Genomic DNA, 57,410 nt, shown 5'->3' with positions numbered 1-57,410 from the left:
AAGAGTAATCCGCCCTTTGCTGGCTGGGATTCTGATTGACCCCGAGCCAGACTCCTCCGGTATGGGTCAGAGTATTGCCGTCTACAATGTTGTCGTAATCCTTGGTATAGAACATAATGCCGCCTTTGTTGGTCTGTCCGTCCAGCTGGTTGCCCGTCACGATGTTATGCCTGGCCGGCCTTTCGTCCACGGTGTAAGGGCTGCCTGCGGAAGGCGCGATATCCCACGGCCGGTCCAAAAGCAGCGTATTGCCGCTGAAGCCCGTAATCGTGCGGATCTGCCCCATTCCGTTGCCGCCCAATATGGTTACCGTCTTGCCGATATAGGAATTGCTGTAGGCTGCAGCCGTATCGCTGAGGGACTGGCTTTGGGCCGAGGTGACCGCGCTGTATAAGAGGCGGTTTGTGCTTTGCCAGAGGAAGCCCTCCCCTTCATTGCCCGCCGCTGATCCGAATACCCCCAGCGTATGGTTGGCGGCAACATAATTCTCCATTGTGCCGAAGTCCGCATACCGGTGCTCGATAGCCCCTCCCGACTCATTAAAACGGAAGCCTATCCGGGGCCAATAGGTTTCATAATCGACGCCGGTCAAGGTATTGCCCTCAAACCAGGCCCGCGCCGACGGGATATAGGCGGCCGGACGCATGGTGTTCTGCACTGTGTTGCCCCGGAAGCGGAACAGCTTAGAGCCGCCGGCCTCCAGCCCCCCATGGGTGACGTCCAGCTCGGAATTCTCCACAATGCTGATGCCGGTGCTGTATACGGCTGCGCCCGAGCCGTCCGCCACCCGCAAGGCTACATCTTTGACGAAGTAGCCGGGAGAGCTGTCCGGCACCGGCAGGCTGCCGTATTGCTGGTCGGCCTTGGCTACTCCCATGAACGCGATAGGCACCACATACCCGTGAATGCGGCGCTTGGTGTCCGTTTGGGGCCGGACCACGGCGCTTTCGATGGACAGGCCGGCAATTCCGCTGTAGACGCCGTCACTGTACAGGAGCTTGTTGGCCTCCCCGTAGTTGCCGGAAGTATAAGCCGAGCGCGGCAGGATGGAGCGGGGATAATCCGGCGCCGGAATTCCGTTATAGACAAGCGTGGTCTTGTCCTGGCCCTCGCCCAGCAGGATGGTCCGGTCATGAATCCACACTGAGGAGAAGGAATACGCGCCCTCCGGCAAATATACGATGCCGCCGCCGGCCGCATCCGCCGCATCGAGGGCCGCCTGAATACCGTAGGTATCGTCCGTTACGCCATCGCCTGTGGCTCCGAAGGAACGGACGTTAAAACGCCGGTCATGGGGGATTTCCGTCAGCCAGTACACGGACAGCCCCAGCTCCCCCTCCAAAGCGGCGGAGTGCTCATTTCCGGCAATGACGCTAAGGGTCTGATCATTGTCCAAAACAACCGCTCCGGCCTCGCCCCCCGCGCCGTTGGCAACTCCCATCCGGTAGATTCCCCCTACCGCCGCCGCCGGTATGACCACATCCATCGTGTAGGCATCCGCCGCTGTCACCTGCAGGTTAATCCGGCTTCCGCTTGCGGTGTCAACCAAAAAAGCCTGTTGGCTGTATACGCTTTCAGAAACCGGGTTCAAGAAATTGCGTCCAAACACTCGGACTGTCTGTCCGGGATAGGCAACCGTATCCGAGAGCCAAAAAGGCTCCGCCCGATTCAGCCAGAAGGGCGCACTGGCGTCTGCCTCCGTCTCCACCCAAACGGCATATGCATCGGCCGGGCTGGTCTCCGGCAGCACGGCCTGGACCAGGTTGTCCTGAACGTTGAGAACGGTCAGTCTTACAGTGGCATTGGAGACGTCTACCGGCCCGCCTGCGCTTAAGGGCTGGGCCTTCACTGACAGACTGCCGCCGCCGGCTGCAAAACCTCCCCCGTAAATTCCCACCACCTGCCCCGGCTCCGCCTGCCATGTGGCATGCAGCACAACCGGCGGCTCAGTCTGCGGAGCCTCCGCCTTTGCCGTACCGGCAGCGGTCCACGGCCCAAACGAACCCAACGCCAGCGCAGCCACAAGCGGCAGCAGGAGGAGCGTTCTTATGGTTCCCCTTCGTTTCAAAACCATTTTCATTGTTTCATCTCTCCTTTTTTAGGATATTGCACTGTATACGTCTCCGGCATCTGCGCCCGCATCACCTCCTTAAAATCCGCCCGCAATCGCTTATTAGGGCGCCGCAGAAAAAAACAGGCGGAACCGAAGCCCTTAAGACTTCATACCTTCCGCCTGCCCATCCTGCTTTACTCAACCGCGCGATGATATTAACTTGGTTTATTTCTTCTGCATGGCCTGGTACATCTCATTGGCTTCCTTCTCCAGCTCCGCGCCGCCCATGCTGTTCCATTGCTTGACGAAGTCGTCGAAGGCGGAAACCGGCTTGTTCCCGAATACGATAGCAGCATAGGTGTCCACCTTAAGCTTGGTCAGATCGCCCCAATATTTGCCCGAGGACGGCAGCACATCCGGCTTGCCGAAGAGATCGCTGACGGCGCCGTCGTACAGCGTCCGCAATGCCGCCGCTTCCTTGTCGGCGAACTTCTCGAACAGCTTCGGATTCCCCTGGTCGGCGAATACGGTAGTCAGACCGGTGGTATCGAAGAGGCCCTCCGTCTGCAGCTTGGCTCCATCATCAAAGGGAGGAATGCGCTTGAAGCCGCTGTTGGGCCCCTTGGAGGGATCGGCCAGCTCGTAATGCTTGCCCTCCACCCCCCAGGTCATGGCCAGGTAGGTTTCCTCATCATTTTGGATCGTATTGATGATTTCCAGAATCTTGGCCGTCTTTTCCGGCTGGTCCTTCAGCTGCTTGCCGAAGGCCCAGATGTGGCCGGCCGTGCCCCAGGCCCAGCCGTGCTGGCCGCCGGGCCCCTTTGGAAGAGGGCCGAAGACCACACTGGCGTTGGGATCGATTTTGCGGGCTTTATTGATGTTGCTGTTGGGATTGGTCAGTGATATGTGGGCTGTGGAGTTGCTGTCCAGAAATGCCACCTTGCCATTGACGAATTTCACATCCAGATCCTTGCCGGTTACGAACTCCGGATCGATGTACCCTTTCTTGAACCAGTCCGCCAGGAGAGTCAACGCCTCCTTCGCTTCGGGCTGGATAGCGGCGTTCACCACCTTGCCGTCCTTCACCATCCATTGGGGCGGCATAACGCCGAAGGCCCCGAAGATGGTATGAAACTGGGCGTAGTAGCTGTTGCCGATAGTGCTCATGCCGTACACGCCAATCTCCTTCAGCTTGGCGAAGGCCGCCTCGAACTCCTCCAGCGTTTCCGGAATTTTATCCACCCCCGCTTTCTTCAGAAGATCCTCCCGCCACGCTTGCTTGGCATTGTACTTGCCCAAGTAATAGACAGTGGGCACGCCGTAATTTTTGCCGTTGTAGTTGGAGTAGTACCAGCTCTGGGGAGCAACCTCGTTCAGCATGGCATACGTATCGGGAGCATGCTGCTTGATCGCATCCACCGGCAGCTCGGCCAGGAGCCCCTGGGAGGCGTACTTGAACAGGTCCTGGGATTCGCCCACGTAGAACACATCCGGGATTTCATGGGACGACAGCAAAATTCGCTGCTTATCCACATATCCCGTGTTCGGACTTAGGACCGTCTTCAGCTTGACGTTGAATTTCTTCTCGATATATTGCTGGGCGTAGGAATTTTCCTGGGTGTTGCTGGGAAGCGGCATCCAGGTAATCTCCATGGGAGCCCCATTCTCCGCCCCAGCCGTGGCTGCGGACGCGCTTGCGCTTGCCTCCGGAGCCCCGCTGTTCTCTTCCTTGGAGCAGGCGCCAAGCGCGATGGACATCAGCAGCATAGCGGCTGCGCCAAGCGCCCCCCATTTCCGTTTGACCGATTGCGGTTGTTTCATTGGTGTAATCCTCCCTTTTTAAAGTTTCATGGCTCTATTATGAAGTCATCTGACTGCATAATCACGGTGGCTGACTCATCTGTCCGGCGAACATCCCCTAACCCTTCACCGAGCCCAGATTGATCCCTTTGACAAAATAGCGCTGCACAAACGGATACACGAACAGAATGGGCAAGCAAACAACCATGGTCGTCGCCGCCTTCAGCGTCTCCGGGGTATAGACTGTCAGATCGGTCATGGTTTCATTGGGCATCAGGCTTGCGCCCTCCAGCACCGTCCGCCGCAGGAACAGCTGCAGCACCTGCTTCGCCGGATCGTTGATGTAGATAAGCGCATCGAACCAGGCGTTCCAATGTCCCACAGCCGACCACAGCGCGATGACCACAACTACCGGGAGGGACAGGGGAAGCATGATCCGCAGGAAAACGGTTCTCTCTCCGGCCCCGTCCATTTTGGCCGATTCGATTACCTCCGAGGGTACTCCTTCGAAGAAATTCCGCATGATGATGATGCGAAAGGCGCTTACCGAGCCGGGAAGCACCAGGGCCCAGATCGTATCCACCAGATGAAGCTGCTGAATCAGCAGATAAGTCGGAATCAAGCCGCCGCTGAACAGCATGCTGAATATGAATAGAAATGTAACGATTTTGCGATGGGGAAACGTCCTTCTCGACAGCGGATAGGCCACCGTGGAGGTTAAGAGCAGCACGATGCCCACCCCCAGCACAGTTCGCAAAATCGTATTAAGATAGGCCGTTCCAAGCTCGGGATGCTGAAGCACCTTCCTGTAGGCGTCAAAGGTGGGGTGCAGAGGCAGCAGATGGAGACCCTGCTTTGCCGCGTCCGCAGGAGTGCTTAAGGAAATGGTCAGCTCATACAAGAACGGATACAGCGTCATGAACCCAAGGGCGCACAGCAGCAGCGTATTGACAATATCGAAGGCTATTTCGCTTTTGGCCTGTTTCATCGACGGTCTCCTCCTACCATAGCCCCTGATCCCGGTCGTACCACTTCACAAGCCGGTTGGCGGTGAGCACCAGTGTCAGTCCCACCAAGGACTTGAAGATACCTGCCGCTGTACCCAAGGAATAATCCATCGTCAACAGCCGGCGAAGCACGTACGTATCCAGAATCTCCGCCACGCTGGAGGTGGTGGGGGTCATCAAATTGTAAATCTGGTCAAAGCCCACAGACAGAAATCCGCTGATGTTCAGGAGGAACATAATGATAACTGTCGGCATGATGGAGGGCAGCGTAATCTTCCAAATTTGCTGCCACCTGCTGGCTCCGTCTACCGTAGCCGCATCGTACAGAGTCGGATCAATGGAGGTCAGCGCCGCAAAATAAACGATGGACCCCCAGCCCACTCCCTGCCATATATCGGATGCTACAACAATCCCGTAGAAGTAGCGGGGGAACAGCAGCCAGCTTACAGGCTCCAGGCCGAACCAGCCGGTCAGCTGATTGAAGCCTCCGTCCTGGCCAAGGAAGCTGAACAGAATGCCGCTTAGGATAACCCAGGAGAAAAAGTGGGGCAGATAGGACAAGGTCTGAATCACCTTGCGCAGCAAAACGAGGCGAACCTCATTAAGCATCAGCGCCAGAATAACGGGGGCGGGAAACACAATAACCAGCTTCAGAAGGGAGATGACCACCGTATTTTGCAGCGCCTCCATAAATCCCGCTCCCGTAAAGAGCCGCTCAAAGTGCTCGAAGCCCACCCAGGCGCTTCCCCAAATCCCCTCCAGCATCTGATAGTCCTTAAAAGCGATCAGCAGGCCGTAAATGGGAACATATTCAAACAGCAAAAAGACCAAGAAACCCGGCAAAAACATCAGGATCAGTCCGCCGTGCAGCCTGTAGCTGCGCAGGAGCCGTTTCCAGCCGGGAACGCGGCGGCGGCTTGCCTGTTCAGCCGTCGTCCATGCAATGGATTCCATATGTCATAACCTCCGTAAGCGATAGTGCCAATTGGTGACTTCAGCATACGAAGGAGCCGGTTCCACATCAATAATCATCTTTCGAAAGGGCGGCCGAGCGATATTCGCCGGGGGTCTGCCCCTCCTGCTTCTTGAACACGCGGATCAGATGCTGGGCGTTGCCGTAGCCTACCTCCCGGGCAATCTGCTGCACCGTCAGGTCCGTATCCCGCAGCAGCTCCTTGGCCTTGGTTATGCGAATCGCTGTTACATAATGGATGAAGGTATCCCCCGTCTCCTCCTTAAAAATCAGGCTGACGTAAGAAGGATTCATCCGCAGCTCATCCGCCAATGCCTGAAGGGACAGATCCTGGGCATAACGCTCCTCCACCATGCGGAAGGTCATCTGCACCACTTCATTCCGCCGCTTGCTCTTGCTGCCCATGATCCGGTCCAGCACCGGGGGAAATACCGCCTGGAGGAACCAGACATTCATCGCCTCTTGATCCTCCAGCTGGAAGAAACGATCATAGGGATTCCAGCCCTCAAACAAAGCCCCGGGGTCCTCCACATATTCCTGGGCAAGGCGAATAATCGAAACAAGCAGCTGCAGATAATAGGTCTTGAGCATATGGGAAGGCGGAGAGCATCCGGCAATTTCCTGCGCAAATCTCCCCAGAGCCTTTTCCGACCTGGCATTGTCGCCGTCATGCAGGCCGTTCAGCACTTCCTCCTCCGCTTCGGACGGATAGCGGACCAGCCGGGTGATCCCGGTCTCCGCCATGAAACCCGGCAGAAGCGCGTCTCCGGGCTTCATCCAATTAAGCCGGAGAGCCCGCAAAGCCTCTGCATAGGACAGGGACAGCTCATGAAAATCGTTCACTACCGAACCGATCCCCAAGGTAACGGTATGCCGCAAATATGTTTTTACATTGACCCGGATCATCTCTGCCATCTCCAGAAGCTCCGGGTTGCCATAATGCTCCGGCAGGTTGAAGATGACAACGGTGTGGTCGTGGGTAATCAGGGTCTCCACATGGCATTGCTCCTCAAACAGCTCGTTGACGATATTCGCGGCGGCAAATAGAAACAACGGTTTATCCTGCTCGGCAAACCGTCCCTTGTCATCAAGGACGTCCATCTCCAGGGAAATAACTGCAAACTTCGACAGCCCGAACAGATGAAACTCACTGCTGTACAGCTCGGCCAAACGGCTGACGGAATTCCTGTTGCCGACAAGAGAGGATAAGAGATAATGGGCGCGCAGCAGGGGAAGCTGCTCTTTCCACGCCGCCTTCACCTGGAGCACCTCCCGCTTCAAATGGGAAATGTTATGCTCGATATAGGCGATTTGACCGGAGTATCCGCTTTCATTCGCTTGCGCAACGGTGCTCTCGTGAGACGGATCGAACAGGCGCAGCAGCCGGCGTATGCCGTTTTGAAAACGGGCGAAGCTGAAATACGCCGTGATCAGGGCAAGGGCCGACAACAGCACCGTGCTGACAATGGTGATCCGCTTCAGCAGCAGGACGCTGGCGCTGACCGTCTTGACCGGAACCAGCATGGCGTAGGTCCAGCCGTTGCGGTCCGATTGCCGGAAGGTCACGAACATATCCGAACGCTCCGTGCGGTAGGTGCCGCTTTTGCCTTGTCCCGGCTCAAGAGCCGACAGCAGCTTGCCCACATCCTCCCGGGCCGTCTCTGGAGCGCTTCCCCCGCGGATCATCAGCTCCCGGTTTTCATTAAACAGCATCATGGCGCCGTCGGATTCCAGCGGAAATTGCCCGAACATATCCCCAATGTACCCGGCGGATAGATTGACCAGGAGCACCGCCTTGGCCTCGGAGTATAGAAACGGCAGTACCCTCACATAAGTCAGCATGGATTCCTCCTGCCCCAGCCGGTTGACGCCGATTCTCGGAGCAATCCAGAAGCTCTGCTTCTTGGCGGCAAGGGCTTCCTCCAGATAAGGCATCCAGGAGGTATCCTTGTATTGCCCCGAATCCAGGCTGGTGAACTGCTGGGAGGAGATGATAACCTGCTGCCGCAGATGCAAAAAGGCCACAGACTCGATGCCCTCTACAGAGCTGGCGATGGAAGTCAAATCCCGCCTGACCTCTTCGCTTAAGCTCAGACTGCCGAGAATGGGCTCCGCTCCCGTATTCATCAGCGCGATCAGATTGGATTGCATGGCCAGCTGGGTGGAAAAGCTTTCGATCTGGCTGACGGCCGCCTCCACCTGCCTGCTGATCTGGCTCATGGCCGAAAAGGAGGAACGGTTCACCTCCGATTCGATCAGCCGGCTTCCCATGACATACATAAGCGTGCCGAAGCCGACAACCGGCAGCAGCGATAATGCAAGTACAACGGATATGACCCGCAGACTGATGATTGTTGCACCCCAACGCTTGATTCGGTTCAAGGCTGTGCGCACCTCCGATTATGCTTTTGTTGAATCATACCCCATTATCATATAAGTAAGGGATGCGGCATTCCAATGCAATGACGACTTTTTTAAAAAGTCCTTGCAGGCTGCCAAATCTCCTTGTCACAAGCAGCTTCATATCCAAAAAAAAGGACGCACCGCCATATCCGGCGGCCGCCCTTCCATTTCCACGAGAATTTCACAATCTATGAAGATGCTGCTCCGCAAACTCATTTCGTTCAAGGAACGATTCGGATGATTACTTTATTCTAATGATTACCTTTCCTTTGGCACCTCCGCCCTCTAGGTACTGGAATGCTTGCCCGGAATCCTTCAACGGATACACCTTATCAATAATGGGCTTAATGTGCCCTGCCTCAATAAATTCCTTTAAAATCTTCAATTGCGCTCCACTCGGTTTCATAAAAAGAAAATGATATCCCGTTTGGCTCTTCTTCTCAAGAGCGGTGATCTTACGGCTCACCATGGACAAAATCGCCGTTTTCATCCACCCCAACTTTGCTTCCTTTCCAAACCTTGCGTTTGGCAGACCAGAGATGGATACGATTTGTCCGCTTGGCTTCAGTATACGGAATGATTTTTCCAAGGCTGCTCCTCCCAAAGTATCATAAACCGCGTCATATCCGGTAAGCATCTCTTCAAAATTCTCTTTTTTATAATTAATAATCAGATCGGCTCCCAAGGATTTGACCAAATCATAGCCTTTATCGCTTGCTGTTGTGGCAACAAAAGCTCCCATTAATTTAGCCAATTGAATGGCAAACGTCCCCACGCCTCCTGAACCTGCGTGAATCAGAATTTTTTGACCCCTTTGAAGATGCAAAATATCGGTAAAGGCTTGGTAAGTCGTAAGTCCGACCAATGGTATAGAGGCAGCTTCCTCAAAGGTTAGATTCCGCGGCTTTAACGAAATATCTTCCTCATGTACAGCAATATATTCCGCCAATGTGCCGATACGGCTCTTGCGTGGTCTTCCATACACCTCATCGCCTGGTTTAAATGCACTTACTCGGTCGCCTACCTTAACTACAATCCCAGAGAAATCATTTCCCAAAATTAAAGGAAACTTGTACTTTAAAAGGAATTTCATTTTCCCTTCCTTTATTTTGAAATCGATTGGATTTAGACTGGCGGCATGAACTTCTACCAGCACATCGTGTTCTCCGATATCAGGGGTGGGCAGCTCCGACATCATTATCGGGGTATTCTTCCCGTACTTCTCAATGATCATAGCCTTCATTTTGCTTCACTCTCCATATGGTTATTGGTTTAAACAAATGAACTAATAGTACAAAAAATTGGTTTGTAACTCCTCCCCAATGTCTATTGTTAGTCATCAAACCCTGCTGCACTCCGCTTCCACCGCGGCAATTAATGATTTGAGCTGCTCAAGAGGCTGATGGAGAGTCAGCACATAGTAATTTTCCACGCTCTTCTTTTCAAAATTAACGAAGCCATTCTGCTTCAACACCTTCAAATGATGGGAAATGGCCGGCCTGGACAATTTGATATGCTCTGCTATCGTATTGACATTCAGTCCCGATTTGTGTTGTCCCAGCAGCATAATAATGGCTTGACGGTTTTCATCTGTCAGCACTTCCAATAGAGGGATGCACTCCTTAAATTGCTTCTGAATATGTTCGACCTGACTCATACACTTCCCCCATTCCGTTCATTGGTTTAATCAATTAAACTAAATATAAACCATCTGATAACATCAATTGTTAACAAATTGTTGAAGCAAGAAGTAATATGTACCTATGGACAATTTTGGAATGTGGATGGCATGATAGAACTAGTACAACGTCTCGTAAATTCGTTCCCCATTAAACCACTCTATTGCGTTATGGTCTTTTTCGGGTAAAAACCCAGAAAAGGAACAGGGCGGTGAATCCCGATGGAAACGATTCGACTGACGACCAAAGAACACAAACGCATCAAAAAGATGAAAAATGGCCGTAAAACCGAGTACCGCATGAAGGAGCGGGCCTCCATCATTTGGGGACTCGCGGTACAACGCAAGCATCAGGCTCAGGTAGCCCGAGAGCAACAGGTGAGCACCAAAACCGTTCGGAAATGGCATCGCCGTTTCCTTGAAGATCGTGTAGAGGGTTTGGAGGATGCACCGCGACCGGGTGCCCCGTTGACCTATGACGAAGCCTTACGTTGCGAGGTCATTGCCGTGGCGTGTGATCAGCCCGCTCACTATGATCGGCCAGAGCAAACGTTTTGGACCTATGACACCTTGATTCAGGTTCTCCCGGAGGCGGTTGAAGGGGCGACCATGAGCCGCTCCACGGTCTGGCGCATCTTGAACGATCACGCCCTCAAGCCCCATCAGCATACCCTGTGGTTGCATAGCAAAGACCCTCACTTCCGGGAAAAGGTGAACGACATTGTTGGGCTGTATCACGCCGATCTTCCCGACGACGTGGCGCTCGTGGGAATCGATGAAAAGACCGGCATGCAAGCGTACAGAGAAGACCAACTTTACATTGATGGTGAAGAATGTAGTGAGAATTTTTTAAGTACAGGAACGAATGATTTTGGTCTGGAGGAAGTGACATTTCAAAAGAGAGTACCGGATAATTCATATTTTGTGCTTGGAGATAATCGCTCTCACAGTATGTATAGTCGTATTTTGGGATTTATTAAAAAAGATCAAATCAAGGGGAAGTTACTGCCAATGTTAAGGGTCACTTTTTAACTGGTTATTGATTGCCACGCCAGTTTTGGCTGGTCCGTGAAATAATGTATAATGGCCTGATCTCAAGGATATGACGGATGTAGTCCCATTTTCCGGAGGATTTATGGGGGAACATGGACTATCCGGCCTAAGCGCCCCTTGTTCAAAAATTGGAAATTACCTCGGAATGAGGTATAATTCAGCCAAGGAGTGATGCTTTTGAAAAAGACAATAATGACGTTAATGATTTTCCAGTTGTTATTTTTAACTGCTTGTACACAACTGGAACCTGATGTTACGACACCACACCAACAAGCCATTACAAGCGTTGATGAACACATTGTAATAACAGAAAGTAAAGATAAATCCATTGCAATTCTAGGCAAACCAGACAATTCTTCGGGAGTATTTCACGATATCCAAGTGAGAATAAACGGGAGTACAAAGTCATTCCAATGGGAAAACGTAACAAGCCCCTCATTTTATCCCGAATTATGGGTAGCCAACGTAGATGACGATTCAGAAGATGAGATCGTTATTTCGCTGACTAAGGGCCATGGAACTGGAATAAGAGCCTCAGAACTTCATGTCTTAAACATGGATTTTTCTGAAATACCAGTTGATAACCCAAAGAATTCAATTAAGAAATATGTTCAGACCTCACTATTGATTAATGGCGAAAAGAGAACTTACAGTATTACCGTAAAAAATAAGAACTATAGTTACGAGTATAATAATTCTGACGCCGGTTCATGGCTCGATGATGTTGCATTTGGGAATATTGTTCGATACCGAATGCAAGGTGGAGCTATCTATGTCGAGGTTTCTGCACAAGTGTCTCCAGGACATTTTATCGGAGCAGTTGACGCGGTGTATGGTTACAAAGATGGTCAGCTTCAAATCGAAGGGTTGCAGTTTATTGAAAACAGATGAATCAACGCAGTATCCTAAAATCGGATACTGCGTTGATTCATTTCATAATGAGTTTAATAGCCTTCTACACGGAAAAAGGTTTGATTGTCTACGATCACTTTTTCAACAATTTTTTTGTTGCCTGCTCCGAAATTCCAGTATTCCTCGCCGCCAGATTGAATCACGTTGTTGTTAAAATAAGAGTTTGTCACGAACCAAAGGCAATTTCCAATCGGGTTGGGAACAGACAAAGTTCCTAATGTCACACTAACGCAATCATCCCATGCTGTGGAATTTGTATCCGGTTCCCTGGCACTGATTGTAGTTAAACCTTCAAAGGCATATGGCTTAAGCATAATTTCCTTATAAGTGTCTCCACCAAACTCGGAATCACGTGCTGGATGATCATACCGATTGTCGAGAACCTTTCTTACTCCTACCTTGCCTTCCGTCGATTCCCCGCGGGCTTCAGAATAGATCAATCGCGCCATAATGTCTACTACATCCAGCGGATCAAACTCACTTAGACCAGATAAATTTTGAATAGGGTCTCCCCATGCCATTTTCCATACCTCCTGTTGGATGCAGCGTGGCCACACTCACATCCTATCAAAATAGTAAATAACCTCCAGAGATATCTCATAGTATGCTTAGCTGGATTGCCTGTTTGGACTCTTTGTCCACGAAATCGAAATCCGCTGTCGCCGATCGAGTAGGAGGCTACCCATTAGTTGAGTAGCCGACCTCTCACACTACCGTACGTACCGTTCGGTATACGGCGGTTCAATCGTTTGAGTGCACGTTACGAAGATGCTCGTACCGGGCGGGGAAGTCATAATACCCTGCCTGTGCGAGCTTCTCGTTTGTTACAGAGCGATTTAGCACTGCGCTTCCGGCAATGCGCCAGTAGCCCAACCTTGTATTTCCCCATTGGTACGCCTGCCACTCCGGTATCCCTAATTTTCGTAGGTTTTGCACCTTTGTAGTCTTAGCTTGTTCTCTAGGTATTTTCGGCTGGATTCTAGAAGTCGCGTTGCTGCCCGTTTGCTTTTCGCCAGCACGACGATGTCGTCTGCATAGCGGATGACGATGACGCCTCGCCTTTCCATCTCCTGATCGAATTCGTTCAGATAGATGTTCGCCAACAGGGGCGATAAGGGGCCTCCTTGAGGCGCACCTTCCTCGGTTTCCCGGCGAACTCCGTTTTCCATGGCCCCGCTTTTCAGATATTTCTTTATCAACTCGGTCACGCGCTTGTCTTGGATTTGTTTACGGAGAAGGTTCATCAGCAATTCGTGGTTCAGCGTGTCAAAGTACTTCGAGAGGTCGATTTCCACCGCATGGCTGTACCCCCGCTCCGCATAGACTTTCACTTTCCGGATCGCCTGTTGCGCGCTCCGCTTCGGACGGTAGCCATAGCTGCCCTCTGAGAAGAGCGGCTCGAACAACGGTTGCAGTTGTTGGGCAATCGCTTGTTGGATGACGCGGTCTACGACTGTCGGGATGCCGAGTTTTCTCACTCCGCTTCCATCTGGTTTGGAAATCTCTTTGCGCCGCACCGGGCTTGGCTTGTATCTGTCCTCCCGGATACCTTGCAAAAGTTCGTCTCTGTTCTTTCGCAGCCACGGTAGTGCTGCCTCGACAGTCATTCCATCGATGCCTGGTGCTCCATGGTTGCTTTTGACCTGCTTGTAAGCTCTATTCAGGTTGTCTCTGCTTAGTATCTTTTCAAGCAGGTCGTCTGCACCGTCTCTTTCTCTACTTTCCCGAGCTCCGGCACTCCGCGCTCCCGCATTCTCAACGCGATCCACACTATCCCTTTGAGGGCAGCCCTTTCGGTATTCTGCTTTCAACACGCCGGTTCTCCTTCCTGTACCTACTCAAGACTTACGATTGTTCGGCCCTTCCCGAAAAAAAAAATTCGGTAGTATGGCCTCTGCTGACTTCTCACAGCAAGCTTTACTCCATGTTTCGGATTTTTTTCCCTACTCCACGTCTGTGAGATCTCCCCGGGTAAGAGCGATAACTTTCCCCTCATCTATCTGCCACATCTACATGGTGGAGATTCGGGCAGTATTGGACTTTGCTTTGTATAGCAAGCTCGTCCGTCTCCCCATGCCTTGTATGTGATTTCTGTTCGTCAGACCGAGGGTTTGCCTCCGGCTTCCTTCAGATTCCGCCTCGCGACGGACACCCTTGCCTTCAGCTAACAGTTCCTACTGCCAAGCCTGTAGCGGACTTGCACCGCCTAGTTATCGCCCATGCCGGGCGCACTATAAAAATAAACGACCGGAACCGTCAATAGACGGATTCCGGTCGTTTATTTTATACAGCCGAAGTTATCACACTAGTTGCAATCAGTTCCCGCACTGCCCTGGCTCTAATTGTATTTGTTGTTGACAGAGCCTTCGCCCTGATCTTCGCACCCGCTACTCCCCTATTTTTCCAAAATCATTGATGATATACACTCCACATGTGTCGAGTGCTTCAACAATTTAAGCTCCAACCTGCAAACTTAGCATTGCCGCTTCAACATTTAGCTCGATTCTCTGCTTTACCACTACCGATGATACGGTTCTCCGCGCTGTCGGTAACGGCAGGTTTGATATTTATGGAACTTTTTCCAAACCATAATCGTCTAATGGAGAAACAAAATGCGAAATGGGGAGGCTATCTTGCGAGTTGAATTTCATATCCGGTTTTGGTCATCGTTCATTTTAGCAAGTTCGATTTTGACTGCTTGTTCAAGCCAACAGGTCCATCCCTCTTCTACGCCTGTTCCCACCCAGGAGATGATTGCGCCTTCCCCCGAATCCTCATCCGATCCGTCTGCCGCGCCTACTAACAATTCTGGTTCAAGTAAGGAACTGATAGCTTCCATTCCAAAACATAAAATATTCCTTTACGGTGAAGAAAATGGTGTTACCCTGCGCATTGGAGACGAAGCCCATGAATTGGATTGGATGTATATGACACCCACTGGCGTTCTACCCCGTTTGCAAGTGGAGGATTATGATGGTGACGGTAGACAGGAGCTTTCAGTCATACTATATATCGGTTCAGGAACCGGCATTTCCGTCGAGGAACTACATATGATCAATATTGATCCTGCCGATCCGGAATACTTTCAAGATCATGTGTTCAAAAACTACAATGCCCAACTCGACGAAGCTGTCCAATTCAAGACGATCCAGCAGAATGATGTTCTGTTTGGCCAAATTTCCATCGACTCTACATCCGCTTCGGTCAGCTTAAAAGACTATCAATCTCCGGAGTTTGGGAAAGTTGGCGACCATTTGGTCTTCGGTAACATCGTCCGTTTTGAACACGAAAACAAACAATTGAAGGCCCAGTTTGGCGCTGAAATCATATTAGAAAAATCTGCTATCCCCCAATCCATCGGCCACATCGACGCCCATGCGAGCTACAAGGATGGGAAGTTTGCTTTGTCACATTTTGCTTTCCAGAAGAATCCTGAAGCGCCTTGACAAATCACATCGTTTCCCGCGCTGTCTGTAATGGCAAGTTTTTAGGCCATCCCGCAAAGGATGGCCCTTTCTTTGATCTCGATAAGTTAAGCTATCGGCTCCCGTTGAACGATAAGTAGACGCTACTTGTGCAGCACAGCTTAATCCGTTTCAAGTAACTGCTTATTTCATATTCGTAACTTAGAGCCAAAATCATTTTTCTGGTGGTCAATTGTCCGGCTGACCTTCCCGCATTTGATCACCGTCTGCGGTGGCCGCCTGCTTTGCCGTTATGTCCGCGAGCACCGCCCTTGGATGGTGCTGGGTTGGCTTTGGCCGTTCCGACCGCCGCCGGTGTTGGCTGCGTAATCGTCATTGGGTAAGGATGATCGGCAATCACCGGGATTCTCTGCTTCGTCAGCTTCTCGATATCCTTCAGATAAGGAATCTCCTCGTCCTCGCAAAACGAAATCGCAATCCCACTTAAGCCCGCACGTCCGGTACGGCCGATCCGATGGACATACGTCTCCGGTATATTCGGCAAGTTATAGTTAATAACGTGCGATAGTTCCTCAATGTCGATACCCCGTGCCGCAATATCAGTCGCCACCAGCAGGCGGGTCGCGCCGACCTTGAAGTTATTCAACGCCGCTTGGCGGGCATTCTGCGATTTGTCGCCATGAATGGCCTGCGCAGTAATTTTCGCCTTCGTTAAGCCGCGCACCAACCGGTCAGCGCCGTGCTTCGTGCGGGTGAACACGAGAGCGTTCGCGATGGACTTGTCCTGCAGCAGATCAATCAGCAGCAGCAGTTTATTCGGCTTGTCCACATAGTAGAGCATCTGCTTAATCCTCTCAACCGTTGTGGAAGCAGGGGTAACCTCAATCTTCACCGGATTCTTCAGCAACGAGTTTACCAAGGACATGATCTCGGGGGGCATAGTCGCAGAGAAGAATAACGTCTGCCGCTTGACCGGCAGCTTGGCTATGATCCGCTTCATATCATGAATGAATCCCATGTCGAGCATCCGATCGGCTTCGTCCAGCACCAGAATCTGTACGTGACGCAGGTCGACGAACCCTTGGTTCATCAGGTCGATCAGGCGGCCCGGTGTCGCAATCAGAATGTCCGTGCCTTGCTCCAGCAACTGCTCCTGAGCCCTCTGCGAGACGCCGCCCACGATCACGCCACAGCGCAGATTCGTGAAGCAACCGTAAGCTTTAGCGTTGTCGGCAATCTGGATTGCCAACTCACGGGTAGGTGTCAAAATCAGTGAACGGATGACGCGCTTGCCGTTCGGGCGACCCTGCTGTGTGCTCAGCAACTGAATGATCGGCAGCAAAAAAGCCGCTGTCTTACCGGTCCCCGTCTGGGCGCAGCCGAACAAGTCACGACCTGCCAGCACCGGCGGGATTGCTTGCTCCTGTATAGGCGTAGGCTGTGTATAATTTTCCTTGGCTATCGCTTTAATAATGGGGGGAATCAACTGCAATTGTTCAAATGTCATAAGCTCTCCTTCTTCAAGTCGCCATCAATGCCCAAGCGTCTATACTAGCATTATACCCTATAAGAGGAATAGAGCTACACCCCTGACCAACATCCTGATTATATAAAAGTCCAATTGAGATATTAATGTTCATACTTGGTTCCTCTGGAACAATGCGCCGCGGCGTGGACGGTTCAATCATTCGTTACAAAAGAAAAGGCTTGGTTTGACCTTCCACAAATTGGGCACAGCCGTTCATCATCAAGAGGCTTCCTTGAAAGAAGGAATCATCGTACCCTAAAGTGGCTTTTTTTTCAGCATATCATCTCTTGGGCGAAATTTTTGCGCTGCGGCTCACAAGTATAAGCGCTTAGCCTTCGCAGGCATGAAAAAGCCCCTCGGATTCACAGTGAATAATTGATTTTCCACTGTCTATCGTGAGGGGACCATTCGGATCATTTTTATGTCATTAGTCCTCTTCGTTGTCCCATTCATCCTCATCCTCTTCAGGATAGGATATGATTGCCATTACGCGATCAATAATCAATAATACCTACCGAAAAATGGCTAGAAGCGGTCCGGGATAAAACGGATCGCTTCTAACCATTTTCAATTCGCAAACATATCTTATTCACTGATTTAATAGAAACTTCCCTTCTTCTGCAGCCTTCAGAAATTCGCCGATGGGTAAGAGTTCATCTTCATGCATTGGTTTAGGTCGGATGCTTACATATCCATCCTCTGATTCCAGGGTCTCCGTACCAATGAGAGACTTTACAACTGAAAGGCCCCATAAGAGGGAGGGATCCTGAATCTCGTGTGTTTTTACTTTCTGTTTGACGTTGTAAACATCCTCATATCCCATGAAAGATAATACAATCACATGCTGTACCTGATGACTATTGGATAGGATAAAAACCCTACGATATCCATGAGGGACATGACAAACAGGCAGCCAGCTTACGACAAGCGTTTTTTTACACACGTCCAATTTTTACACGGAAGGTGACCGGTCCTTGTTCAATATATTCCCATGTAAATTGATTAGGCCGTTCAATTCCAAATTGGAAAAATAACGGTTTGGGATCATGATCATTGATTAACAACATCGCTTCTCCTGATTGCAACGCATCAAAGGTTTCAAAAATAACCTTATGTTTAATTTGTGGCGGATATTCTGTTGCATTTACTGTAGATTTATAGTTTTCCATTTTCATTCCTCCTAAACATACTTATTTGGCACAATGTTCATGATGCAGTGTGGAGATGACACCAAAGAATGCATAATAAAATTCTTCTGGAGCAATTAATCGGAAATGACCCACCTCATCGCAAGAAAAGTTAAGGGCCTTTTCCAATAAGCGATACGTGGAGTAGGCATAGAAACAAAAGTGCTTATACTCGAATTTTGGCATTTTATCATAGATGACGGAAATTTCCTCTTTGTATTGATCGATGTTTTTTACTGCCTCTTTAACGATCGTTTCAATATCCTCCAGGCTTGCTTCAAGCAGCAACTCATTGTTTTCTATGTGGACATTTGCCATTTTATATCACCCCTATCTTATTCAAAGTATCCTATTGGGTACTGTTAACTTCTTTACTCATCATTATTCTAATGTATATACCTTTATAGTTTGTGATCTCTGTCACATTTAGCGAGTTCCTGTTCTTTCGGCATATAGATTCTCGACTTAAATAAGTCTCCGTCAATTTGAATTGTGAATTTTCCTCTTTGATTATCGATTAAGCTTTTGGCTATGGATAGCCTTCTTGGAAGTCCTGTGCATATTAAATCACCCCTATTAATTTTTCCTCGCACAATTTACTTTACATTGTGATCTTTGCCCTGGGTGGCCGGGGCAGCTTTCCGTGCCCAGTACGCGGTTAATGCCAAAAAGCCTCGGATCATTTATGATACGGTTCTCCGCGCTATCTGAAACGGCAAGTTTTAAAGGCACCCTGCGCACAGGGTGCCTCCGACGAAAAGAGATCAATACAAAAAGTAAGTAGTCTAGGCATGGGCTAATCTTTTCAGTACTGTTCTATATTGTATCATTAATTCTTGCTGAGTTATGTCTCCTTCTTGAAATTCGTCTAGATAAATACCTGTTCTGGCCTCTGAAAGTCCCAAGTCTCTTAAATATCTCTTCACAACTTGCCCTGTAAGCTTTTTATTTTGAACCCCAAATTTAATAATTTTCGGAGTATTAGCAGATTGAACAAGCCGATTTCTTCCATCATCACTCAATCTAACTCGGCACCCAGCGACAGCACACTTTTCTAAGAAATCTGTCACTTTCATTGAACTTGGTGCGTATTTACGGGAAACACTGTTCCGCCGAATCCAACCTGCGATATTATCAACTACATCGTCTGAAGTTCCGTCAAACGGATGATTATGACTAGCAACCGAGACAACAAATTCAAACAAGTTGTCGTCTGACGCTTCCAGCCGCCGCGAATTCATATCCAGAGAAACAAGCATACTTACAAGCGCTGTTCTCTTGTTACCATTGTGAAACGGATGATTATGAATCAATGAATGAAAAAGCGCTGCCGTCTTGGCTTCGACTGTATTGTATTTATCTTCCCCACCCATACCAGTATGTGGTCTAGATGCAGCTGAATGTAGTAACGACTCATTTTTAGGCCCCGGAGGACTTATTGAATCATCATCATCAATAAACATCTCAACCAACTGATAATGGATTTTAAGAATTGTTTCTACATCTGGAAATCGCATCGCTATACCTCCCTTTTATACTAAGTTATACCATTATACTAGATGGAAAAAAAGCAGAAAGTTTGCAATTGAACCGCATTAACATGATTTCAATATATATATTATTATTTTGCAAGATAGAGGGCCTCCTTATACAAGGGGGTTTTACTTTTTCAGGAGGGATAAACTTGATTACCATCAACACCCCACAGGATATCGAAGCGCTTCACCGGACTTTAGAAGCGTACAAAACATTGGTCGAGCACATCGCCGAATTCTTTCAAAAACTGGAGGCTGAGTTGGCTGACGACGAGGAAGGCATGCTCCGCCTTGACCAGCACTGGCCCATCGTCTTGCTGGAAGCGGGTGACGATCTGCGCAGTTTGAACTTTGCAGGACTCAGCAGCGAAAGCGGCGTGCCTCTCCCCCACGCAGTCGAGTTTGTTGAAAAGCTGAACCTTGGCGAGGTTCAAGCGTACAGGCTCGCGGCGCTGCTTGACAACGACTTTGTGGTGACGTTCTTCACGCTGGCGGGAACACACGACGAGGAGGCAGAACAATGGCTGAGCCAACAAGCGCAAAGAAGCTGACGGCGAACGAACTACTCGTCCGCAAGCTCAAGGAAACGTTCGACCGCAAAGGCTCTCCCCCGAACGAAGGCTCAAACGTCTGGGTCATGGCAGCAGCGGCAAAACCATTTCAGAAGGGCGAGGACAACGGGCTGACCAAGATACCTGATGACGGCCACAGGCCAACCCATCGCGTTCGCGTCGTGCTCCGGACGTCCCACGCCTGGGAGGCGAACCCCTACGTCGACGGCTCGGACTTCTTCCTTGAAGTCGATGAACAGCAACAGAAAGCAGAGTTGGTCTGGGAAGAGGACTGCTTTGCGGATGCCCCTTCCCTTCACGGCTCCGAAGTTCTGACCGCCATCCAGTGGGCAACAGAACTGACCAACTCTCTGCTGTACGTCTGTCTTTCGGACCCTTTCTTGAACGAGACAAAACGGCAGCAGACAGGAGACGCGACAAAACAGACGGGAGGGGATGAAGAACCATGGATGTAGCCGAAGCACGCCAAGAAGCATACGAAAAACTGATCGAAACGGAAGACCGCCTAATCCGGCAGCTTGAAACCTGCGAGTTAGCTCAGGAGGCCATCCTGGATCAGCGCTCCGTCTGCGAGGAAGTCCCCGACTTGGAAGCGATTGAAGTCATCCTCAAGAGCATCCTCGCCCTGGATGCCAAACTGCGACTGGAACTGCTGAGCCTTCGTCTGGAGAAGAAGAAGCTCGGTCGGAAGTCAAAAACCAAACCTCTGTAGACCCTGCCCTGCTCAAGTTGAGCTGTTCTCCTGCACTTTCCAAGCCCAGCAAGGGTTTTCACCCGCTCTCCTCCCGCCCTCAGCCGCACTGTCAACAACAAAACGCCAAAAGACGGCACAACGTGGTTGCACCGCCTGCTCAAAAACATCTCTTCACCACTCTGCCCACTGGTCGGCCAAACAGCCGCCCTTGCCGCTCTTCCTAGACGAGCAAGGCTTTTCGGCTGCCCTGGAGCTGCCCTCAGCCGCACGGCTTCTGCCCTAGAACGAAAGTGCAGGTCAGGGCGGGCCAAGTGCAAATGCCCAGCCAAGCTAACCCCTTGCCCCTCAAGGCCTCTCCCCATCAGGGCAGCAGCGCGGCTCAAAACCCATTCCCCTGAACACTCCGCTCCTTGTTTTCCCTTCACTTGAGCTTGTCGTCCAGCACAGCGTCGATCACCTTGAGCACCCTTCTCTGTTCCTCTTCGCTTCTCCCGCGGAGTCGGTCCACAATCTCTTCTAGCGTGGTCCCAGCACTCTTTTTACCCTCCGGCTGGATGTAGCTAAAAAACTCCACCATAGAGACGCCTAAAGCGGCTGTCACCCTTTCCATCACGTCTACAGAGCACACCTTCTCGGCACGCTCAAGCTTGCCAACGTAGCTTTCGTGAACCTGCGCCAGATGGGCCAGTTCTTCCTGGTTCCATCCCCTTTTCTTCCGGTAGTGCCGGATTCCCTCTCCGACCTTCTTCATGATTTCGCTCACATCAATCACCCTAAGGAAAACATAGACTAGCCCTCTTCAGCAACCAAGGGACGATAGGGTTTTTCGAACAAAAATCTACCCCAAAGGAACTAAGGATGGTATAATGGGACTACCTTTTTCTGGACAACCTTCCATCAGCATGACCTAACAACATGCTTTTCGTCGTCAACCAAATAACCACACACAGGAGCTGACCCACTCATGAAAAAACTCGTTGTTCTCTTAGCCGTTTTCTCCCTTTTTGCCTCCGCTTGCGGCTCCAAGCCAACCAGTAGCACAAGCGATGCTTCCCCCTCTTCATCTCCAGCGGCAACGACCAAGGCGACAGCGTCCGTCACATCTAGCCCGGAACCCTCCCCTTCTCCTTCTACGGACAAGAGTGACTCCAAAGGGGTAGTGATCGACCTGCTGGGAGCCACCTACTACCCAGACGACAGCACCGTGGCGATGCAGTTTGACTTGAAAAACGGGGGTGACAACTCCCTACACGTGTCCAGCCTTGACTTCTTTCTCATCACCTTCGACGGGGAAATCCTGGAGACGGCCCTGAGCCCGCTCAACTCCAGTTCCCGTACCATCGCCAAGGGCGGCATGACCAAGGGCTACAGGATGGCCTTTAAAGTGGATGACCCCTCCAACGTCAAGAGCTTTGCTTTCGGCAAAAAGGACCAGGACATCTTTGTCCAAATCACGTCCGACAAGTTTCCACCACTTGAAGTCTTTGGGCAGCAGCAGGATAACGGGGGAGTTCCGGTAGGGGGAGGCGTCAAGGCGGACAACTTCCAGAACTGAAGGAGGTGAAACCAATGAAAATCGACTCAGAGGCAGTGCTCAAGCTGCTGTCCTGGGCCTACGACAAAGCGGTTGAGGGTGGCTTGCCCCAGACGCAGTCTGCCGTGGAACTGGCGGAGGAGTACATGAAAAAGAACACAACTCCACAGGAGCAGGCTAACGCCCTCATCCGCGCACAACGGTTGAAAAGCGCAGCCACAGGCTTTCTGACAGGTGTCGGCGGCATCGCAACACTACCCATTGCTGCACCAGCAAGCGTAGCGAGCGCCATCTATATCCAGCTTAGGATGATCGCCGCCATCGCCCACATCGGAGGCCAGAACGTTCAGGATGACCGGGTAAAGGCACTATCCTTCGTCTGCTTGTGCGGCAATGCTGCCAAGGATGTCGTCAAGACCTCCGGCGTAAAGCTGGGCGCTAAGCTGACCGAGCATATGCTGGCCAAGCTTTCAGGCGAGGTCATCGCCAAGGTAAACACGAGCGTTAGCGTAAAGCTGACAGCCAAGCTAGGCCAAAAAGGTGCCACCGCCTTGAGCAAGGCCGTTCCTTTTGTGGGCGGCATCACAGGAGCCGTGTTTGATGGCGTTTCCACCAACGTCGTCGGCAACATCGCGCGGGATACTTTTGTTGGAAAGGTTTAGAGCACAGCCTCCTTGGCATTCCAAGGGGGCTTTTTTTCAAAATGTTCTTGTTTTCATCAAGGCTGTAAGACCCTGAACGTCGAGCCCAAAACGGCGACGCAACCTTTTTTCGCTACCTGGTCCCCATAATGGTTCAGATTTCCTCGTTATTTACCGTGTAAGGAATTTTGGCTGGCTATGAATGACACAAATATTCATCCCTTCCGGGAGTTCCCCCTCGAACTTCACTGTCAAAAGCTCGGCGAGCTTTAGCAGACGCTTCGATCAATCTCTTGAATGCTTTCATTTCCTCCATCATTGTCAAGTTTTCTCGCCTTCTATTCCGTGCTAAACTGGGCTCACTTTCACACGAAAGGAGGTGAATCCATTGTTACCTTCTCAAGAAGCAAGAGACGTCATTGAACGGGCAGGAGAGCAGTTCAAGGCAGGCGATCCTGGCGCTCCGTTTGAACGTGATGTGCTGGACGCATTGCTGCAAACCCGAAAGGATGCTCCCGCCGAGTTCCAGCGCCTGAAAGTGTTGCTGGAGGGCTACGGTGTCCCCAAGCGGGACTTCAACGAGGCGCTGAAGCAACATCAGGAAGCTGAGGACAAGAACGCAGCCCGTTCAGGTTTGTTGGAGGTCACCCTGTCAGCCGGACGTATCCAGGATCTGGAGCGCAAGGGCTTTGTCTGTGACCCCGTTAAAGGCATCACGGACGTCTACCCCAACCTTTTCGCTCAGCATGTTCTTCAAACGCTGGTGCTGCGAGTCACCAGGGGTGAGCGCTTCTTCTTGTACGAGCATGGCGTTTGGCGACCATTGCTTGACAAGCAGCTGCAACGCATGCTGTTTGGGATGATCCAAGAGGAGCAGCCCGGCGTCTGGCGTCCGGCATGGGAGAGCAGCTACATGACCACGCTTGCCCGGCTTGCCACATATGTACCTGAGTTTGACGCGAACAAAGTCCATCTCAACTTGGCGGACGGCATGTTCAACACCGAGACGTTCGAGCTGGAGGAGCACGATCCGGACTTTCACTCCAGTATCCAGACTCCCATCGGGTACGACCCTGATGCGAAATGCCCAAGGTTCCTCCAGTTCCTGAACGAGATTTTTCAAGGGGATCAGCAGATCATCCGGGTTGTTCAGGAAATGATGGGGTACTGCTGCACAGCCGAGACGAGAGCCCACAAAATGTTCATTCTGGAGGGCATCGGCTCCAACGGAAAGTCCGTGCTCCTGGAAGTCATCGAACGCCTGTGCGGAAAGCAAAATGTCTCCCATGTCGCAATGAACGAGCTCAACCAGCCGTTTACGCGGGCCGAGCTGGTCGGAAAGCTGCTCAACGTGTCCTCCGAGAACGAGTTCAGCGAAAAAGGACTGAACACGCAGCAGATCAAGAGCATCGCTGCAGGCGACCCGATCCGGGTGGAGAACAAGTTCGAGAAGGGCTTTAGCTACCGCCCGGTCTGTAAGCTTTTGTTTGCCATGAATGCTCTCCCGGCCACCTTGGACAAAACGCACGGCTTCTTCCGCCGTCTGGTGATCATTCCGTTTCGCCGCGTGTTCAAAGGCGCAGAGGCTGACAAAATGCTGCTAGAAAAGCTCTTGGAAGAGCTGCCGGGCATCTTCAACTTCGCGATGGAAGGGTTGAAGCGACTTCGGGCAACCGACTTTGCCTTCAGTTCTTCAGACGCCATCCAGCAAGCCGTCGCCGACTACAAGTGTGAGCAAAACCCTGTCATTTCGTTTGTGGCGGATTACGTTGAAGTCGGAACTCCAACCGACCGGCTTGGCAAGAACGAGGTGTTTGAGCGCTTCCAAACGTGGTGCAGGCAGCAAGGCGAAACAGACTTTGCCTCCAAGGCAAGCCGTAACCGCAAAGTCTTTTTGACCGCGTTTCGAACAGCGCTGCTTGAAGCTGGACTGCCAACACCTGACTGGACAAGCAGCGACGGCTGGAGATACGCCCCCGGCTTGAAGCTTCTGGACGCGCGAAAGAAAGACCTGGCCGCTCTGTTCAATGACTTGGACGGCAATCCAAAAACACCCGTTCGCGTCACTGCTGGCAAGGAGTTGGATGCGTGGGTAGAAGATGACACGGAGGAATGGCTGTATGAGGATGAGAGCGAAGACGACGAAGGTCTCCTCCTGCTTGGAACAGACTTTGAGGAAGCCGAACGCCAAGCTGTGGAGAGCGCCTCCCACTTCGAAGACATCCAGTTTGACCTGAACTACCTGCCGAACCGCGTATTTCGGGGCCTGGGCATCAGCGAGTGGTTGGACAGCAAGCCGGAGCGGTTTGACCTCGACGACTACCGTTTTGAGCGGACCATTGTCGGCGAGTACGAGGTTGTCCGTTTGGCTTGAAAGTTCGTTCCGTCCTCCCGCACTGTTCGTCTTCAGCCCAGCACTGTCAAGGGATGGGCTGAAGAGGACAGTCGAACTGCAGGTGTACTCAAGCGCACTGCCGGACGTCCGGTACAGTGCAGGTCAGGGCGGCTACAGAGCGACACCTTTTCCAACCATCCCAACAAAGTGCATCAGAGCGGCACCTGTTCCGTACCGCCCTGTTTCAACTAACATCTTCTCAGAGGAGGAACTTCCCGATGCAGCTAACCTTTGTTCCCACGACTGACAACTACCAAGTGATGATCCAGATTCTTTCCGGGCTGGTCAAGAGTTACCTCTGCAAGCCTTCCAAACGATACGCTCTTGCCAGAGTAGATGAACTGACTTTTCAGGCTGTCACTGAACTTCTGGAGTCGGAAGACGATGTAACAGCGGAGTTAGAGCTTGCCATTGAATGGCTAACTACACATAAACAAGCAGCATAACCAAGGAGGTCTGTACAATGTCAAAGCGCAAAACCGTTCATCTCCCACTCTCAGTTCTGTCATCCCCCTTCCCAGAGATCGTGAACAGCGTTGCTTACATCCGCGTAAGCACCGAGGAGCAAGCGGAGCTAGGCTTCAGCATCGAGGCCCAGCTTGAAGAAGTCAAGGCCAAGTGCAAACAAGAGGGGAAGATCATCCGGAAAGAATACGTAGACGCAGGGATTTCCGGAAAAACCATCGAAGATCGTCCCGCCGTCGTTCAACTTCTTCAAGACATCGAAGCAGGTAAAATAAGCGAACTGTGGTTGTGGAAGTTTGACCGCCTCTCGAGAAAACTTTCAGATCAGCTACTGATAATGGAAATACTGAGAAAAAATAACGTTACTCTTCGATGCGTTTCTGACCCCGAGTTCGACCAATCTACCTCCGCTGGACGGGCAATGATGCAAATGATGGGGGTCATGGCTGAGTACCAACGCAACGTCATCGTAGAGAATGTGAAGATGGGAATGAAACAGCGAGCCAAGAACGGCAAGTGGAACGGCGGGCAGGTTCTGGGTTACGACGTGGTTGAGGTTCCTGTAGGCACCACCAAGGAGTCCCTTTTGCGTGTAAACCCCATCGAAGCAGAGCTTGTCAGGAAAGTCTTTCAGATGTACGCCAACGGACAGGGTCTTTGGAGCATCGCCAATCAGTTGAACCAGGAAGGCTACAAAACCAAGCCAGGCAATGCGTTTAGCAGCGTTGCCATCAAGACGATCATCAATAACCCCGTTTACGTTGGCAAGATCCGGTACAACGTGCGCGAAAACTGGGCCGAGAAGCGACGCAAGGGCATCAACCCAAACCCCATCATCGTAGACGGCGAGCACGACGCCATCATCACTCCAGACCTGTGGGAAACGGTGCAGGCTTTGTTCTCCAAAAAGTCCTTCTCCCCGCCGCGTGTCTTCGACGGCACCTACCCGCTGACCGGGCTGCTGAGATGTCCCCAGTGCGGGACGACGCTGGGCGCTCACCGCGTCCGCGACACCCTCAAGGACGGCACCGTCGTCATCCGCAGGTACTACGTCTGCAACAACTTCCGCAACGGGGGACGCAGGGTGTGCAGCTCCAACTCTGTCCGGGCTGACTTGGTGGAGAGCATTGTCTTTGACCGTCTGGCTGAAGTTGTCCATAAGCCCAAGGTGCTGGAGGATGTGGTCAAGCAGTTGAACAAGGAACGAACCGTTAGCGTGGCCCCGCTTCAAAAGGAACTGGCGGCAATCGACAAAGAACTGGCATCCATCGAGAGCCAGCGAAAACGGTTCTTCAAGCTGTTTGAGGCGAGCACCGTCGATGACGACCTGTTCGTGGAGCGGCTCGGCGAGCTGAAAGCCCAGCACGAGCAGCTGGAACGGCGAAGAACGGAAGCCCAGCGGCAGTTGGCTGACAGCACCTCTAATCCCATCCCGCTCCAGCAGGTGAGGCTGGCGCTCAGCCAGTTCCACCGCCTGCTCAAAGGCTCACCACCGGAAACGCAGAAAACGCTCCTGCAAACGGTAGTCAAGCAGGTTCACATGAAAGGCCCCCGCAACGTCTCCGGCATCGAGCTGGAACTTGACCCGACCATCCAAAAGCATTTTTTTGAACTGGCCCCTTCCGCCAAAACGGCGGAGGGGGCTTTTGCTTTCCGCAAGCAAAAGTCCCCCTCCAGATACCGCATCGTCCTGTAGCGTAAAAACACGCAGAAGCCGCTTTAAGCAGACTTTTTCCTCATGTCTGGGCCATCCCAAACCCATGCCACACAAAGCCACATTCCATGCCCGCTAAGAGATTTTAGCCAAAAACTTGCCGTTACTTGTGGTACGGTTCCCCCCTCATTATCTTAAACGCCCGATACACCTGCTCCACCAGCACCAGCCGCATCAGCTGATGGGGCAGGGTCATGCGGCCGAAGCAGAGTTTGGCGTCGGCGCGTTCTAGGACGGCGGAGGCGAGGCCGTTGGAGCCGCCGATGACGAAGGCGACGCTGGAGCGGCCGTAGGTGGCTAAGTTTTGGAGCTGCGACGACAGCTCCTCCGAGGACCACATGGCGCCGTCCAGGGTGAGGGCGATGACGTAGGTGTCCGGTTTGATCAGGGCCAGGAGGCGCTCCCCCTCCTTGGCTTTCACTTGCTCTTCCTCCGCCGCGGACATGTTGTCCGGGGCTTTTTCGTCCGGGACTTCGTTGATCTGTACTTTGGCGTATGGGCCCAGGCGCTTTATGTACTCGGCGGTGCCGTCCACCAGATATTTTTCCTTCAGCTTGCCGACTGCTGCAATTTGAATGTGCATGTATGCTCCCCCGCTCTAGTCCGTATATTGCCGTCTCGTCTGCACCAAAAACACCGGCTCCGAAAAGGAAGCATCGTCTGCTGCCTCTCATTCCGGATGCCGGTGCCTCATAGGCGCTCCCGTTTTGTGGATAACGCCCCAGTGATCCTGTGAACAACCTGTTTCTCTCTCCAAATCTAATTATCCACATGTGGACAAGGCCTCCCCGCGGCAGCATTTCCTCTGTTCATCCGCAGTCCTCTCCACATATCCACATGCCACGCCCTACACCACCAAATATTTGGCTTCGCAGGTGCAGCCCTTTTCCTCACAGGTTGGCGGCGGATTCCAGCTGCGGAAATGGGTTTCCTTAAGATCCACCACATCCGGCGCGTCTTCATATTCGTCCACAAAGCGGTCAATGGCCAGCTCCACATGATCCTTGCATACAACAAACATACGGTTTCACCTGTTGTCCTTTCTGTCCGCCCGGTCTGGGTCAGAATCCTGCAGCCGGGCTCTCTCGTTGCTTATTTCAATTCCTCCAGCACCAGGGTGACGGAGGATTTTTTGCCTGCCCGGTAGTAGCTGATTTTCAATTTATCCCCTATTTTCTTCTCATTATACAAATACTTGCGCAACGCCAGGGTTCCGTCGATGGAAACACTGTCCATTTCCACAATAACGTCGTTGGTTTTGAGCCCGGCGTTTTTGGCAGGTCCTTGGGCTTCCATGACCACCGCGCCGCCCTTTACCTCCGCCGGAAGCTTCAGTATTTCCACGCCTTCCTTAAATCCGGCCAGGTCCAAGGTAGACACCCCGATGTACGGCCGCTTCACCTTCTGATCCTGGATCAGCGCGTCGATGATCGGCTTCACCTCATTGATGGGAATGGCAAAGCCCAGACCTTCCACTCCCGTTTCCGCCAGCTTCATGCTGTTGATGCCGATCACCTTGCCGTCCAGACTGACCAGCGCGCCGCCGCTATTGCCCTGATTGATAGCAGCATCCGTCTGAATCAGGTTCATTTCCCATTCTACGCCGCCCATGCCGTCCGTGAGGGAGGGAAGCAGCACCTTGGGAGAACTAATCACGCCTACCGTAATGGTTTGGGCAAAATTCAAACCCAAGGGATTGCCGATGGAGATGGCGGTTTCCCCCGATTTCAGACTGTCCGAATCGCCAAACACAGCCGTCTCCTTAATCCCGGCGGCATCCACCTCCATCACCGCCAGATCGGTAATCCGGTCGCTTCCCAGAACCGTTGCTTTTTTCCGGTCTCCCCCGGACATAACCACCTCGTAAGCCGCGGCGCCCTCCACCACATGATTGTTGGTGACAATCCGTGCTTTGCCGCCGTCCTTATCGAAAATAACGCCCGAGCCGATAGCTGTTCCCGTTACCTTCTCCCCATCCTTGAAGGTGCTCACCACACTCACCACAGCCGGCGTAACCTTGGCCGCCGCAGCCACCACCGGGTCATCCCCATAGGAAGCCCGGACCGGTTTGCCAGACGTACCCGCTCCATCCCGGCTAAAGCCGCCAAACAGCATCACCAGCACCAGCATCACTGCCATGCCGGATACCAGCGCGCCGCCAATGATCCAGATCAGCCGCTCGTCCGGACGGCCGGACGGGGCTCCGAGCTTCCGGCTTTTCCAGCGGCCGGATACCCGGGTGGAGTAAAAATCATCGTCAAACAAGCTCATTGGCGGCGTCCTCCTTTTTTAGCGCGTATCGCACTTCTCGGCCAAACGGCGAAACCGCCCGCCTGACCGCATCCAATTTATTTGAAACCTAATACGCCGGTCATTTTGAGAGCATGAAATTTGAAAGAAAAAGAATGTTTGCCTGTCATGTTGACCAGACTGATAGAATACGCTGATAGTAGAGAGTTGGACAAGACCCTGCCAGATTCCTGCAGCTTGCCGCCTTGTCTGACACCCCGGATATTCTTTCTGAGACTTTTTCAAAAAGGAGCATACGTCTATGCGACAACCCTTATCCATTCTCGATCAAATCGATCTGGCCGGCAAGCTCGGCGATCTGAAGGAGCAGCACTACAACCATACCCTGCTGTTAACCGCCCTGCTGGAGCTCCTTACCGAAAAGGGCCTGCTCACCGCAGAGGAAATTCGAACCAAGGCAGCGGGACTTCATCAGTTGGCCCTGTCGGGATCGGAGGAGGACATCCTTTCCTGAGCCAATGGGATAGTGTCGGAAAGGACCTGCCCTACCCGGTTCAGTGGCAGTGCACCCGCCCCCTCGCCTCTAAGCCTCCCGCAGCCAATCCCACTGGGTGGGCCGGTCGTAGAAGGTATCCATCAGCCGGGGGCCATTGTCCCCGCAGCGGACGCCATATTGCTCCAGCACTCCGCTGACCGTCATCCGCGCCAGCTCCTGCATATTGTGGTCCCGGCTGAGATGGGCCAGATAAACCCGCCGCAGCCGCTGGGACAACAAGGTGTACAGCGCTTCCCCCGCCGCATCATTGGACAAGTGCCCGGAGTCGCTTAAGATGCGGCGCTTGATATTCCACGGGTACCGTCCCATCCGCAGAAGCTCAATATCGTGGTTGGCCTCCAGAATCAGCGCATCGCAATCCCGCAGCTGATCCCGGACTTTATCGCTCATATAGCCCAGATCCGTCGCCAGACCCAGCTTTTCATCCCCGTCATAAAAGCAGTAGCCCACCGGTTCCGCCGCATCATGAGAGATGCCGAAGGACTGCACCGACAGACTGTGAATCTCCGCCACCTTGCCCGTCTCCAGAATCCGGCGCTGCTCCGCCTCCAGGGCGCCCACACACCGGTCCAGCTCCTCCCAGGTGGCCTGATTGGCATACACCGGGAGCTTATATTTGCGGGCCAATGCGCCCAGTCCCTTTACATGATCCGAATGCTCATGGGTAATAAAAATGGCGCTCAGCTCCGATGCGGCCACTTCCTGCTCCGCCATCAGATGCTCCACCCGCTTGGCCGATAGGCCCGCGTCAATCAACACCTTGGCCTCATCGTTGGCCACCACAATAGCGTTTCCCGTAGAACCGCTGGACAACACCGTGAAACGCAATGACATTCCTGTTCCTTCTTTCTTTACCTGAAATAACATGGTCCCCGCCAACACCGCCAGCTACGGCTGCACCGTCGTTTCCACCGCCCCCGTAAAGGCGTGGACATAATACGGCTCCCGGTTGGAGAGAGTAATCCTCCAGTTGGGGACAAAGCTCTGCTCCTCCGAATCATACAACTGGCCGTGGTAGCCAAGCCGGATGTCGGTGATGACCGCTCCCTCCGGGAGATAGTTCTCCGCCAGGCTGCGAACCGCCGCATAGGCGGAGATAATCCGCTGGCCCGACTTGTCGGCAGCCTCTACTCCTGATTTTACTTCAACATAGGTTTGTTTGTAACCCGTTATTTCCCCGTTCTCGCTAAAAAGCTGAATCGTCACATCAAACATGGGCAAATCCCGGTAAATCTGATGGAACAAGAACACATCCTTCCTCCCGTAAGAGGTGTCCAGCCGGTACGCATCAAAGTGGCGCAGCCCGGATTTGTTCTCGATTTCCTTCAGAGTGGAGCGGTTCAGCATGCTAATGTAGCGGATTGGCTGAGACAGCCGGGTGACCTGGGGATTGCGGAACTCCTCCCGCAGGCTCACATTGATGATGGGCAGCTTGGGCGTCTCCCGGGGAATCTCCGGAATAACCCGAATGCTCTTGCTCTCCAGCAGCTTCCGCGTATCCGCTTCCAGATCCGCCGCCTCCTGGTCCGATGCCGCCGGGCTGAAACGGTCCTCCCAGAGCTGGTAGGCCAGAATCAGATTGAGGCACAGAAAGGCAAAGATCAATATGGATTTGGCTCTTCTCCAGTCCATGACACACCCCGCTTCTTTAATTCAGCACATCGAAGGTGCCGTCCCGCAGCTCCACAATCCACTTGGGATGATACACCACCTGCTTCTCCTGCACCTCCGGCTGGTAGCCCGGATAGATGCGGGCGATGGAGGACGGCCGGCGGTAGGCGGCAATCAGCGCGTCCAGCTCGGCGCCTCCCGGAAGAATCGCCTGGGTCTTCGCCATATTCTTCGTATCGGGAATCAGAATGGAACGCTCATAGGTGGAGATGATCCCCTTCTGCACCACCACCTTCATATAGCCGATGGTATCCGTGCCGATATTCATCACCGGAAACCCCTCCAGATATTGGCGAAAAAGGAAAGTCTGCGCCCCTACCGCCATCTTGGGAGCCAGCTGGGAGTATAAGTAGGTGCTGTTCCAGCCCCCATGCTGGTTCACAAACTGGATGGCCGACAATAGATTGTCCCGCACTTCGTTTTTGCTGTCCACCGGAGCCGAGGCCGGGTTGGAAAAGACAAACCAATGCTTGTCATTGCGAAGCTGCAGGCCTTTGACACTGTCGGTAATAATCTGGGTGCCGTCCCGCTCCTGCAGGGAACGGGTCAGGCTGGGGTCCACAAACAGGCTCCGCTTCAGCTGCTCGGCAGTGTATTGGGTATACGGCATGGTGATCCGGATGGCCGTCAACGGTTCGTCAGGCAGATAATAATCGCCGGATGCTGTGTGGTACCGCGGCAGGGATTCTCCCAGCCGGAGGCGCATGGTCAGGTCGCTTACCGTCACATCCGCCTTGACCGCTTCATATACCGTCAGGCTGCTGTCGGAAATAAAGAAGGTTTTCACATCATCCGACAAGCCGCTGGAATAAATCCAGATCCGGGTAATCAGCTCGGTGGCGGGCAGAGGCTCCTCCTTGCTCACCTTCATCAGGCTCTGCAGCACATTGACAGGAACCCCCTCCTGGAAGCGCACCTCAATGCCCTCATAATTGTCCCGGATATCCACCCAGTCCATATTGGCGGCCAACACATTGGTTTTGCGCAATCCCCCGAAGCTCCGCTGCTTCAGGAAATCGAAGATATTGCGGTAATGGTTGATAAAGGGAACCGGATACAGCACCGTATGGCTTTTTTTCCCGTAATGGAGAATGATCTGGTCAGGGAATACCACATCCTGCAATTCCGCCGGGGTTCCCTCCAGAACAGATTCCACATACTTGCCTTGGGGAAGCGGCTCAGGCCGCGGGCTGCTGTAGCCCAAAATGTAGCTTTGGATCAGGCTGGTCACCACAAGCAGCGTCAGCAAGAATGATTTTGCCTTCTCCATTACTCTCCCACCCCGCTCTCTGCATGGTTCACCGGCAGCGTAAAGGCCACTTTCGTTCCCTGATTCAGCTCGGAATCCAGGGTAATGGAGCCGCCGTGGGCTTTGACAATTTCCCGGGCAATGGACAACCCCAGACCGGTGCCTCCCATGTTGCGGGAGCGGGCCTTATCCACCCGGTAGAACCGTTCAAAAATCCGGCTCAAATCCTTTTTGGGAATGCCGATGCCGTTGTCCTCCACCTCAATCTCCAGTTGTCCGCCATTGTCCTTCAACCGGGCCCGGATGGCCAGAAGCCCGCCGTCTCCCGTGTACTTGATGGAGTTGGACACCAGATTATCCAGCACCTGATCAATCTGATCCCGGTCCAGCAGCACCCGGCCCACCTCCGGCTCCACGCGGATGCTGATCCCGATATGCCGCTGGCGCAGCTGGAAGGAAAAGCGGTCCGCCACATCCTCCAGCATCTCGCCCACATCCGTCATCCGCTTTTTCAGGCCCGCTTCCTTGGAGTCCAGGCGGGACAAGTGGAGCAGATCCGTTACGAGCCGGATCATCCGCTCCGATTCATTGCGGGTCACACCCACGAAGCGCTTGGCCAGCTCCGGCTCCTCCAGAGCGCCGTCCTCCAGCGCCTCCAGATAGCTCTTGATCGTGGTCAAGGGCGTCCGTAGCTCATGGGATACATTGGCCACAAACTCCCGGCGCGCCCACTCCAGCTTCTCCTGCTCCGTCACATCCTGCAGCACTGCGATGTTGCCGGAAATCCCCTTCTCCCGGCGGTGAATGGAGGTTACCGACAGCCGCACCTGCAGCGTCTCATCCTCCTCCCGGGAATCCGGGATGGCAATCAGCTTCACCTGCACCGAATCCTGCGCCTGCAGCAGCTCCGGCTCCCGGGGAATGCCGAGAAGCGTAAACAGGTCCATGCCGATGGCCGTCCGCTCGTCGGTTCCCAGCATCTCCTTGGCCCGGGGATTCATCACAATCACCCGCCCCCGCTCATCGGTAGCCAATACGCCGTCATTCATATTGGTGAGAATGGAGGTCAGCTTCTCCTTCTCCTCTTCATTGATGGCCAGCGCTTCCTTAAGCCGGGCCGTCATGTTGTTGAAGGCATTGCTCAGCTGGCCGATCTCGTCCTGCCCATACACCCGCACCCGCCGCTCGAAGTCCCCTTCCGCCACCAGCGTAGCCTGTTTGGTGATCTCCTTAATGGGGCTGGTGATGGTTCCGGACAGGATCGTCCCCAACAGCGCCGTCAGCGCCAGGGCAATCAGCGTGCCGGTAATAAAAATCCGGTTAATCCGGGAAATATTGGCGTACTGATCCTCCATGGATTTGACGATATAGACAGCTCCGATGACCTTGCCGTCCTTCATCACCGGCCGGGCCACCATCTTCTTGCGCAGGCCGTCCACATCCGTAATGTTGCGCTCTGTCTCCTTATTGTTCTGCAGCTGGAGCGCCCGGGTCACCACTTGCTGGGTGTTCTTCTGCCCGAGGATGGCCGGGTCCGGCTGGGACATGCTGATCACCTCGCCGTTGGCGTTGAGAATCTGCATCTCCGAGTTGTTGATCTGGTACCAGTCTTTAACCAGCTTATCCAGATCCTCCCGGGATTTCTTCACATCCTCCGGACGGGCTTCCGGGTCCGTGGAGAGGTTCTTCTCGGACACATACTGGGCCAGCAGCATGGCGTCGTTGTTCATGGAGTCGGAGAAGTTCTTGGTGAAGGAGCTTTCCAGGGCATTGACAAAGTACACCCCGATCAGCTGCATGGCGAACAGGATCAGGAGCACATAAATAATGATCAGCTTCAGCTGTACCGTCTTAAAAAACTTTACGCCTTTCACGCGGCTTTCGCTTCCCTCCCCAGACCTTACTGCCCGCACACCCGCCTTGCGCCGTCTTACCGGACGGCGGGATTGCGCATCACATAACCCAGCCCCCGCCGGGTAGTAATATATTCGGGACGGCTGGGGTCATCCTCCAGCTTCTCCCGCAAGCGCCGGATGGTCACATCCACCGTGCGCACATCGCCGTAATAATCATAGCCCCACACTGCCTGGAGCAGATGCTCCCGGGTCATTACCTTGCCGCAGTTGCGGGCCATATAATAGACCAGTTCGAACTCCCGGTGGGTCAGGTCCAGCACCTCGCCGTTCTTGTACACCACGAACATCTCCGGGTCAACCTGGAGATTGTGAATCCGCAGTCCCTGGGCCGCCGAAGCCTCCTGAATCTGCGCCGCGGCATTGGTTCTCCGCAGATGGGCCTTCACCCGGGCCAGGAGCTCACGGGTGCTGAAGGGTTTGGTGACGTAATCATCCGCCCCCAGCTCCAGGCCAAGCACCTTATCCACCTCGGAATCCTTGGCGGTAAGCATAATAATGGGCGTGTTCTTCCGGGCCCGAACCTCCCTGCAGACATCAAGGCCGTCCTTCAGCGGCAGCATCAGGTCCAGCAGGATCAGATCATGATCCTCCGACAAGGCGGCCTCTACTGCCTTGACACCGTCGTAGGCGCAGGTAACGGCATAACCTTCTTTTTCCAGGTTAAACTTTAATATATCCGCAATCGGCTGTTCATCATCCACAACCAGTATTCGTCCGTTCATATAGCTCCTCCCGGGCGCCGCGCCCGCTTCTGTAGTCCTTCCTCTATTCTACCAAAACCGGGGGTCAAAGTGGAGTTTATGCCGGAAAAACTCCGGCTTGCCTGTTTGGCCTGATGGAATCCCGGGTAAAAATTAGGAGATGCGAAAAAGGGACACCGGCCGGATACCAATCGGTACCAGCCGCGCCCCATGTTTGTCTGTATGGCCTAGGTCGTGTCTGACAACCCGCTTGAGGGCATCTTTTACCGCCTTTTCGCCCCATACTTCGTTACTTCCGCTTGACGTACCCCCGGTACGCCTTCACGAAAGTGCCTTGCCTGGAACGAAAATTCAGCAAAATCTGCTCCCCTCGGAGTTATCATACACGCCCTAGCGATTCAAATATTTCAACGGATTCTCAACCGTGCCGTTCTTGATAACCTCAAAATGCAAATGGGTGCCGGTGGAATCCCCTGTGCTGCCCATAATGCCGATTTTCTCGCCCTTCTCCACAATCTGGCCTACCTTCACGCTGTAGGAGCTCAGATGTCCGTAAAGGGTCTTATACCCGTTCAAATGATTAATAATCACATGATTGCCGTAATCCGATTTGTAGCCGACATATTCCACCTTGCCGTTATCGGAGGACATAATCGATTTGTTGCCGGTAAGGTCCACGCCCTTGTGCAGCTTGCCCCATCTGTAGCCGAAGCCGCTGGTTATGCTGGAGTTCAGGACCGGCCAGGCGAACTTGCCCGAGCCCTCGCCCAGAACAATCTTGGTTCCCTTGCGGGCCTTGGCTTTGACGGGCTGCTGAAGGATTTCCTCGCTGAGCATTTCTTCTTCCATCCACTTGCCGTTTATCTTGGTAACCAGGAAGGTAACGTTCTTCAAGCCGTTCTTGCCGGGGGAAATGGTCTGGATCACGCCAGCGCGCATGTTGTCATCCAGCTCGTAATCGGTGTCGTATTGGATTTCCTGGCTCTCCACAACCTTCTCCACCGTCTTCACGGAAAGGGTCGGCTGCAGCACAGTCAGGTCCAGCACCTGGCCGATCTTCAGCTTGTCGTCCACGATCCAGGGATTATTCTCATAGATCACCTGGCGGGAAATATTGAAGTTCTTGGCGATAAGGGAAATACTGTCCCCCTTCTCCACCGTATATTTGGTAGGCTGCACATCTCCCGTTTCCAGCTTGGCCAGAAGCTCCTCCGGATTTGCTACCTGGGAGGGGTCAATCTCCTTCTGCTTGATTTCCACCTGCTGTACAAATTCCACCTTTTGAACCTCGGATTCGCCGGGGCTCAAGACCTTGGCTTCGGTGGAGAGGATGCTTACCCGCCCCTTTTCCGCCTGCTGCTTCTCGGCTACCGCCGCTCCGCCGTGGTTGGCCTTGATCTGGGCCAGCAGCTGATCCGCCGTATCCGTGTCCTTCACGATGCCCACAGGCTTGCCGTCCACAACCAGCTCTACCCCCACCGCATGGGAGGTAATCAGCTGATCCAGCATAGCCACGGCTGCACCGTCGTCGGATTCACCTTTGTAAGCCTTTTCACTCTTCAATACAATCTCATCTGTATTCAGAACCATATGAACATTAGGATTTTCTTGCTGCACCTGGTTGTACTTGGTAATCTTGAATTCATCTACCACCTGCGGGTTGCTTACGGTACCGGCGTATTGATCCTTTACATATACATGGAAAATATCATATGTATTGGCTGCTACGTATTGCTGGTAGCCCAATGTTCCCGTCCAGATTACAGCTCCCAGCGCGATGGTTCCGGCTATGTGCATCCGGTACTTCTTCAACTGGCGGAGCCCGCCTTGTGCGGTCTCTGCCGACTGCTTCTTCAGTCTGGCGCTTCCCAGCGCCAATGTATGGCCTGCCTTGACGGATCTTTCCTTCACCGACATCAGCCATGCTTGTGCGCGTTCCTTATGCTGTAAGGCGCTCCATGCCGGTTTGGCGGCGCCTGGCTTTGTTTCTTCTTTAAGCGGCTTGCCCCAGGATTTCACCTGCGACAGCCGTTCCAAGAACCATTTCTTCATCTTGAAACCTGTCATGATGGACTCCTCTTCAGCCAATTCTAGAAAAGCGCAAGGATCGCCTCCTACGACGCCCTACATCTTTTCCGATGTATCTGCGAACCTCTTCACGGCAGCAAGCGACAAAAACCTGAGCCAATAATCATACCTTTACCAATTTACCACAGTATGATTTGCGATTTCAACCACATTTGTCACAGTTTCTGTGTTTGCGCTTACATGACTTTCGCAGATCAGCTGAGGCTGATCCGTACCTTTCCCGGCGGCTACTGGTATTTCTCCAGGATCGCCAGCACTTGCGTGTACTCCTCCTGGGTAAGATGCTTGCGGATGATTCCGTCCAGCTGCGCCAGCTCCTCCTGGGTAATCCCGTTCTCCATCAGCTGGGAGATGGCTTGCACCTCCGCGGCCGGCAGCTTGGAAACCACGAGGGCAAAGAGCTTGATCTTGTCGTCATTGGTCATGGTATCCTTGGTGGAGGACAAAAAATCCGCAGAGAACAGCATTTTTTCCGACGCCTGCTCTCCCGTTCCCCCCGACTGGGAACCCTGGGAGCTGCCCGATTGGCTCCATACCGGCAGGGCATCCGCCATTCCGCCGGACCCTGAGGCTCCACTGTTTGTGCTCCCCTCCTTTTCCTCCCGGCTGGAGATATTGCCGCCTGTTCCTGTTCCGCCCGAGACCGATCCGTTGGCGTTTGCCGGCGGCTGCGTATCCGCGCCGCTTCCCGAACCGGCGGAGCCGACAGGGGTAAGGCCGCTGCCCCCATACACCGGCTTGTCATCTTTTGCGGACACGGTCTGGTTCATTATATTCAGTCCGGCGCCCATTTTTTCCACGAAATCCAAAAATCCGATACTCTGCATGTCCCCGCCGATCTGGTAATGAGCCAGCACCTTCTCCAGATAGGTTCCCACCGCCGCCCATGTGGCGTATATGGTGACCGCCGCGATAAACACCGCCGCCACTGCCATTTTGACCAACCAGCCCAATACCTTCATCATACTCCTCCTGCCCGGCCTGTCGTATGGAAGCATAATGCCGCATTTGCAAGCCCTCTATTCCAGTATGTCCGGAAAAAGGACGTTTTAATGCCCGGAAATGGAAAAAATCCCCGCCAGCCATCGACTGACGGAGATTCTTAAGGCAGGATATTGGCGCAGCTCTTAGTAAACGGGCAGCACCTGGTTGGTTTGCTCCCGGTTGCGTCCCACGGAGAAGATGGCAATGGGAATGCCGGTCAGCTCGGACACACGTTCCACATAGCGGCGGGTGGTTGCGGGGAGATCCTCCAGGCGGCGGACAGCGGTAATGTCCTCGCTCCAGCCGGGAAGCTCCTCATAAACGGCTTCGCATTCGGACAGCATCTTGAGGCTGGCCGGATAGTAGTCGATCAGTTCGCCACGGTACTTGTAGGCAGTGCAGATCTTCACTGTCTCCAGACCCGTAAGCACGTCCAGAGAGTTCAAAGACAAGCCGGTGATGCCGCTGACCCGGCGGGCATGGCGGACCACAACGCTGTCGAACCAGCCTACCCGGCGGGGGCGTCCGGTTACAGTGCCGTATTCAAAGCCCGCTTCGCGGATGCGGTCGCCGATGGGATTGTTCTGCTCCGTCGGGAACGGTCCGTCGCCGACACGGGTGGTGTAGGCCTTGGCCACACCGATGATCTGATGGATCTTGGTCGGGCCCACGCCTGCGCCGATGCAAACGCCTCCGGCCGACGGGTTGGAGGAGGTTACGAAGGGATATGTGCCGTGGTCAATATCCAGCATAACCCCTTGTGCGCCCTCGAAGAGCACCTTTTTGCCCGCGTCGATGCTGTCGTTCAGGACAACGGAGGTGTCCGTCACATAAGGGCGCAGCACTTCCGCGTATTCCAGATATTCCTTCAGAATGGAATCGGCATTCAGGCCCTTGCCGCCGTAAACCTGCTCGATAATATGGTTCTTCTCCTCCATCATGCGGCGCAGCTTGGCCTCGAACTCCTCGGGGTCCATCAGATCGGCAATGCGGATGCCGCTTCTGGCCGCTTTGTCCATATAAGCCGGGCCGATGCCCTTGCGGGTGGTGCCGATTTTGCTGTCGCCCTTGCGGTCCTCTTCCAGGCCGTCCAGAAGAAGATGATACGGCATGATCACGTGGGCTCTGTCGCTGATGCGCAGATTCTTCGTGGAGAAGCCGCTGTCATGGATATATTGGATTTCATCGATAAGCGCAGCCGGGTTCAGAACCATGCCGTTGCCGATGACGCAAATCTTGTCCGTATAAAAAACTCCAGAGGGAATCATCTGCAGCTTGTATTTTTTGTTATCGATGAGTATGGTATGTCCGGCATTGTTCCCCCCTTGATAGCGGGCGACCACCTCTGCCTGCTCAGCCAAAAAATCGGTGATCTTGCCTTTTCCTTCGTCTCCCCATTGAGTGCCGACAACAACAACTGTGGACATGCGCAAAAACCCCTTCCGGTGAATTGATACACCGCATTAGTAGCCGCCCTATTGCTGGCGTATGCTTTCAAACGCTTAAGGCGGCATATTCAGTGTATCAGTCCGCTAAAGCAAAGTCAACGAAAACGAACGATTACATGGAGTAACCGTTAATCGTTCGGATATCAGACATATTTAGAGGAATTGCGGACAGTTGTCCTTCCCATTATCCTGATTTGTTTAACATTAGGACTTCAGCCCCCCACTTCCGCGGGCATGTCCCGCTATCGGCAGCCGCTCCAATTCAGGTACGCGTAAAAAGAAACCCGGCCGCTTCCGGCCGGGCTTGTTCCACATATATATGATGGCGGGTTTATCTGGCCGCGGCCTCCTGATGGGTCCGGTCCAGGCTGACAAACTTGTTGTAATGCTTCAGGAACGCCAGCTCTACCGTGCCTACCGGGCCGTTCCGCTGTTTGGCGATAATGATCTCGATGATGTTCTTCTTCTCGGTTTCCTTGTCGTAGTAGTCATCCCGGTACAGGAAGGCGACAATGTCGGCGTCCTGCTCGATGGAGCCGGATTCCCGAAGGTCGGACATCATCGGCCGTTTGTCCTGCCGCTGCTCCACGCCCCGGCTGAGCTGGGACAACGCAATGACAGGCACATCCAGCTCCCGGGCAATCTGCTTTAGGGTCCGGGAAATTTCCGAAACCTCCTGCTGGCGGTTGTCGCCCCGGCCCCGTCCGGCAATAAGCTGGAGATAGTCGATGAGGATCATCCCCAGCCCCTTCTCCTTCTTCAGCCGGCGGCATTTGGCCCGGATATCCGCTACGGTGACGGAGGCCGAGTCATCGATATAGATATTGGCCTCGGACAACGCGCCGATGGCCATGGTCAGCTTTTCCCAGTCGTCGTTCTTCATGTCCCCGTTCCGCAGAGCGTTGGCCTCAATATTGCCCTCGGCGCAAATCATCCGCTGCACCAGCTGGGCCGCACCCATTTCCAAGGAGAAAATGGCGACGGTCTCTCGGGCCCGGACCCCGATATTCTGGGCCACATTCAGGGCAAAGGCGGTTTTGCCGACGGAAGGCCGGGCGGCCACGATAATCAGGTCGGAGCGCTGGAAGCCGGAGGTCATCTTGTCCAGGTCGATAAACCCGGAGGGAATGCCGGTGGCGGAGCCCCGCTGCTGGGACAGCACCTCCACCCTCTCGAATACCTCCATCAGCACATCCTTGATGGCGATGAAGCCGCTGCCGGAGCGCCGGTTGGAAATCTCCATAATCCGCGCTTCCGCGTCGCTCAGGAGCGTTCCCACCTCGTCCTCGCTGGCGTAGCCGTCGGTAACGATATTGGTGGCCGCCCGAATCAGCCGGCGGAGCATGGACTTCTCTTCGACGATCTGGCTGTAATAATCCACGTTGGCAGCCGTCGGCACCGAATTGGCCAAGGCCGACAGATAGCTGACCCCGCCGATGTCCTCCAGCTGCTTCTTGTCCTGGAGCCGCGCGGTCAGGGTGACCATATCCACCGGGTCATTGGCCTCGGCAATTTCGATCATGGCGGCAAAGATATATTGATGGGCCGTCCGGTAAAAGTCCTCGCTGGAAATCCGCTCCATGGCCGTAACCAGGGCGTCCCCGTCCAGGAGAATCGCACCCAGCACCGCCATTTCGGCTTCCAGATTTTGCGGTGGAATCCGGTCGAAGCGTATTTCTTCGTTCATGCTGGTTTCTTCCTTTCCTGCCGGGAGTCTGTCCGGCTCACCAGACAGACTCCCTGTCCCTTACTCCTCGACCACGTGCACCTGCAGCGTGGAGGATACTTCGGTATGCAGCTTCACCGGCACGGTAAAGCTGCCGATCATCTTGATGGGGTCGTCCATCTGCATCTTCCGCTTGTCGATGGCAATGCCCTTTTGCTTCTGCAGCTCCTCGGCAATCTGCTTGGTGGTGATGGAGCCGAACAGACGGCCGCCCTCTCCGGTTTTATGCTTGATGGTCAGGGTGATTTGCTTCAGCCGTTGCCCCAGCTCCTGGGCATCCTGCTTTTCCTTGTCCTTCTTCTTCTGCTCGGAAGCCTTCTGCATGGCCAGGCTCTTGATATTGCCGTCGGAGGCCGGCGCCGCCAGCCCTTGCTTGAACAGGAAGTTCGTAGCGTAGCCCTCCGAAACCTCCTTCACCTCGCCCTTCTTGGCCTGTCCCTTAACATCCTTCAGAAAAATAACCTTCATTCGAATAACCCCTCTTCCTCATCTATTTCCTTCAACACTTGCTTCAACCGTTTGGCCGCCTCCTGCACGGTGGTATGCTCCAATTGGACCGCCGCATTGGTCAGATGGCCGCCGCCGCCAAGCCGCTCCATAACCACCTGGACATTGATCTGCCCGTGAGAGCGGGCGCTGATGCCAATGAGCCCGTCCTGGCGCTCGCCAACGACAAAGGAGGCCATAATATCCGTCATATTCACCAATGTATCAGCAACCTGGGCAATGAGCAACTGGGAGTATTTTTTTCCCGGCTCGGTGGCGGCAATGGCGATATGGTCATAAATGATCTCCGCATGCTTGATCACCTCCGCCTTCTTCACATAGGCGTCCAGGTCCTCCTTCAGCATCCGGTGGATAATGGCCGTATCCGCCCCGTTGCGCCGCAGGAAGGACGCCGCCTCGAAGGTCCTGGCGCCGGTGCGCATGGCGAAGTTCTTCGTATCCACGGCAATGCCCGCCAATAGCGTTGTCGCTTCCATCACATCCAGGGACACCCGGTCCTGGAAGTATTGCAGAAGCTCCGTCACCAGCTCGCAGGTGGAGGAGGCATACGGCTCCATATAGATCAGCACCGCATCGCTGATGAACTCCTCGCCGCGGCGGTGATGGTCCACCACCACAATCCGGCTGGTATTCTGCACCAGCTTGGGCTCCGCCAGCAGGGAGGCCTTGTGGGTATCCACCACCACAATAAGGGTCCGTGGGGTTTTCAGATGGAGCGCCTGATCCGGCTGGACGAAGCACTTCTTATACTTTTCTTCCTCGGAAAGCAGCTCCAGCAGCTTATGGATGGAAGGGTTATCCCCCTCCAGCACCACATACCCTTCCTTGCCCGCCATCTGCACCATCTTCCACACGCCGATGGCCGCACCGACAGCATCCATATCGGGAATCTTGTGGCCCATCACCAGCACCCGGTCGCTTTCCCGGATCAAATCCCGCAGGGCGTGGGAGATCACTCTTGCCCGCACCCGGGTCCGTTTCTCCACCGCATTGGAGCGTCCGCCGTAGAAGGACAGGCGCTGCCCCACCTTCAGGGCTGCCTGGTCGCCGCCGCGCCCCAGAGCAATATCCAGGCTGGTTCCCGCCAGGGCCCCCAGCTCAATCAGATTGTCCGACCCCGACGCCACGCCGATACTCAGCGTAAACGGCACCTTCATTTCCAGCGTCATATCCCGGACATCATCCAGAATGTCAAACCGGCTTTGCTCCAGCCGCTGCAAGCCCTTCTGGTCCATCATAAACAAGAACCGGTCGGAAGCCGTCCGGCGCAGGAACAGCCCATTTTTCACAGCCCATTCATTGATCTGCCCGGTAATCTTGGCTATGGTCAGCGTCCGCAGCTGGTCATCCATCCCCTGAGTGGCTTCATCCAGATTGTCCATGAGGACCAGCCCGATGGCCGGCCGGCTCTCCGCCAGCTTCTTGGACATCTCCGTTTGCGCCGTAATGTCATGAATGTACAAAAGCCGCTCCTCCGGCTTGACGATAACGGAATACACCGTTTTGTCCAGCTGGAGCTCCACAACCGGGTCTTTTTCCTTGCGGTTCTTCAGTTGGGGCCACAGCTCCAGCAGGGATTGTCCGATCACCGACTCCTTGCCGGTCATCCTGGCGACAAAGGGATTATGCCACTCAATCATCTTCTCCTCATCATACAGGACAATGCCGATGGGCAGCTCATGAATCACCTCATGGCCGGCCCGCTTCACCCGGTGGGACAAGGTGCCCACATAAGCATGGAGTTCCTTTTCGAAGGTGCTCTCCGCCAGAAGCGAATAATAAATGACCAGCCCCACCAGCAGGAGAGCAGCCAATCCGATGAACCAATAGTAAAAAAGCAGCGCCCCCGAAAGGGCCAGCATCAGGATGTAGGACCAGACTGTATGTCTTCCATACCAGCGTTTGCGCAATAACTTGGGCATCTTTCACCTCTCCTTTAGTCAGGCGATCAGCCGCCGGCGATTCGTTTCCGCATCGGGGTGAGCACATCCAGCAGGCCGATAACACAGTAGAGGTAAATAAGAAGGGGCGAAAAAAACACCACCATCACAATGGCAAACACGGGAAGCGCCACACCCCTTTTTTTGGCATGGGCGTAAAAGAAGAAAAAGCTGATGGCCTGCACCGTAAAAGCGATGCTCAGGATGGGAAGCAGATTCCAAACCACCATGGAAATAAAGGTGTTGGATTCAATGCTGATGAACATATCCATTATGGTGACGATCACCAGATACAGCGCCATAGAGCGGGGCAGCATCCACTCCCGGATCGGCTTTAAGCCGGGCACCAGGACATTGTTTCGGCGGAGAATCCAGCGGCCTACGGCGTGTCCGATGAAGGTATAGAATACAGCCGTGACGATCAAGAGAAGCGGAATGATTTGCAGAAAATAATGAATGGTCGTATTCAACGCCGCCTGATTGACGGAATTGCGCAGCACCTCCGGCAGGCTGTCCACGCCGCTCTGAAGAAACTCCTTCACCCGCTCAATGGGGTCGAAGCCCGCTGCGTAGCTGATCAACAGCCCCAGCAGCATCTCTCCCAGCAATGTGACCGTACCGCCTACAATGGCGGAGCGGGCCGACAGCTTCTTCCTGTACATAATCCCCATCACAATGGCCGGAGCCAGAAAAAACAGGGAAACCAAAATCGGAAACAAGCCCAAATACCCGGTGACCGCCCCCACTGCGGCAAGGCTGATGGCATAGAACAGCGTCGCCATCTTCCATTCCAGCTTGGTGAACAGCGCCAGAGCGGGAACCAGCACGAAATTAATGGTAATCATGATCAGCGGGGTAATAAAAGACAGGAGCATCAAGGCATTGATGATGCACCAGATCAGCGCAAAGGAACGGCCTTTGGACAATGAGATTCACCTCATGTTGAATAGTTGTTCACGAAAAAATGTATCACCGTTCATTATAGCACAAACCTGCGCCGGTTTCTTGGAATCTCCTTTTGCCGCCTCTCACGCCGCATGAAGGTTTCCTATAGTGATTCTTTCCCTTGACGCCAAAAATCCCCGGTGCTATGATTTCAACTCGTTCTTTTTTCCAAGAAGATGGGAGGCGAGAGTTTGATACATGTAGAAGGCATCTCCAAAACCTTTCTGGTCCCCAAGCGCAAGGCCGGCCTGGGGCAATCTGTGAAGGCGCTGTTCCGGCGGGAGTACAACCAGGTGAAGGCGCTGCAGGATATTTCCTTTCATATCAACCCGGGTGAAATCGTGGGCTATATCGGACCGAACGGAGCCGGCAAGTCCACCACCATCAAGGTGATGAGCGGCATTCTGGTGCCCGATGGGGGCCGGTGCAGCATTATGGGCCACATTCCCTGGAAGGAGCGGACCCGCTATGTACAGCGGATCGGCGTGGTCTTCGGCCAGCGTTCCCAGCTATGGTGGGACGTGCCGGTGGAGGAATCCTTCGAGCTCCTCCGGGAGATTTACAAGATTCCTGCCCAGCTGTACCACCAAAACCGGGACATGCTGACGGACAGCCTGGACCTGGGCGGCTTGCTTCATACCCCTGTGCGCTCCTTAAGCCTGGGCCAGCGGATGCGCTGCGAGATCGCCGCCTCTCTCCTCCACGGACCGGAGCTGCTGTTTCTGGACGAGCCCACCATCGGCCTGGATGCCGTTTCCAAGCTGGCCGTCCGCCGGTTCATCCAGACCCTCAACCGGGAAAAAGGGGTCACCGTCATTTTGACCACCCATGATATGAGCGATATTGAAGCATTGGCTAACCGGCTGCTCCTCATCGGCAAGGGCAAGCTGCTGTATGACGGCAGTCTCGGGGATCTGCGCAGCCGGTACAGCCTGCAGCGGACCATCACCGTTCTGTTCAAGGAGCGGGCGGAAATTCTCCAGGTCCCCGGAGCAACCCTCTCCTCCTGGTCCTCCGAACGGGCAGTCTACACGGTGGAGGAGGCGGATGCCAATATGTCGGCGATCATCACTTATCTGGCCTCCCGACTGGATATCCTTGATGTGACGGTGGATGCCCAGCCCATTGACGATCTGATTGTTTCCTTATACAAGGAGTATCAGATATGAGAGCCTACCGCGCTGTTTTCAAGCTTCGGCTGGCGCTTGGACTGCAATACCGCGCCGCCGCCCTGGCAGGTCTGGCCACCCAGTTCTTCTGGGGGCTGATGAGCATCATGGTGTACGACGCCTTCTACAGTCACTCCTCGGCGGTTCCGGATATGAGCTTTCAGCAGGTGGTTACCTACATCTGGCTTCAGCAGGCTTTTCTCACCTTTGTTATGCTGTGGTTCCGCGACTCCGAGCTGTTCGGCCTGATTACCGGCGGCAACATCGCCTATGAGCTGTGCCGCCCCTGCGGCATTTACGGCTTCTGGTACGCCAAGCTGGTGGCTCAACGGCTGTCCGCCGCCGCGCTCCGCTGCCTGCCTATTCTGCTGGTGGCCGTTATCCTGCCCGGCCGCTACCGTCTGTCCCTGCCGGACAATCCCGGCGCCGCCCTTTTCTTCGTGCTCACTCTTCTCTTGGGCTTGCTGGTGCTGGTGGCCATTTCCATGCTCATCTATATCTCCGTCTTTTATACCATGTCTCCCACCGGCTCTATCATGCTCATGGGCATCCTGGGGGAGTTCTTCTCCGGCATGATCGTTCCCATCCCGCTTTTGCCCTCTTGGATTCAACAGATCGCCTATGTCCTGCCCTTCCGCCTCTCCGCCGACTTTCCGTACCGGGTCTATTCCGGGCATATTCCCTGGCAGGATGCGGTGACCGGCGTCGGCGCGCAATTATTGTGGCTGGCCGCGCTGGCCTGCTTCGGCTATCTGTGGCTGAACCGGGCCTTAAAGCGGGTCATCATCCAAGGAGGCTGACCATTCTATGAAGCTATATAGCAAATATATCGGCATGCTGCTGAAGGCCCAGATGGAATACCGGACTTCCTTTCTGCTGCTGTCGGTGGGGCAGTTCTTCGTGCCCTTCTTCATTTTTGCCGGTATGTATTTTCTGTTCCAGCAGTTTGGGCAGATCAGCGGCTGGACCTTCTATGAAACCGCCCTGTGCTTCGCCGTCATCCATATGGCCTTCTCCATCAGCGAATGCTTCGCCCGGGGCTTTGACAGCTTCTCCACCCTGGTAGTCTCCGGCGATTTTGACCGGATTCTGCTGCGTCCCCGGACCACCGTGCTTCAGGTGCTGGGCTCCCGCTTCGAGTTTTCCCGGATCGGCCGTCTGATCCAGAGCCTGGCTGTGCTGGGATGGGCGGTCTGGAAGCTGCCGGTGGAGTGGACCTGGTTCAAATCGGGAGTGCTTGTGCTTATGGTGGCAAGCGGCATCTCCATCTTTACCGGCATCTTCATTCTGGCTGCCACTCTGTGCTTCTGGACCATCCAGGGTTTGGAGATCGCCAATATCTTCACCGACGGCGGGCGGGAGCTGGCCCAGTATCCCATCAATATTTATCAAAAATGGGCGGCCCGCTTCTTCACCTTCATCATTCCCTTCGGCTGCTCCAATTATCTCCCGCTCCTGTACATTCTGGACCGTACGGATGGAGGCCACCCGGCCCTCTATGCCTTGGCTCCCTTGGCAGGCTTTCTGTTCCTCCTGCCCTGTCTCTTGGTCTGGAGATTCGGCGTCAGATATTACCGTTCAACCGGCTCTTAACACACCTGGCCAAGCTGCAAAAAACCCCGGACCATCCGCAAGCTGCGCAGACGGGTCCGGGGTTCGGCGTTTAACGGAGCATATTCCGATAGATGCCGGGCGCCGAATCGGGAATAGGGATGGCCCCCACTTCCTTCTCGTAGAAGGCGGTTGGACCGGCTCCGCCGATGATGGCGTAGGCATACCCCTCCGCCCTCATGGCATGAAGGGCCGCCAGCAGGAGCCCTTTACCGATGCCCTTGCCCCTCTGGTCAGGGTCCACTCCGGTCGGGCCGAAGAAACCCTTGGCGGTGGCTTCGTAGCAGGCAAACCCCACCATCTCCGCCTTGCCGTCGCCCACTTGCTGGGCGATGAAGCAGCTGACGGGCAATCTGCCGTAGGCAGTCTCCAACTCGCTCCGCCAATGGCGCTGGAACATCCGCTCCGCCCATTCCCCCGCCAGATGCTTCTCCGGCGGCAGTCCCCGGCGGATCACAATTCCCTGCTCCTCCAGTTTGCTCAGTACAGGCGCAAAATCAGGCAGTTCATACAGCTTCACTAACATATCCGGCATCCTCGGCACTCTCCCTTGTTTGTAAATGGGCTTGGGGCGAACAAAAAACACCAACCCCCAAAAGGAGGTTGGTGCTGGCATCCAACGCTTATTCCGTGGTGTACGGAAGCAATGCAACGGTACGGGCGCGCTTGATCGCAGTGGTCAAAGCGCGTTGATACTTCGCAGAAGTACCGGTTACGCGGCGGGGCAGAATCTTGCCGCGCTCGCTGATAAACTTGCGAAGGGTATCGATGTCCTTATAGTCAATGTGAGTAATCTTGTTCACAGTGAAATAGCAGACCTTACGGCGCTTGTTACGGCCCTTGCCGCCGCGGGAAAACTTCCGCTCGCCGCGGTCTTCGCCGCCTTCATTACGCTTGAAGCTCATCTTGGTTCATTCCTTTCGGGTTAGAATGGCAAATCATCATCGGAAATGTCAATCGGCTTTCCGTCGTCTGAGAATGGGTCCGCGTTGCTGCCCCGGTTTCCTCCGTTGTTGTTTCCGCCGCTATTGCCGTAGTTGCCGCCGCTGTTGTTATTGTAGCCGCCGCCTCCACCGCCATAGCCGCCGGACCGGTTTCCTCCGCTTCCGCTGTTGCCGCCGCCCTGATAGTCCTCCCGGGGTGCTCCTCCGCCTTCGCCGCGGTTCGCTGATTCCAGGAACCGGACATTGTCGGCAATCACCTCGGTGACATACACCTTGCGGCCTTCGTTATTCTCGTAGTTGCGCACCTGAATGCGCCCTTCCACTGCCGCCAGCCGTCCCTTGCGCAAATAATTGGCACAGGTTTCGGCAAGCTGCCTCCAGGTTACCACCGGAATAAAATCGGCTTCCCGCTCATTCTGGTTGTTGGAGAACGGACGGTCCACGGCCAGCGTAAACTGGGTAACCGCCACACCTTGGGGCGTATAACGAAGCTCCGGATCACGGGTTAAACGGCCGATCAGAATTACACGGTTCAACATTCGAATCCCTCCCAAACATCATCCACGGGCAAACTTAGGCAACGTCATTGACGATGAGGAAACGGATAACCTCATCAGAGATCTTCAGAATGCGGTCAAGTTCAGATACAACAGCCGGCTCGGCGTTGAAATGGACCAGGACGTAGAATCCGTCACGCATTTTGTTGATCTCATACGCAAGACGACGCTTACCCATCAGATCACTCTTGGTAATTTCGCCGCCGTTGGATGTAATGATGTTTGCAAACTTCTCAACCGCAGTTTGAACCGCTTCTTGCTCCAGCTCGGAGCGCAGAATGTACATCACTTCATATTTGCGCATGTAGTTCACCTCCTTGTGGACTATGCGGCCCTCCCATGGGTAATAGAGGCATGTCTCATGCCGGGAGAGCAAGGAGTAACGATGAAACGTAAATGCTCATCAAAACTCGCACCATAACACTATACCAGAACAAGCGCTCGATTACAAGCCAATTTCCGCGAAGAACGGCTTTCCTTAGCTGCTGTCCTTCAAGCTTTTACGGCCGCCGAGGCGCAGATGGAGCATCCTCACACTTTCCGCGGCCCAGAGACTTTCAAGGGAAAGGGTGGCAGCGATATTTCCCTGCCAGGGAGTCCAAAGCTCAATCACCCATGACAGCCCTGCCGGCAAAAGAGCCCGGGCCCTGTCCAGGTTCAGCATACCCTGTCCAAGGGGAGCTCCCTCCACGTCGAAGCCCAGCATGGAGGGTTTGCGCCGGATGATGTAATCCTTGCAGTGGAAATTAACAGCCAGGGGCGCCAACTGGGCCATAACCTCGCCTTCCCCTTCGCCCTGGCCCAGATTGTTCACCGGGTCCAGACAAACCCCCAGAGCGCTATCGGGAAACAACTGCACCAGGTCACGGACCCAGACGGCCGGATAGAAATCATGGTTCTCCACGCCAAGCACCACCCCTGCCTTTTCAAAAGCAGGCAGAACAGCGCCGAGACGTCTCCCGGCCTCTTTCATGTCCGGCCTGTCCCGCCCGTTGTGAGGCAGGGTGCGAACCAGCTTTGCTCCAAGCCGCTGGGCAATCTCAAGATAACGAAACAGGTTGTCGGGATCGAGGCCACGGGTCCCCACCTCCAGGGCCAGCCCCTTCTCCAAAGCGCGTTGGCCAAGAAGATCCAGCTCTCCGGGAGAGAGGGCGGAAAGCGGCAGATTATCGGCAATCTGGAGCACCCCGGCTCCAAGCTCCGCGGCCTTATCCACCAAATCAAAGACGGTCAGGGGATGCGGCACTGGCTCGTAGCCCGCAACTCCCAGCGCCCAGGCGAAGGTCCAGGAGGATACGCCAACCCGGAAATCACTCATTGCACCACCACATCGACAATCAGGACCCAATCCTGTCCCTTGCCCGAGGAAGGCGGAACAAACAGGGTTTCCTTTGGCGGTAGGATAGCGAAAGCTTCTTCTTTGCCGGTTCTGGGATCAAACCAGGAGGCCTTGAGGATCGAACCGCCCAATTTGTCCAGATAAGCTCTTATAGGAAGCCCGAGTGGACTGTAGAAGTAAGCGTAGCTCTCGCCTCTCCCCGCGGCTTGGTGGGCCATAACCGCCGGATCATCCTGAACAAGCTCCTGAGCGGCCCTAAATTCAAAATAGGGGCGGCTCAAGCGAAGATCCATGGCAATACGGGCCTGATAAGCGCCGGGATGCTCCATGACCTCCTCCCAGCGGTAGGGCCAGTAAGTGGATACCTCCGTATTGAAGTACCACACGGAATGATTGCCGTAGGTGTTCCCGCATACCCCTTCCATCAGGTTCCAGTACGTGTTCTGGCGCACATCCGCCTCGTCCCAGTAAAAGCCCAGGGAACGGTCAAAGCAGGCGGGATGATCCTCGTAGCGCGGCTCGGCGTCCATAAAGGGCTTTTCTTCCGCTTCTCTTGTCCGGCGGATGAGCTCCCAGCTTTCGTAGGAGACAAAATGATGCCCCGACTGGATGGTGTGAAAATCAATATAATCCTTGTCTTTTACATAGAATGTCGAGGAGGCGTGTCCGTCGGGATGGAAGGTGACCAGGTGGTTGCCGCCGTCTCCCTCCTTGATGCCAGCAGCCATCTCGTCAATAATGGCGCTGTGCAGATCGGTAATAAGCTTCCTGTCTCCGCCCATCATCCAGATAATGTTCCAGTAGTCCTTGTAGCGGTTTCCGAGCCATTTGCCGTATTGTCTTGCATTCTCAGGGGTAAAGATTTCAGGCCCAATCCCATGGGCTTTATTGTATTTATCTCCCCAAGTGGGAAGCAGGGCGATGAACAGGTCCTTTTCTGCGGCTGTCTGAATGATGTAGTCCACATGATCCCAATAGCTGTACTCGCCTGCCGTATCGGGACTTGCGGGATCATAGACGTCTCCTTTTTTTAAAAGAGGATGCCTTCCATAGGCATTGGGCGAGGCCAGTCCGTCACGCTCCGCCAGGGCCACGGCCTGGATGACGTTGAAACCCTGCTTCTGGCGTACCGACAGGAAATACTCGGCTTCCCTGCGGCTGAGCTTGTGAAAAATCTCCCAGGCGGTGTCTCCGAGATAGAAGAAGGGCTCGCCCTCCGCCGTTGCCAGATATCTTTTTCCCGAGTGAACCATTAATTTCTTCATATCCTGCACGCTCCCTTATATTTCTGGCATGCTATTTCAGATGCAGCATCTCCGCCAGCACTTCTTCGATCTTCTCCGGCTGGAAAACGGATTTCCAGTCGTCGCGGAGCACATGCTTTCTTCCATACTCCACGGCAATTTTGGCGGCATCGGAAAATGGATTGCTGCTTTTCAGAACAATTGCCAGCGGAATCTGAATATGTCCCAGGAGAAAAGAGCGGGCCGCCTGTTCGGGTACCCCCTGCCGGATGGCTTCGTCAATCGCCTCCTTCATGATCGTCGCGCATAGAGCCACCACCACTTCCGCCGCAGCGGGTTCGAGAATGGCCATTTGTTCCACGGTGATCCGGAAGCAGTCGACTACGGGGTTGAACATATGCCGGCAGAGGATTTCGGCTTGGGCCAGATCCTCTTCGCTGCCCTGCATAAGAGCGATGACGATATCCTGCTTGGCTGCCGCGCCGCCGAAGAGATCGGCTTTTTCCTCCGCTGTATTCTGCTCGCCGAACAATGGGGGATGGCAGGGATGGGTAACGATGAAGGTGCAGTCCTCCCGTGTAACCAGCTTGCCCGCTCTGGCGGCGGCAGGGTCCAGTGTAATGGCTATGGCTCCCGGCTTCATCAGGGGAACAAGACTTTCGGAAAGCCCGGGAAGGGCGGCGTCAGGTACGGAAAAAATAATGAAGTCGGCCTTGGCGACAGCTTCCTCCGTCTTGAGGGCGGCAATTCCGCTGGCCTCCAGTGCTTTAAGTCCTTCCTCATCCTTTTCGCAGCCTACAAAGCTGTAGCCGAATTTTTGGAGATTGGGAGAAATCCTTCTCCCCATTTTGCCGCCGGCGCCAACCAAAGCAATCAGCTTATCCTTTAACATGGTAATCAGTCCTTTATCCGGAATATTTAAATCCCACTTTCGTCCAGTCTGACTGCCCGGCCCTCTTCGCAGGAACGTACCGCCGCAAAAACAAGCCGCATGGTCTCCCGGTTGTCCTTGCCCGAGGTGTCCGCAGGACGCCCTTCGAGGAATGCATCTCTAAGGGCCTCAAGACATGCCGGAATAGCGCTGAACACATGGCCTCCATGGACCAGCCAATCCTCGGAGGGGATGTAGTCAAGGGTTTTCCAGGTTCGGGTATCCACCGTACGGGTTCCGTCCGTCTGAAGCTGGATGACATTATCACGGTCAAGCAGGAGCGAGCCGGCTTCCCCCTCTATGAATGCTTTATGATGAAATTCATGCACCAGATCACAGGAGAGCAGGAGACCGCTCTTCATGGACAGCAGGGACAAAGCCGTATCCGCCGCGCCGATGTCCGCATAGGCGGCCTTGGTGCGCGTATAGATGGTTTCCGCTTCGCCAAAAAGGTATCTGGCCACGTCGAAGATATGCGGTCCCATATCCATCAGCGCCATGTGGTCCATGGTTTTGAGCGCGGGCTGCTTATCCATGATGGCCCGGTCCGGCGACTTCAGCTGAAGCTGAGCCCGGATAGGACGGCCGATGCAGCCTTCGTCCAGAAGCTCCTTCAGTCTTTGAAGGGGGGGCTGATAGCGAAAATTCTCATGTACGGCAAACCATATCCCGGCAGCCTCCGCAGCCTGAACCATACGGTCGCAGGCCTGGCTTGTGAGCGCCATGGGCTTCTGGCTAATCACGGGCTTGCGGTAGCGGGTGGCCAGATGCACCAACTCCTCATGGATGGCTGCATCGGTAATGATGTCCGCCACATCGAAATCGGCGGATTCAAAAACCTCATCCGGGGTTTGCCCGACAAAGGGAATGTTAAATCTGGCGGCTGTGTCCTCCGCTTTATCTCTTGAGCGGTTCCAGACGGCAACGACCTCCTCCCCAATGCTTTGCCAGGCGGCGATTTGAAACTGCGCCCAGTAACCGGTTCCAAAAACAGCGATTTTCATCAGCTTCTCACCTCCGGATGAATTCCGAAGACTTCCCGGGCGGTTCCTCCAAGGACACGCTCAAGCTCCGGGCCCTCCTCCAGAAGGGTACGATATTTCGCCAATTCCACAGGAATATTGACGGCATGATCCGAAGCAAACATCATTTTGCCCGGACCGATGGACTTCAGCGCCTTTCTGACGTTCAGAATGCTCAGCCAGCTGGTATCAAGATAAACATGGTCAAAGCTGCGGGCCAGGTGCAGAGCCTGGGCAAACAGCAAATCCGTACCGGCATGGGCCAGAACAATAGGAATTTGCCGGAAGGTTTGCGCCGCCTCCAGAACCATGATCGGATCAGAAAAAGGGGTGCCGTTTCCGGTATGAACCATCACCGGAGTATTAAGGGCCGTTGCGGTTTCAAATACATGGAGCCCATCTTGGGAGCAAGGATTGGCCGCGTGGGCGATGGGGGTGATTTTAAAGCCCACAAAACCCAGCTCCTTCACGCAGCGGGTAGCCTCCTTCTCATAATCCTCCGGCCTGAAATGAGGATTAATGGACGCCATGCCGAAGAAGTGGCCTGGATGAGCCAGGCACAGCCGGTGGATTCTATCGTGGATATTCACGGTATCCGACAGATAAGGACGCCCCACAAAGGGCTGAACGATGGAAGCGGCGACTCCGTATTCCCTCTGGGCAGCCACAAGCTCCTCTTCCGTTGCTTCCTCATCAAACACCACATCATGGCCCAGATGGGCATGGACATCAATAATCATCCTCTATCCCTCTTCCTTCTTTTTCATCTGAGCCAGATAAACCGCTTCCCATTCCCTTACGGAAGCGAGGGCGGCTGCTACCGCGGCGGACTCATCCCTGCTTTCGACGGCGGCAGCGATCCGGCGGTGAATCTCCAGGGCGAATGTAATGTTGCTTTCCCGCCCATAGGTGCTTTCGATGGCCGGTTCAAAATAACGGAGGACAAAACGGTACAGATTTTCCACAAGCCGGTTCCCTGTGGCCTTGCCTAGAGCATGATGGAAGTTCAGATCAAGCTTTAGCCACTCCTCCAGGCTGCCGCCGGAGCCGGCTCCGGTTTCCATACGCTTCAACGCTTCACGAAGGGCTTCCAGATCCTCGGGGGAAGCATGTTTAACGGCCAGACGGCAAACGGTCAGCTCAATCATCTCGCGAAGCTCCACCATCTCCCGGGCCTGATGGTCTGTCATCATCAGACTTAATAAAAAAGGGTCCAGCAGGGAATCGCCGATATTGGAGGAGATGTAGGTCCCGTCGCCCCGCCGGATATCCACGATACCGAAGGCGGATAGAATTTTCATGCCTTCCCGCACGGAGCCGCGGCTGATTCCCAGGCTCTCCGCCAGCACGCTTTCGCTGGGAACAAGATCGCCGGGCCTTAGCTTGCGGGCAATTAATTGCTTTCGGAAGCTGTCAAGCATATGATCCACTGCGGAATTGGAGTCTCTCTTTGAAGTAAACAAAGCGGTGTTCTTATCCAAACTGTCACCCCCTTAAACATCAGACGTTTGATGTTTAATCTTATTTTATTGGCTGGCTGGGGCATTGTCAATTTATAATTTGCCCCCTGTTTGCAATGAGAAAAACCTGACGAAAAATCACCGTCAGGTTTTTTTGCGTTGTGGTGGGCCACCGTGTGCTGACCGGATCTGCAGCCCCACCCGTCTCCTCACCGGAAAATGGTCTGCCTGCGCTTACCCTTCTCTCTGCACCCGGAAGAGCGCAGCGGAACTGTGCGACTCTTAAAAGCAGCTTTTGCCGCTTTTTTTCACCTTGACGGAACTAAGAAACCCTTATTCCCCGCCGCGGCCTGATTTCCTCCCTATTTCCGGCGAATCAGGGATGGAACGGTTTCTTAGTTCCGTTAATTCTCCAAACTCCCGTTTTCACCCCCATAAGAGTCGCTGAGTTCCGCAACAGCGGCCTACCGGGCTGTCATCTCACCCGCGGGCAGCCTTTTGCCGTTAAACCAATCCCAACTTGGCAATCGCCTCTTCATCCGTGGGCTGGAAAAAGACATTTGTTCCGTGATTGCTCTCATAGATAAAGTCCCGCAAGCTTTTGCTGGAGTAGACGGAAAAATCACCGACAATGGCCAGCTTCACCTGGTAGTTGGTGAACTTCTGCAGAATTTCACCGGCCAGCCTGGTCTTCAGATCAAAAAACTCCTCGCAAATGGCTGCTTTGTCCAACACAATCCGGTCGGCTCCCGTTTCATAACGGATGGTTGCCATTAGATCCAGGGCGGATTGGACATCTGTAATCAATATCCCCTCATGCACAACCCGTACGATGGTTTCCCCATTTTGCTCGATGGTCACAAATTTCATACAAAACCCTCTCCTCTTATCAATGATGGTGAACCGGCATACGTTTTTACTCATTCTTCCGGATTTCCATTCAAATGTCAATGCGCCCGGTTCACCTAAAATTTCCGGCCTCCCCCTTTCATGACTCCCCTTCCCGCGGTTCATACTACTGATGGAGGTGATGGACATGGGTGAACGTTCCCGTTACACAGTGGGCCAAAAAGCCCCCAACGACGGCGAGTATATGGAAATCGGTGATCATTCGGTTCATATGGGCATCAATAACCCCAAGCATATTTACCTTAAGAAGGGGGATCATTTCCCCGAAAACACCAACGACGACCGGGTATGGGTCAAAAAGGATCACGCGGTCACACACTAACCGCAACAAAAAAACTCCTGCAGCATGAATGCAGGAGTTTTCCCGTTGGGACATATGATACGGAAAGGGTGGGATTCGAACCCACGCACGGTTGCCCGNCCCGTTGGGACATATGATACGGAAAGGGTGGGATTCGAACCCACGCACGGTTGCCCGCCTAGCTGATTTCGAGTCAGCCCCCTTGGGCCTCTTGGGTACCTTTCCATAATGGAGCCCGCCTAAAAAAGCGGGACATTGACTATGGTATCACGGGAATGCCCCGTAGTGCAAGGGGTGTTTATCCTTCACAGGCTCCACGCATCAAATTTCCAGCGACACGCATATTCAACATCTTTCGATTCATCTGATCCGA

The 57,410-nt window shown here is 53.9% G+C and carries 56 protein-coding genes and 1 tRNA gene (1 of these 57 running past the window's edge); 16 read left to right on the top strand and 41 right to left on the bottom strand.

The genetic code is table 11. From position 1 onward, the window contains the following. The 7 genes from DQG13_RS14640 to DQG13_RS14610 all read right to left on the bottom strand — a co-directional run. On the bottom strand, positions 1-2,080 hold the 5' portion of the coding sequence (locus DQG13_RS14640; RefSeq protein ID WP_113020526.1) for a glycosyl hydrolase family 28-related protein. Its footprint begins 1,172 nt before the window's first position; 2,080 of the gene's 3,252 nt are visible here — the first part of the coding sequence; its start codon is at positions 2,078-2,080; its stop codon lies off the left edge, out of view. 198 nt (positions 2,081-2,278) lie between these two features. Continuing rightward, a complete protein-coding gene (locus DQG13_RS14635; RefSeq protein ID WP_113020525.1) occupies positions 2,279-3,874 on the bottom strand; it encodes a type 2 periplasmic-binding domain-containing protein in 1,596 nt (531 codons plus the stop codon). A gap of 97 nt (positions 3,875-3,971) precedes the next feature. Next, positions 3,972-4,841: a carbohydrate ABC transporter permease gene (locus DQG13_RS14630; protein ID WP_113020524.1), complete on the bottom strand. Its 870-nt coding sequence runs from the start codon at positions 4,839-4,841 to the stop codon at positions 3,972-3,974. Positions 4,842-4,854: 13 nt separating this feature from the next. Next, on the bottom strand, positions 4,855-5,814 hold the full coding sequence (locus DQG13_RS14625) for an ABC transporter permease (protein ID WP_113020523.1): 960 nt from the start codon (positions 5,812-5,814) through the stop codon (positions 4,855-4,857). Between the two features lie 67 nt (positions 5,815-5,881). Next, the gene (locus DQG13_RS14620) at positions 5,882-8,215 is read right to left on the bottom strand and encodes a helix-turn-helix domain-containing protein (RefSeq protein ID WP_113020522.1); all 2,334 of its coding nucleotides are present in this window, start codon (positions 8,213-8,215) and stop codon (positions 5,882-5,884) included. Positions 8,216-8,477: 262 nt separating this feature from the next. Further along, positions 8,478-9,479, bottom strand: coding sequence for an NADP-dependent oxidoreductase (locus DQG13_RS14615; RefSeq protein ID WP_113020521.1), 1,002 nt, complete (start codon positions 9,477-9,479; stop codon positions 8,478-8,480). 96 nt (positions 9,480-9,575) lie between these two features. Continuing rightward, on the bottom strand, positions 9,576-9,893 hold the full coding sequence (locus DQG13_RS14610; protein WP_113020520.1) for an ArsR/SmtB family transcription factor: 318 nt from the start codon (positions 9,891-9,893) through the stop codon (positions 9,576-9,578). A gap of 243 nt (positions 9,894-10,136) precedes the next feature. Here DQG13_RS14610 and lepB point away from each other — a divergent pair, with 243 nt between their 5' ends. Further along, positions 10,137-10,946, top strand: a complete 810-nt coding sequence (lepB, locus tag DQG13_RS14605) for a signal peptidase I (RefSeq protein ID WP_113020519.1) — start codon at positions 10,137-10,139, stop codon at positions 10,944-10,946. 198 nt (positions 10,947-11,144) lie between these two features. After that, positions 11,145-11,858 (top strand): hypothetical protein, encoded by a 714-nt coding sequence (locus DQG13_RS14600; RefSeq protein ID WP_113020518.1) that lies wholly within the window; start codon positions 11,145-11,147, stop codon positions 11,856-11,858. Positions 11,859-11,911: 53 nt separating this feature from the next. Here the strand turns inward: DQG13_RS14600 and DQG13_RS14595 are convergent, their stop codons facing one another. Then, positions 11,912-12,400: a cell wall hydrolase gene (locus DQG13_RS14595; protein WP_113020517.1), complete on the bottom strand. Its 489-nt coding sequence runs from the start codon at positions 12,398-12,400 to the stop codon at positions 11,912-11,914. A gap of 393 nt (positions 12,401-12,793) precedes the next feature. After that, positions 12,794-13,690, bottom strand: a complete 897-nt coding sequence (ltrA, locus tag DQG13_RS14590; RefSeq protein WP_220094377.1) for a group II intron reverse transcriptase/maturase — start codon at positions 13,688-13,690, stop codon at positions 12,794-12,796. An 822-nt stretch (positions 13,691-14,512) separates the two neighbouring features. On the opposite strand from ltrA, the gene DQG13_RS14585 reads away from it, so the two are divergent. Then, the gene (locus tag DQG13_RS14585) at positions 14,513-15,325 is read left to right on the top strand and encodes a hypothetical protein (protein ID WP_146767157.1); all 813 of its coding nucleotides are present in this window, start codon (positions 14,513-14,515) and stop codon (positions 15,323-15,325) included. Positions 15,326-15,563: 238 nt separating this feature from the next. Here DQG13_RS14585 and DQG13_RS14580 read toward each other — a convergent pair whose 3' ends face one another. The 4 genes from DQG13_RS14580 to DQG13_RS14560 form a co-directional block, all read right to left on the bottom strand. Continuing rightward, a complete protein-coding gene (locus DQG13_RS14580; protein ID WP_113020515.1) occupies positions 15,564-16,811 on the bottom strand; it encodes a DEAD/DEAH box helicase in 1,248 nt (415 codons plus the stop codon). A 956-nt stretch (positions 16,812-17,767) separates the two neighbouring features. Further along, entirely contained in the window at positions 17,768-18,001 is a 234-nt protein-coding gene (locus tag DQG13_RS14570) for a DUF2249 domain-containing protein (RefSeq protein WP_113020513.1), read from the bottom strand. A gap of 21 nt (positions 18,002-18,022) precedes the next feature. Beyond that, positions 18,023-18,337 carry a hypothetical protein gene (locus DQG13_RS14565; protein ID WP_113020512.1) on the bottom strand — a complete coding sequence of 105 codons (315 nt, stop codon included), beginning with the start codon at positions 18,335-18,337 and terminating at the stop codon, positions 18,023-18,025. Between the two features lie 467 nt (positions 18,338-18,804). Further along, complete coding sequence (locus DQG13_RS14560; RefSeq protein ID WP_113020511.1) at positions 18,805-19,536, bottom strand: type II toxin-antitoxin system death-on-curing family toxin; 732 nt, start codon at positions 19,534-19,536, stop codon at positions 18,805-18,807. A 167-nt stretch (positions 19,537-19,703) separates the two neighbouring features. On the opposite strand from DQG13_RS14560, the gene DQG13_RS14555 reads away from it, so the two are divergent. From DQG13_RS14555 to DQG13_RS14545, 3 genes are read left to right on the top strand one after another with little or no spacing between them, the layout of a single operon-like run. After that, positions 19,704-20,105, top strand: coding sequence for a hypothetical protein (locus DQG13_RS14555; RefSeq protein ID WP_113020510.1), 402 nt, complete (start codon positions 19,704-19,706; stop codon positions 20,103-20,105). Continuing rightward, positions 20,075-20,581, top strand: coding sequence for a hypothetical protein (locus tag DQG13_RS14550; RefSeq protein WP_113020509.1), 507 nt, complete (start codon positions 20,075-20,077; stop codon positions 20,579-20,581). Before DQG13_RS14555 ends, DQG13_RS14550 begins: the two co-directional genes overlap by 31 nt. Next, positions 20,572-20,838 (top strand): hypothetical protein, encoded by a 267-nt coding sequence (locus tag DQG13_RS14545; protein ID WP_113020508.1) that lies wholly within the window; start codon positions 20,572-20,574, stop codon positions 20,836-20,838. The genes DQG13_RS14550 and DQG13_RS14545 overlap by 10 nt, the downstream gene beginning before the upstream one ends. Positions 20,839-21,241: 403 nt before the next feature. On the opposite strand, the gene DQG13_RS14540 is transcribed toward DQG13_RS14545, so the two are convergent. Beyond that, entirely contained in the window at positions 21,242-21,583 is a 342-nt protein-coding gene (locus DQG13_RS14540; RefSeq protein WP_146767156.1) for a helix-turn-helix domain-containing protein, read from the bottom strand. A 201-nt stretch (positions 21,584-21,784) separates the two neighbouring features. Here DQG13_RS14540 and DQG13_RS14535 point away from each other — a divergent pair, with 201 nt between their 5' ends. The 5 genes from DQG13_RS14535 to DQG13_RS14515 all read left to right on the top strand — a co-directional run bounded on the left by DQG13_RS14535 (position 21,785) and on the right by DQG13_RS14515 (position 27,551). Beyond that, a complete protein-coding gene (locus DQG13_RS14535) occupies positions 21,785-22,375 on the top strand; it encodes a hypothetical protein (protein WP_113020506.1) in 591 nt (196 codons plus the stop codon). A 14-nt stretch (positions 22,376-22,389) separates the two neighbouring features. Then, positions 22,390-23,016, top strand: a complete 627-nt coding sequence (locus DQG13_RS14530; protein ID WP_113020505.1) for an EcsC family protein — start codon at positions 22,390-22,392, stop codon at positions 23,014-23,016. A 367-nt stretch (positions 23,017-23,383) separates the two neighbouring features. Continuing rightward, on the top strand, positions 23,384-25,369 hold the full coding sequence (locus DQG13_RS14525) for a DNA primase family protein (protein WP_113020504.1): 1,986 nt from the start codon (positions 23,384-23,386) through the stop codon (positions 25,367-25,369). A 239-nt stretch (positions 25,370-25,608) separates the two neighbouring features. Then, complete coding sequence (locus tag DQG13_RS14520; RefSeq protein ID WP_113020503.1) at positions 25,609-25,836, top strand: hypothetical protein; 228 nt, start codon at positions 25,609-25,611, stop codon at positions 25,834-25,836. Between the two features lie 17 nt (positions 25,837-25,853). Then, positions 25,854-27,551, top strand: a complete 1,698-nt coding sequence (locus DQG13_RS14515) for a recombinase family protein (RefSeq protein ID WP_113020502.1) — start codon at positions 25,854-25,856, stop codon at positions 27,549-27,551. 121 nt (positions 27,552-27,672) lie between these two features. Here DQG13_RS14515 and rlmH read toward each other — a convergent pair whose 3' ends face one another. From rlmH to DQG13_RS14500, 3 genes are all read right to left on the bottom strand, one after another. Next, on the bottom strand, positions 27,673-28,152 hold the full coding sequence (rlmH, locus tag DQG13_RS14510) for a 23S rRNA (pseudouridine(1915)-N(3))-methyltransferase RlmH (protein ID WP_113020501.1): 480 nt from the start codon (positions 28,150-28,152) through the stop codon (positions 27,673-27,675). A 264-nt stretch (positions 28,153-28,416) separates the two neighbouring features. Continuing rightward, positions 28,417-28,590: a CxxH/CxxC protein gene (locus tag DQG13_RS14505; RefSeq protein WP_113020500.1), complete on the bottom strand. Its 174-nt coding sequence runs from the start codon at positions 28,588-28,590 to the stop codon at positions 28,417-28,419. Positions 28,591-28,661: 71 nt separating this feature from the next. After that, a complete protein-coding gene (locus tag DQG13_RS14500; protein ID WP_113020499.1) occupies positions 28,662-29,840 on the bottom strand; it encodes a S1C family serine protease in 1,179 nt (392 codons plus the stop codon). A 280-nt stretch (positions 29,841-30,120) separates the two neighbouring features. On the opposite strand from DQG13_RS14500, the gene DQG13_RS14495 reads away from it, so the two are divergent. Then, positions 30,121-30,333: a hypothetical protein gene (locus DQG13_RS14495; RefSeq protein WP_113020498.1), complete on the top strand. Its 213-nt coding sequence runs from the start codon at positions 30,121-30,123 to the stop codon at positions 30,331-30,333. A gap of 69 nt (positions 30,334-30,402) precedes the next feature. On the opposite strand, the gene DQG13_RS14490 is transcribed toward DQG13_RS14495, so the two are convergent. From DQG13_RS14490 to DQG13_RS14435, 12 genes are all read right to left on the bottom strand, one after another. Then, entirely contained in the window at positions 30,403-31,209 is an 807-nt protein-coding gene (locus DQG13_RS14490) for an MBL fold metallo-hydrolase (protein WP_113020497.1), read from the bottom strand. 54 nt (positions 31,210-31,263) lie between these two features. After that, positions 31,264-32,007 (bottom strand): two-component system regulatory protein YycI, encoded by a 744-nt coding sequence (yycI, locus tag DQG13_RS14485; protein ID WP_113020496.1) that lies wholly within the window; start codon positions 32,005-32,007, stop codon positions 31,264-31,266. A gap of 16 nt (positions 32,008-32,023) precedes the next feature. Next, positions 32,024-33,316, bottom strand: coding sequence for a YycH family regulatory protein (locus DQG13_RS14480; protein ID WP_113020495.1), 1,293 nt, complete (start codon positions 33,314-33,316; stop codon positions 32,024-32,026). After that, positions 33,316-35,169 (bottom strand): cell wall metabolism sensor histidine kinase WalK, encoded by a 1,854-nt coding sequence (gene walK / locus DQG13_RS14475; protein ID WP_113020494.1) that lies wholly within the window; start codon positions 35,167-35,169, stop codon positions 33,316-33,318. Before walK ends, DQG13_RS14480 begins: the two co-directional genes overlap by 1 nt. A 56-nt stretch (positions 35,170-35,225) precedes the next feature. Next, positions 35,226-35,933, bottom strand: a complete 708-nt coding sequence (gene yycF / locus DQG13_RS14470; protein WP_113020493.1) for a response regulator YycF — start codon at positions 35,931-35,933, stop codon at positions 35,226-35,228. Between the two features lie 369 nt (positions 35,934-36,302). Continuing rightward, positions 36,303-37,979 (bottom strand): peptidoglycan DD-metalloendopeptidase family protein, encoded by a 1,677-nt coding sequence (locus DQG13_RS14465; RefSeq protein ID WP_146767155.1) that lies wholly within the window; start codon positions 37,977-37,979, stop codon positions 36,303-36,305. Between the two features lie 248 nt (positions 37,980-38,227). Continuing rightward, positions 38,228-38,965 (bottom strand): hypothetical protein, encoded by a 738-nt coding sequence (locus tag DQG13_RS14460; protein ID WP_146767154.1) that lies wholly within the window; start codon positions 38,963-38,965, stop codon positions 38,228-38,230. Between the two features lie 162 nt (positions 38,966-39,127). Further along, on the bottom strand, positions 39,128-40,411 hold the full coding sequence (locus DQG13_RS14455) for an adenylosuccinate synthase (RefSeq protein ID WP_113020490.1): 1,284 nt from the start codon (positions 40,409-40,411) through the stop codon (positions 39,128-39,130). Positions 40,412-40,763: 352 nt separating this feature from the next. Then, positions 40,764-42,119 carry a replicative DNA helicase gene (dnaB, locus tag DQG13_RS14450; RefSeq protein ID WP_113020489.1) on the bottom strand — a complete coding sequence of 452 codons (1,356 nt, stop codon included), beginning with the start codon at positions 42,117-42,119 and terminating at the stop codon, positions 40,764-40,766. Between the two features lie 60 nt (positions 42,120-42,179). Next, a complete protein-coding gene (gene rplI, locus DQG13_RS14445) occupies positions 42,180-42,626 on the bottom strand; it encodes a 50S ribosomal protein L9 (protein WP_113020488.1) in 447 nt (148 codons plus the stop codon). Next, entirely contained in the window at positions 42,623-44,587 is a 1,965-nt protein-coding gene (locus DQG13_RS14440) for a DHH family phosphoesterase (protein WP_113020487.1), read from the bottom strand. The genes rplI and DQG13_RS14440 overlap by 4 nt, the downstream gene beginning before the upstream one ends. Positions 44,588-44,613: 26 nt before the next feature. Then, the gene (locus DQG13_RS14435) at positions 44,614-45,531 is read right to left on the bottom strand and encodes a DUF2232 domain-containing protein (RefSeq protein WP_113020486.1); all 918 of its coding nucleotides are present in this window, start codon (positions 45,529-45,531) and stop codon (positions 44,614-44,616) included. A 210-nt stretch (positions 45,532-45,741) separates the two neighbouring features. Between DQG13_RS14435 and DQG13_RS14430 the strand changes: the two genes are divergently transcribed. Genes DQG13_RS14430 through DQG13_RS14420 form a run of 3 tightly spaced genes read left to right on the top strand, consistent with a single transcriptional unit; the run spans position 45,742 to position 48,312 of the window. Next, on the top strand, positions 45,742-46,719 hold the full coding sequence (locus tag DQG13_RS14430; protein WP_258525679.1) for an ABC transporter ATP-binding protein: 978 nt from the start codon (positions 45,742-45,744) through the stop codon (positions 46,717-46,719). Next, positions 46,716-47,519: an ABC transporter permease gene (locus DQG13_RS14425; RefSeq protein ID WP_113020484.1), complete on the top strand. Its 804-nt coding sequence runs from the start codon at positions 46,716-46,718 to the stop codon at positions 47,517-47,519. Before DQG13_RS14430 ends, DQG13_RS14425 begins: the two co-directional genes overlap by 4 nt. A gap of 7 nt (positions 47,520-47,526) precedes the next feature. Further along, on the top strand, positions 47,527-48,312 hold the full coding sequence (locus DQG13_RS14420; protein WP_113020483.1) for an ABC transporter permease: 786 nt from the start codon (positions 47,527-47,529) through the stop codon (positions 48,310-48,312). Positions 48,313-48,382: 70 nt separating this feature from the next. Here the strand turns inward: DQG13_RS14420 and DQG13_RS14415 are convergent, their stop codons facing one another. The 11 genes from DQG13_RS14415 to DQG13_RS14365 form a co-directional block, all read right to left on the bottom strand. Continuing rightward, positions 48,383-48,865: a GNAT family N-acetyltransferase gene (locus tag DQG13_RS14415; RefSeq protein ID WP_113020482.1), complete on the bottom strand. Its 483-nt coding sequence runs from the start codon at positions 48,863-48,865 to the stop codon at positions 48,383-48,385. An 88-nt stretch (positions 48,866-48,953) separates the two neighbouring features. Further along, positions 48,954-49,235 carry a 30S ribosomal protein S18 gene (gene rpsR, locus DQG13_RS14410; protein WP_113020481.1) on the bottom strand — a complete coding sequence of 94 codons (282 nt, stop codon included), beginning with the start codon at positions 49,233-49,235 and terminating at the stop codon, positions 48,954-48,956. 20 nt (positions 49,236-49,255) lie between these two features. Further along, on the bottom strand, positions 49,256-49,813 hold the full coding sequence (gene ssb, locus DQG13_RS14405) for a single-stranded DNA-binding protein (RefSeq protein ID WP_113020480.1): 558 nt from the start codon (positions 49,811-49,813) through the stop codon (positions 49,256-49,258). Positions 49,814-49,847: 34 nt separating this feature from the next. Beyond that, positions 49,848-50,135, bottom strand: a complete 288-nt coding sequence (gene rpsF / locus DQG13_RS14400) for a 30S ribosomal protein S6 (RefSeq protein ID WP_113020479.1) — start codon at positions 50,133-50,135, stop codon at positions 49,848-49,850. A 174-nt stretch (positions 50,136-50,309) separates the two neighbouring features. Further along, a complete protein-coding gene (locus DQG13_RS14395; protein WP_113020478.1) occupies positions 50,310-51,149 on the bottom strand; it encodes a sugar phosphate isomerase/epimerase family protein in 840 nt (279 codons plus the stop codon). Continuing rightward, complete coding sequence (locus tag DQG13_RS14390) at positions 51,146-52,435, bottom strand: glycoside hydrolase family 140 protein (protein ID WP_113020477.1); 1,290 nt, start codon at positions 52,433-52,435, stop codon at positions 51,146-51,148. Before DQG13_RS14390 ends, DQG13_RS14395 begins: the two co-directional genes overlap by 4 nt. A 31-nt stretch (positions 52,436-52,466) precedes the next feature. Continuing rightward, positions 52,467-53,306 carry a phosphogluconate dehydrogenase C-terminal domain-containing protein gene (locus DQG13_RS14385; RefSeq protein ID WP_113020476.1) on the bottom strand — a complete coding sequence of 280 codons (840 nt, stop codon included), beginning with the start codon at positions 53,304-53,306 and terminating at the stop codon, positions 52,467-52,469. 26 nt (positions 53,307-53,332) lie between these two features. Then, positions 53,333-54,349, bottom strand: coding sequence for a Gfo/Idh/MocA family protein (locus DQG13_RS14380; protein WP_113020475.1), 1,017 nt, complete (start codon positions 54,347-54,349; stop codon positions 53,333-53,335). Next, positions 54,349-55,107: an amidohydrolase family protein gene (locus tag DQG13_RS14375; RefSeq protein ID WP_113020474.1), complete on the bottom strand. Its 759-nt coding sequence runs from the start codon at positions 55,105-55,107 to the stop codon at positions 54,349-54,351. The genes DQG13_RS14380 and DQG13_RS14375 overlap by 1 nt, the downstream gene beginning before the upstream one ends. Positions 55,108-55,110: 3 nt before the next feature. Continuing rightward, complete coding sequence (locus DQG13_RS14370) at positions 55,111-55,848, bottom strand: FadR/GntR family transcriptional regulator (RefSeq protein ID WP_113020473.1); 738 nt, start codon at positions 55,846-55,848, stop codon at positions 55,111-55,113. 483 nt (positions 55,849-56,331) lie between these two features. Continuing rightward, the gene (locus tag DQG13_RS14365) at positions 56,332-56,697 is read right to left on the bottom strand and encodes a DUF4180 domain-containing protein (protein ID WP_113020472.1); all 366 of its coding nucleotides are present in this window, start codon (positions 56,695-56,697) and stop codon (positions 56,332-56,334) included. A 166-nt stretch (positions 56,698-56,863) separates the two neighbouring features. Here DQG13_RS14365 and DQG13_RS14360 point away from each other — a divergent pair, with 166 nt between their 5' ends. After that, positions 56,864-57,058: a YjzC family protein gene (locus DQG13_RS14360; RefSeq protein ID WP_113020471.1), complete on the top strand. Its 195-nt coding sequence runs from the start codon at positions 56,864-56,866 to the stop codon at positions 57,056-57,058. Between the two features lie 118 nt (positions 57,059-57,176). Here the strand turns inward: DQG13_RS14360 and DQG13_RS14355 are convergent. Next, positions 57,177-57,262, bottom strand: a tRNA-Ser gene (locus DQG13_RS14355). Positions 57,263-57,410 lie beyond the last annotated feature (148 nt).

This window comes from Paenibacillus sp. YN15 (assembly GCF_003285005.1).
GTDB lineage: Bacteria > Bacillota > Bacilli > Paenibacillales > NBRC-103111 > Paenibacillus_AR.
Note: the sequence above shows the minus strand (reverse complement) of the source record. Positions and strands in the feature narration are given on the sequence as shown.

Excerpts from the sequence above, each read along its gene's own strand:
- DQG13_RS14635 (WP_113020525.1), bottom strand. The coding sequence starts at position 3,874 with ATGAAACAACCGCAATCGGTCAAACGGAAATGGGGGGCGCTTGGCGCA.
- DQG13_RS14630 (WP_113020524.1), bottom strand. The coding sequence starts at position 4,841 with ATGAAACAGGCCAAAAGCGAAATAGCCTTCGATATTGTCAATACGCTG.
- DQG13_RS14625 (WP_113020523.1), bottom strand. The coding sequence starts at position 5,814 with ATGGAATCCATTGCATGGACGACGGCTGAACAGGCAAGCCGCCGCCGC.
- DQG13_RS14615 (WP_113020521.1), bottom strand. The coding sequence starts at position 9,479 with ATGAAGGCTATGATCATTGAGAAGTACGGGAAGAATACCCCGATAATG.
- DQG13_RS14610 (WP_113020520.1), bottom strand. The coding sequence starts at position 9,893 with ATGAGTCAGGTCGAACATATTCAGAAGCAATTTAAGGAGTGCATCCCT.
- lepB (WP_113020519.1), top strand. The coding sequence starts at position 10,137 with ATGGAAACGATTCGACTGACGACCAAAGAACACAAACGCATCAAAAAG.
- DQG13_RS14595 (WP_113020517.1), bottom strand. The coding sequence starts at position 12,400 with ATGGCATGGGGAGACCCTATTCAAAATTTATCTGGTCTAAGTGAGTTT.
- DQG13_RS14580 (WP_113020515.1), bottom strand. The coding sequence starts at position 16,811 with ATGACATTTGAACAATTGCAGTTGATTCCCCCCATTATTAAAGCGATA.
- DQG13_RS14570 (WP_113020513.1), bottom strand. The coding sequence starts at position 18,001 with ATGGAAAACTATAAATCTACAGTAAATGCAACAGAATATCCGCCACAA.
- DQG13_RS14565 (WP_113020512.1), bottom strand. The coding sequence starts at position 18,337 with ATGGCAAATGTCCACATAGAAAACAATGAGTTGCTGCTTGAAGCAAGC.
- DQG13_RS14560 (WP_113020511.1), bottom strand. The coding sequence starts at position 19,536 with ATGCGATTTCCAGATGTAGAAACAATTCTTAAAATCCATTATCAGTTG.
- DQG13_RS14550 (WP_113020509.1), top strand. The coding sequence starts at position 20,075 with ATGGCTGAGCCAACAAGCGCAAAGAAGCTGACGGCGAACGAACTACTC.
- DQG13_RS14545 (WP_113020508.1), top strand. The coding sequence starts at position 20,572 with ATGGATGTAGCCGAAGCACGCCAAGAAGCATACGAAAAACTGATCGAA.
- DQG13_RS14535 (WP_113020506.1), top strand. The coding sequence starts at position 21,785 with ATGAAAAAACTCGTTGTTCTCTTAGCCGTTTTCTCCCTTTTTGCCTCC.
- DQG13_RS14530 (WP_113020505.1), top strand. The coding sequence starts at position 22,390 with ATGAAAATCGACTCAGAGGCAGTGCTCAAGCTGCTGTCCTGGGCCTAC.
- DQG13_RS14520 (WP_113020503.1), top strand. The coding sequence starts at position 25,609 with ATGCAGCTAACCTTTGTTCCCACGACTGACAACTACCAAGTGATGATC.
- DQG13_RS14515 (WP_113020502.1), top strand. The coding sequence starts at position 25,854 with ATGTCAAAGCGCAAAACCGTTCATCTCCCACTCTCAGTTCTGTCATCC.
- rlmH (WP_113020501.1), bottom strand. The coding sequence starts at position 28,152 with ATGCACATTCAAATTGCAGCAGTCGGCAAGCTGAAGGAAAAATATCTG.
- DQG13_RS14505 (WP_113020500.1), bottom strand. The coding sequence starts at position 28,590 with ATGTTTGTTGTATGCAAGGATCATGTGGAGCTGGCCATTGACCGCTTT.
- DQG13_RS14500 (WP_113020499.1), bottom strand. The coding sequence starts at position 29,840 with ATGAGCTTGTTTGACGATGATTTTTACTCCACCCGGGTATCCGGCCGC.
- DQG13_RS14495 (WP_113020498.1), top strand. The coding sequence starts at position 30,121 with ATGCGACAACCCTTATCCATTCTCGATCAAATCGATCTGGCCGGCAAG.
- DQG13_RS14490 (WP_113020497.1), bottom strand. The coding sequence starts at position 31,209 with ATGTCATTGCGTTTCACGGTGTTGTCCAGCGGTTCTACGGGAAACGCT.
- yycI (WP_113020496.1), bottom strand. The coding sequence starts at position 32,007 with ATGGACTGGAGAAGAGCCAAATCCATATTGATCTTTGCCTTTCTGTGC.
- DQG13_RS14480 (WP_113020495.1), bottom strand. The coding sequence starts at position 33,316 with ATGGAGAAGGCAAAATCATTCTTGCTGACGCTGCTTGTGGTGACCAGC.
- yycF (WP_113020493.1), bottom strand. The coding sequence starts at position 35,933 with ATGAACGGACGAATACTGGTTGTGGATGATGAACAGCCGATTGCGGAT.
- DQG13_RS14465 (WP_146767155.1), bottom strand. The coding sequence starts at position 37,979 with ATGACAGGTTTCAAGATGAAGAAATGGTTCTTGGAACGGCTGTCGCAG.
- DQG13_RS14460 (WP_146767154.1), bottom strand. The coding sequence starts at position 38,965 with ATGATGAAGGTATTGGGCTGGTTGGTCAAAATGGCAGTGGCGGCGGTG.
- DQG13_RS14455 (WP_113020490.1), bottom strand. The coding sequence starts at position 40,411 with ATGTCCACAGTTGTTGTTGTCGGCACTCAATGGGGAGACGAAGGAAAA.
- dnaB (WP_113020489.1), bottom strand. The coding sequence starts at position 42,119 with ATGAACGAAGAAATACGCTTCGACCGGATTCCACCGCAAAATCTGGAA.
- rplI (WP_113020488.1), bottom strand. The coding sequence starts at position 42,626 with ATGAAGGTTATTTTTCTGAAGGATGTTAAGGGACAGGCCAAGAAGGGC.
- DQG13_RS14440 (WP_113020487.1), bottom strand. The coding sequence starts at position 44,587 with ATGCCCAAGTTATTGCGCAAACGCTGGTATGGAAGACATACAGTCTGG.
- DQG13_RS14425 (WP_113020484.1), top strand. The coding sequence starts at position 46,716 with ATGAGAGCCTACCGCGCTGTTTTCAAGCTTCGGCTGGCGCTTGGACTG.
- DQG13_RS14420 (WP_113020483.1), top strand. The coding sequence starts at position 47,527 with ATGAAGCTATATAGCAAATATATCGGCATGCTGCTGAAGGCCCAGATG.
- DQG13_RS14415 (WP_113020482.1), bottom strand. The coding sequence starts at position 48,865 with ATGCCGGATATGTTAGTGAAGCTGTATGAACTGCCTGATTTTGCGCCT.
- rpsR (WP_113020481.1), bottom strand. The coding sequence starts at position 49,235 with ATGAGCTTCAAGCGTAATGAAGGCGGCGAAGACCGCGGCGAGCGGAAG.
- ssb (WP_113020480.1), bottom strand. The coding sequence starts at position 49,813 with ATGTTGAACCGTGTAATTCTGATCGGCCGTTTAACCCGTGATCCGGAG.
- rpsF (WP_113020479.1), bottom strand. The coding sequence starts at position 50,135 with ATGCGCAAATATGAAGTGATGTACATTCTGCGCTCCGAGCTGGAGCAA.
- DQG13_RS14395 (WP_113020478.1), bottom strand. The coding sequence starts at position 51,149 with ATGAGTGATTTCCGGGTTGGCGTATCCTCCTGGACCTTCGCCTGGGCG.
- DQG13_RS14390 (WP_113020477.1), bottom strand. The coding sequence starts at position 52,435 with ATGAAGAAATTAATGGTTCACTCGGGAAAAAGATATCTGGCAACGGCG.
- DQG13_RS14385 (WP_113020476.1), bottom strand. The coding sequence starts at position 53,306 with ATGTTAAAGGATAAGCTGATTGCTTTGGTTGGCGCCGGCGGCAAAATG.
- DQG13_RS14380 (WP_113020475.1), bottom strand. The coding sequence starts at position 54,349 with ATGAAAATCGCTGTTTTTGGAACCGGTTACTGGGCGCAGTTTCAAATC.
- DQG13_RS14375 (WP_113020474.1), bottom strand. The coding sequence starts at position 55,107 with ATGATTATTGATGTCCATGCCCATCTGGGCCATGATGTGGTGTTTGAT.
- DQG13_RS14365 (WP_113020472.1), bottom strand. The coding sequence starts at position 56,697 with ATGAAATTTGTGACCATCGAGCAAAATGGGGAAACCATCGTACGGGTT.
- DQG13_RS14360 (WP_113020471.1), top strand. The coding sequence starts at position 56,864 with ATGGGTGAACGTTCCCGTTACACAGTGGGCCAAAAAGCCCCCAACGAC.